The sequence below is a fragment of the Alteromonas sp. S167 genome (assembly GCF_036864375.1).
Classification (GTDB): Bacteria; Pseudomonadota; Gammaproteobacteria; order Enterobacterales; family Alteromonadaceae; genus Alteromonas.
In genome coordinates this window covers 57,672-115,342 of record NZ_JAZETR010000004.1, presented here as the reverse complement: position 1 = coordinate 115,342, position 57,671 = coordinate 57,672, and the positions used below count along the sequence as shown (strand labels likewise).

Here is a 57,671-nt window from a genome sequence, read left to right as displayed (position 1 = left end):
AGTGCCACAAGCAGACAACTACCAAGTACTAGGCGGAAATCCTCATCCTTTATCAGACGGTAAATTTGATGAAATGCCTGCTAAATGGACCGGAAACGGTGCACGTGCTGCACAACCAGAAATTAACGATTGGTATGAGACCGTGAAGGTCAACTACGGGGTAAAGCCTGATGGTACATACGATTTCCCTGTACTTCCCGATAACTATTCAGACAAAGATTACGCGGCTCACGCCGCATTTTGGGAAGGTAAAGCATTACCAGATTCATGGTTTAAATTCAGAGACATCGCGCACTATTGGTTAGACAAAGGTGTTGATGGCTTCCGCTATGATATGGCTGAGATGGTACCTGTAGAATTTTGGTCGTTCTTAAACAGCAGTATTAAACAAAAGAACGCAAATGCGTTTCTGCTTGCAGAGGTTTACCAGCCAGACAAATATCGCGCCTACTTACATAAAGGGAAGATGGATTATCTTTACGACAAAGTAGGCTTTTACGATACTCTGAAAAGCATTATGCAAGGAACGGGTGAAGTAAGTGACTTGGTTGCCATTCATAACGAGGTGAGTGATATTGCACCAAGCATGCTTCATTTTCTAGAGAATCATGATGAACAGCGAATTGCCAGCCCTGACTTTGCCGGAAGTGCCGAGAAAGGCAAGCCAGCATTGGCGGTAAGCGCACTAATTAGCAGCTCTCCAACACTGTTGTATTTCGGGCAAGATGTTGGTGAAGACGGAAGTGAAGAAACAGGGTTTGGCGACCCAACACGCACATCAATTTTTGATTATGTAGGTGTTCCTGCCCATCAACGTTTCATGAATGAAGGTGCATTCGATGGTGGCCAGTCTACTGAAGAAGAGAAATCACTTCGTCAATTCTACGAACAGGTTATGGCCATTGCCGCCACTAATTCAGCGGTAACCGGCGAGTTAATAAGCCTTCATAAAGACAGCTTAAGCAACAACTCTAATTACTCTGAACGTCAGTTTGCTTTTGCAAGAGTAAAAGATAAACACGGATTCATTGTAGTAGCAAACTTTGATACTGCGCCGGTAAATAACGCTGTGTTGACGCTTTCTAGTGATTTCTCAAACACGTTTTCAGCAAATCAAGAATTGCTACCGCTGCTTGACCATACGGGTGTGACTTTGCAGGACAAGGAAAATGGCTACAACATTACTGTTGACCTTCAACCACTAGAAACAAAGGTTTTCGCTTTCTAGCCGTCGAAGGTTACTTACCTTTTTCACCAATGCACGGGCGTGAATACGTATGCAGTGCATTGGTGTTAACTCCTCTCCATTGTAGTATTCGACGTTAGCGTTTCGTTTAACGTATTTTTAACAAAAAGGTATTTGTTAGTGTTCACGTTCCCAAAAAGTAAAAACTCTGTCGCCTTGCTACTTAGTAGTGTGATGGCTACAACGCTTTCGTTTACTGCAAATGGTAATGGGCTTAATGTTTCACCACCCAATTGGTGGGCTGGTATGGCTTCGCCTACGTTGGAGTTAATGATACACGGCGAGGGCGTAGCAGATGACACCATTCGCTTGGTCACTAAGAGCGGCCTAGAATCGGGCGTAAACCCGGGCGTGAAAATTGAAAAGGTTCAATCGCTTGATAGTAACAACTACCTTTTTGTTACGCTAAATACTGAAGATGCACGTTCTGGTGAAATAGTGCTTTTGTTGGAAGATAAAGACGGCACTAAAAGGACCTTACACTACACACTGCAATCTCGCAGTGAAAAGTCTTCTCAGCGTCAAGGCTTCACTGAAAAGGATGCGATTTATTTAATAGCTCCTGATAGATTTGCAAATGGCAATATTGAGAACGATAACGTTGATGGCTATGCAGACTCTGTTGATAGGGAAAACAAAGGCGGGCGTCACGGCGGAGACATTGAAGGGATCATCGATCATCTCGATTACATAAGCGATATGGGCTTTACCCAAATATGGACAATGCCGTTACTAGAAAACGCTATGGATGCGTATAGTTATCACGGTTATTCGACCACAGATTATTACAAAATCGACCCGCGTTTTGGCTCTAATGAAGATTACGTCAGTTTGAGCAATCACGCAACAGAGAAAGGTGTGGGTATTATCATGGATATGGTGCTAAACCATATTGGAAGCAATCACCTTTGGATGAAAGATAAACCCTCTGCAGACTGGATAAACAACAAAGGCACATTTAAGGGAACAACTCATAAACGAGAGTCACTTCACGACCCACATGCTGTTGCGAGCGATGTAAAAGGGTTTAGTGACGGTTGGTTTGTACCTACCATGCCTGATTTGAATCAACGTAATCCTCACTTAGCTAATTACCTTATTCAAAACGCTATCTGGTGGGTTGAGTATGCCAATTTAAGTGGCATTCGCGTAGACACCTATTCATATTCCGATAAAGACTTTTTAGCGCAATGGACACAGGCGCTAATGGCAGAGTATCCAAACTTTAACATTGTGGGTGAAGAGTGGTCTGTAAACCCCGCGATTACTGCTTACTGGCAAGCGGGTAGCCATAGACATGACGATTATGAAAGCGCGCTTCCGTCTGTAATGGATTTCCCACTACAAACTGCGGTTGTTGAAGCATTAACGTCGGATGAAAGTTGGAACAGTGGCTTTATTAGCATTTATGAAACACTTGCCACCGACTTCTTATATGGTGATTCTAACAACCTTGTTGTGTTTCCTGACAATCACGATATGAGCCGTATTTTTACACAGGTTGATCACGATGTTAGAAAGTGGAACATGGCAATGACCTTGTTCTTAACGACGCGTGGAATACCGCAAGTGTTCTACGGTACTGAAATTTTGATGAGTAACCCAGGTACAGATGATCACGGTATTATTCGAACCGACTTTCCTGGAGGGTGGGCCCAAGATAATCAAAAAAATGGCTTTAACGATGTCGGCTTAAGCGAAGACGAAAAATGGGCGAAGCAAAGAGTCCGCACGCTACTTAACTTTCGTCGTAACCACGTAAGCTTTTTTGAAGGCGAGTTAAAGCACTACGCGCCGAAAGACGGCGTTTACACCTATTTCCGCGTACCAGCATCTCCGTCAGATGGATTGTTGATGACAGTTTTGTCTAAAAAAGAGCAGTCTGTTGCATTAAGCGAATACGCTGAAATGCTATCGGGTTTTAAAACGCTCACAAAAGTGAGTACTGGCGAAGTTTTCTCCACAGACGATAAGGTTTCTATAGAAGCGATGTCAGCACAAGTATTTATTGTGCGCTAACGTAATTAACTTAATAAAAACTAATAACAGAGCATTATATGCAGACTTCTCAACCACGCCTTTCTTTTTGGCAAATATGGAACGTAAGCTTCGGCTTTTTGGGTGTTCAATTCGGATTTGCTTTACAAAACGCAAACGTAAGTAGAATTTTGACCGGCCTTGGCGCAGACCTTCATTCACTCTCGCTTTTCTGGTTAGTGGCTCCCATTATGGGCCTAATCGTACAGCCTATTGTTGGTTCAGCATCTGATAGAACGTGGAACCGTCTGGGAAGACGACGTCCGTTCATTTTTGGTGGTGCTATTGCTGCATTTATTGGCATGATTTTGCTACCTAATGCGCCAATTTTTGTTGCCTTTCTTGCGCCAATGATAATGGGCGCACTTATGGTGGCGTTAATGGATGCTTCGTTTAACGTGTGTTTCCAACCGTTCCGCTCACTGGTCTCTGACATGGTCCCGGCATCACAGCGTAACGTTGGCTATTCTGTGCAGTCGCTTCTTATTAATATTGGCGCGGTAATCGGTTCAATTCTTCCTTTTGTGCTAACCAACGTGATTGGTTTAGAAAATACGGCGCAAATGGGTGAAGTAGCACCTTCGGTAGTGTGGGCGTTTTACATTGGTGCAACCGTACTATTAGGTACTGTTATTTGGACGGTTATTCGTACTAAGGAATATGAACCTGAAGAGTACAATCGCTATAAGGGCCTTGATGCAGATACGGCTGAGCCACAAGAAGCTAAAGCACCATTATCTCAGCGAATTGGTGAGTTCTTTAAGTTGGTTCGAGATATGCCAAAAACCATGAAACAGCTTGCTGTGGTGCAGTTTTTCTCGTGGTTTGCACTTTTCATTATGTGGGTCTACACCACGCCTGCAATTACACAACATATTTGGAATATCGATAAGAAATGGTACGACCCAGAATACCTTGCGTCTGTTGGCACTGTTCCAGAATCGATTAGTATTGCAATGGGGGCCGCTGGTGATTGGGTAGGTATTCTATTCGCTGCTTATTCTGTATTCGCAGCTATTTTTTCAATTTTCTTAGCCAAACTAGCTGATACGCTGAGCAGAAAAACGGTTTACGCTGGGGCGCTTATACTGGGTGGCTTAAGCTATGTCAGTTTCTTAGCGTTCCAAGATTTAACCATGGTAAACGTGAACCTGCTTATTACAGAAGTAACAGTGCCAGTTGGCGCAGTGAAGCTACTAATACCTATGATTGGCGTTGGTATCGCATGGGCTGCAATTCTTGCAATGCCTTATGCCATGCTGGCGGGCTCGTTACCTGCTAATAAAACCGGTGTCTATATGGGAATTTTTAACTTTACTGTTGCAGCGCCACAAATTGTGTCTGGCTTAACAGCAGGTTGGATCCTAAGCAGTGTCTTTAATAACGATGCCAAGTACATTATTGTTGTTGCAGGTATCTCAATGCTTATTGGTGCAATCGCAGTATTCTTTGTTAAGGAAACTGATATGCATACCGCAAACGCTACACAAGGAGTTGAATAAATGAAAGCAAAGCGCTCGATAATTGCCGTAGCTCTTTCTGGTTTGTTAGTTGCAGGTTGTGCAAACACGGCCGTTGATAAAAAAACATCTACAGTAACGCAATCGCAAAATATTGTGGGCACTTCTACGCCTTTCGCCAGTGAAGCGGTTTATTTCGTTGTTACCGACCGTTTTGTCGATGGCGATAATACTAATAACCATGAAAATCAGGGGGGCGATTACCCTACATGGCAGCTCCCTCTAGAGGGGCCTGATGGTAAGAAAGCCTATGTGGGTTATATGGGGGGCGATCTAAAGGGAATTCTTAACAACGCACAATATATTAAAGACATGGGTTTCACCGCTGTGTGGATGACGCCTGTGGTAGATAACCCAGACTATGCGTTTAATGGCGATGAGCCTATTACCTATGGTGGTGCGTTTAAAGATGGTGGCAAAACGGGCTATCACGGCTATTGGGCTACAAACTTCTACCAACCAGACGAGCATTTAATAAGCGAAGACCTAAGTGTAAAACAATACACCACTGCAATGCGCGAGCAGTTTGGTTTGAAATCAGTTTTTGATATTGTTGCCAACCATGGGAGCCCTAGTTTTACTATGGAAAGTGATTTGCCTGGTTACGGCGAACTATACGATAAAAACGGCAATTTAGTGGCGGACCACCAAAACTTGGCGCCTGAAGAGTTGGATCCGAAGAACAATCCGTTACATGCGTTCTTTCACAACTATCCCGATCTTGTAAAACTTTCAAATCTAGATGATGAAAACCCCGTGCTTCGCGATTACCTCATTAACAGTTATTTGTACTGGATATCACAGGGCGCTGACGCTTTTAGAATCGATACAATCAGACACGTTCCTCATGCGTTTTGGCGTGAAGCGGCAGATAGAATTCGTGAAAACAACCCGAATTTCTTTATGTTCGGTGAGAGTTTTAATTACGATGCCAAAGCTATTGCACAACATACACTACCCAAAAATGGTGGCGTAAGTGTATTGGACTTCCCAATGCAAAAAGCCATGGTGTCGGTATTTGAAAAGCCATTGGAAACTGATTTTGCCGACTTGAAAGACGTGCTTTATCTAACGCATGGCCCGTATCACAACCCATATGACCTAACGACATTTTACGATAACCACGATATGGCGCGCATAAACGCTACGGATAACGGTTTTATAAATGCGCACAACTGGTTGTTTACCGTACGTGGGATCCCTGTTGTTTATATGGGGTCTGAGATTGGTTATATGCGTGGTACGGCTGAGCATGCTGGTAACCGAAACTACGTTGGTCAAGAAAATATAGAAAAAGCGAAGGGACACGCTATACATGCTGCACTTTCAACCATTGCTAACGTTAGAAAGCAAACACCTGCTTTACAGCGTGGCCTTCAAGTAAATGTGGAATTAAACGGTCATCGCGCAGCGTTTTATCGTGTAGTTCAAACTGCAGATACACAGCAAATTGCGTTGGTATTATTGAACAAGAGCGATAAAACTGAAACGTTCGATATTGCTGATTACATGCAGGCAGGTATATGGGAAGAGCAGCTTAGTGGTCAAACGCAACGCGTTGACCAAGGTGATGGGCTAGAAGCTAGCGTGCAGCCAAATGGTGTTCAAGTTTGGGTTGTAAATGACACAGTAAAAGATGCACGTTTTCTTGAAACGATAGAAGATCAAATGTCGCGTCAGTAGTTTGCTTAATCTTAAAAAAAAAGCACGGCTTGAGACATTAGGCTGTGCTTTTTTGTTTCTATAGCGCGTTGTTCAAAAGCGCGAGTTTATTCTTTTTTGTTTATTCAGAGCCACAAGACTGCCTAACAATAATATCTGCAGGCATAAGGTAATCTTCTACCTCTTCATTATTAATTGCTTTAAGCAGTGTTGAAACTAACAGTTCACCTGCTAGTTTGGTGTTTTGTTGAACTGTGGTCAGCGATGGTGTGGTGTAGGCCGATACTGCAATATTGTCATAGCCAACCACTGCTACATCGTCAGGAACACTAATTTGGGCTTGACGCAGGGCTCGTAGGACACCCATTGCGATTAGATCTGATGCACAAACAATCGCCTGCGGTAACTGGTTTTTTTCCAGTAGTGCTCGTACTGCTTGCGAGCCAGCGTCTTCAGTAGAAATGGCATTGTGTTGAACGCTAGTTTCATGAAGGCTATGTTTTTTCAATGCGTCGTAGTAGCCATCAAAGCGCGCTTTAAATTCTGGCGCATGCACACCATTATCGCCAATAAATGCAAACGACGATTTTCCAAGTGCAACTAAGTGTTCGGTAATACTGTGACCGCCTTGGTAGTTATCACAACCAATACTTACGCCTGGGTGTGCGGCATCAGGGGCACCCCAACGCACGAAGTGTGTGCCTTGTGATTCTAATTGCGCCACTTTGGTTTGATAATCGGTATAGTCACCATATCCCAGTAATATTATGCCATCAGCTTTGTTAGAGTCTTCGTATTCTGCGTGCCAATCGTCTTCCAAATTTTGAAACGATACAAGCAGGTCATAGTTCGCATGCGCACAAGCACGAGTAATACTGCCTAGCATTGCCAAGAAGAACGGATTAATCATTGAATCGTCAGAGGTAGGATCTTCGAAAAGAAGTAGGGCAATGGTGCTACTCTTTTGTTTTCTCAAGTTACTGGCGTTTTTATCTACTTTGTAATTAAGTTCACGTGCGATGCGTTGGACGCGATCGCGGGTTTCTTGATTTACCAGAGGGCTGTTGTTTAATGCTCTTGAGACTGTAGATTGAGAAACGCCGGCTAAGTGGGCAATATCAAAAGAGGTTGCTTTTTCTTTCATAGACACCATGTTTTGCTGCAACGACACTGTTGTCATCGTGATTAGGTTACCACAATTTTCAGTAGTTACATGTTTTTTGGTAGCTTGTAAGTGCTTTAATAGAGCAATTTAATATGCCTAGTGTGATCCGTGCTTTTTATTCCGTCACTTGTAAGCCCTTTACGCAATAAAACATGGTTGTTCTAATTGCGACAGTGTTATACTCAGCGAAAATTTTAAGTATTCAGTGCACAAGGGGAACATGCGAATGGCCGAGACTGAACATCGTCCGACCAATTTTATCCGTCAAATTATCGATAAAGACTTAGCAAGTGGTCTTCACGACGTTATTAAGACACGATTCCCGCCAGAGCCAAATGGCTTTCTCCATATCGGTCACGCGAAATCAATTTGTCTAAACTTTGGTATTGCTCAAGATTACACAGGTACGTGTAATTTACGTTTTGATGACACTAACCCGGCAAAAGAAGATATTACTTACGTTAACTCGATTAAAGAAGACGTTGAGTGGTTAGGTTTTAGCTGGGATGGCGAAGCGCGTTACTCGTCAAATTATTTTGACCAGCTTCATGCTTATGCCAACGAGTTAATTGACAAAGGTCTAGCGTATGTCGACTTTTCATCTCAAGATGAAATGCGTGAGATGCGCGGTACGTTGAAAGCGCCTGGTCAAAACAGCCCTTATCGCGACACTGATGTAGAAACAAATAAACGCGAATTCGCAAAAATGACTGCGGGTGACTACACAGAGGGTGAGTGTAGCTTACGTGCTAAGATTGATATGACATCGCCGTTCATGTGCATGCGCGACCCGGTTATTTATCGTGTAAAACATGCTCACCATCACCAAACAGGTGATAAGTGGTGTGTTTACCCAATGTATGACTTCACGCATTGTATTTCTGATGCCATTGAGGGCATTACGCACTCTTTATGTACACTTGAATTCCAAGATAACCGTCGACTTTACGACTGGGTAATTGAAAATATTTCAATAGACTGTACGCCACGTCAGTACGAATTCTCTCGTTTGAACCTTGAGTACACTGTTCTTAGCAAGCGTCGTCTTATTCAATTAGTTGAAGAAAACCACGTTAATGGATGGGATGACCCGCGTATGCCAACCATCGCTGGCTTACGTAGACGCGGCTATACGCCTGGTTCAATAGTTGAATTCTGTAAGCGAATTGGTGTCACGAAAATGGACAACATGGTTGAAATGTCTATGTTGGAAGCATGTATTCGTGATGACCTTAATGCCAACGCGCCGCGCGCGATGGCCGTGTTAGATCCTATCAAGCTGGTTATTGAAAACTACGAGGAAGGAACATCTGAAACACTGGTTGCACCTAATCATCCTAACGATGAAACAATGGGTACACGCAATATTGGTTTCAGTCGAGAAGTGTATATAGAAGCAGAAGACTTCCGCGAATCGGCTAATAAGAAGTTCAAACGTTTGGTACTTGATAAAGAAGTACGCCTTCGTAATGCGTATGTAGTAAAAGCAAACCGTGTTGAAAAAGATGCAGACGGAAACGTGACAACGGTTTACTGCACGTACGACCCAGATACGCTCGGCAAAGACCCAGCTGACGGACGTAAAGTGAAAGGCGTAATTCATTGGGTAGATGCAGCTTCAGGTCAACCCGCTGAGTTCCGACTTTACGATAGACTGTTCAACGTACCTAACCCAGCGGCTGAAGAAAATTTCACTGACGCAATTAACCCTGAGTCACTTGAAGTGAAAACAGGGTGGGTGGAAGCAAGTTTAGCGAATAATATACCAGATGTAGGTGCTTGGCAGTTCGAAAGAACCGGTTACTTCTGTATTGATAAAGACAGCACTGACGAAAAGCCTGTATTCAATCGCACAGTAGGTCTTCGCGATACATGGGCGAAGATTGGCGAGTAGCACCTAGTTGCAACTAATATAAAAAAGCCGCGTGTGTTACGCGGCTTTTTTGTGAGCATTTACATTTTGGCGTTTAACGCTTGGGCTGACAGTCTAGTGACTGGCCATTAACATCTGAACTATCATCACCCATAAGATATAAATACATAGGCATGATGTCAGCGGGTGTTTTTAACGTATTAGGGTTTTCAGCAGGAAACGCCTGGGCTCTCATATTTGTTCGAGTGCCACCAGGATTTATACAGTTAAAGCGCAGCGATTTGTTTTGATATTCATCAGCAAGGGTTTGCATAACACCTTCTGTTGCAAATTTTGAAACCGCATAAGTACCCCAAAAAGCACGACCTTTGCGGCCAACGCTAGACGTAGTAAATATTACCGAGGCTTTCTCAGCTTTTTCAAGGGCTGGAATAAGTGCTTGGGTCATGAAAACCATGCCGTTAACATTTGTATGCATAACGTCTTGCCACTCCTGTGCATCGATATCTTTAAATGCGCTTAAATGACCTAAAACCGATGCGTTGTGTAATACACCATCAAGGCGACCAAACTGTTCAATGATAGTTTGTGCCATTTGTTGGTAGTGGCTAGGTGTAGCACCCTTCAAATCAAGCGGCACAATAGCAGGCTCTGCGCCTCCGGCATTCACAATGTCGTCGTAAACAGATTCCAGTTTCGAAACAGTGCGACCCAGTAAGATGCAGGTTGCACCGTATTTAGCGTAGGTCTTTGCTGCTTCTGCGCCAATACCGTCACCAGCGCCAGTAATAAGGATGACTTTGTTATTGAGTAACTGCTGTGGGGCAACATAGTCGTTCATTTTTTTCCTTAGAATCCGTAAGATAAATGCAATAAATTTTAGCAATATTAATGATGCCCGATCATACTCACACTGGCGCACAAGTAAAACAATGATTCAAAAAACGTGGTGAACGTAAAAAAAGTTAACAAAACTGGTTAACAAAACTTTGCAAAGTTGCAACAAAGTCAATAAGATTGAGCTAGATACAACTGGTCTAACATGTTTGAAGTCGATTTTTGTGTGTTATCAGGATACAAAGGCACACATTTTTATAAACATTCGATTTTAACAAAAAATAACAACAATGCTTGTAGGGAGTAGAGATGAGAAAACTCGTATTAAGTTCCAGTGTGGCCCTTGCGCTGGGTCTAGCAGGCTGTGGTGGCTCCGATGAAACCCTTGACGACATTCAAGCCGATACAGAAATCCAAACGCCATTTTCTAGAGTCGTATTCGATCCAGCAGCTGGGAACTTAAACATTCCTAATGACCTTTTGATGCTCCCAGGTGACGATGGGTTCTTCGATTATACGCTAAATATTCCTGTAGCTGACCCAACAGACTTTAGCGACCCACAGAATGCACTTAATATTTTGGATGGCTGGTCTACACAACATCCGTTTGTGATCAATGTTGACACGCCTGCTGGTGCATCACTTGACGCCTCTACGCTTTCTGCAGGTATTTTGCTGTATGAAGCAACACTTGGCCTTGACCAGTCTGACCCTGACTGTGCACAAATTACGACACCTTCAGCTGGCTGTAAGTTAGGCGACCAGCTTACGTTTGGCGTTGATTATGTTTTAACATTAGCAGATAACAACACAGTACAGTTTGTTCCGTTGAAACCGCTTAAGCCGGCTCAAGGCTACATGCTTGTTATGACGACTGACTTGAAGGATTCTTCGGGCAAGTCTGTTCAGGGCTCTTCTTCATGGGAGCTAACACGTCAAGACATCAACACGAATCCACTTTCAAGTGATAGCCAGCTTCAGCTACAAGGCTTAGTTAACTCACTAGTTAATCCACTTCTAGGTGCAGGTTTTGAGCGTGAAGAGCTTATTTATGTTTCTGCTTTCACTACCCAATCAATCGCGAATTCACTTGATACCATTAAGAAAGTAATGGTTAGTGAATTCGCGGCACGTGCGGCAGCTGGCGACCCAACTGCTGGACAAGCATTACCTGCCATTGTTGTAGGTGATGTAGATTCAGCACCAACGGCGATGGAAGCATTAAATCTAGTTACCGCAGAAACTGTAGCGGGTGCAGTGGCACTTGGTAAGCAAGGTCTACCACCTGAAGCGGCACCGCTTATTCCTGCAATTGATGCAACAGACTTTAGCGCACTTCAAACCTGCGCAGGCCTTGTTGGCACAGTAAGTGGTCAACTAGCGGCACAGTGGGGCCCAGTAAACGACTTTGCTATTGCTGTTTCTACCGGCATCCTTGCACAAGCAGGTCCATTCTGTGCGGCAACGCGTTACGAAGGTAACATCTCACTACCATATTTCTCTGGTATTCCAAGTGCTGAAAACCCACTTGCGCCAGTGAATACGTTCTGGCAAGCAGCGTGTGACAGCGGCATCGTGCTAGCGGGTGCGCCACAAGAAGTACTTGGTGCAGCGGCGCCTGGGCCGAACGCACAAACGTGTAGTGCACTTGGTTTGGCAGATTTGCGCGTAAATGGTGAAAAGCTAGACAATGCACGTAACATCACTAAATTTAACCCATATCCACAGCCAACAGGTGGAAACATGGGTACCGAGCAACTTGACGTTCAGGTAACTGTACCTAACCCAGCTATTGCAGGTGCACTTGGTTTCCCAATTGCAATGCCTGAAGCGGGTTGGCCGGTGGTTATTCTGGCGCACGGTATTACTAGTCAGAAGGAAGACATGCTTGCTATTACTGGTACGCTGTCACTTGCTGGTATTGCATCGGTTGCTATCGATCAACCTTTACACGGCAGCCGCGGTTTTGACCTAGATGGCGACGGTAATGACGACCTTAACGCAACCACAGTTAGTGCAACGCACTATATGAACTTGGCTAGCTTACCTACAGCGCGTGATAACCTTCGTCAAAGTGTTTCAGATCTTTTAGGTTTACGTCTAGGTTTGAACGCAGTTGTTGATACAACAGCGACGCAAGGCGTTAAGTTTGATACCAGTCGTGTTTCTATTATGGGTGTTTCGCTAGGTGCGATTACTGGTGGTAACACTGCATCTGTAGCAAACACATCAATGGGCGGCGACCTAGCTGCACTTGACGGTATGTATGCAATTAAACAGGCATCACTAGAATCTCCTGGAGGCGGTCTACCGCAGTTCCTTCTTGAGTCTCCTGCATTTGGCCCTCTAATTCGCGGTCTGCTAATGTCACAGGCTTCTGAAGAATTCGTAGGTTTACTCGTAGAGCTTTATGGTACTGCCGATGTTTCTGAAGCAGAGCTTGTTGCAGCAGTTAATGCGTTTGAAGCCAATGCGACTGAAGAACAGCTTGCAGCGGTAAATGCCGTGTTTGCTGAATTTGCGTTTGCAGCTCAAACGGTGATGGACGCTGGCGACCCAACTAACTACGCTACTGTATTAGGTGAGACAACGCCTGTTCATATGATGACTGTTGTGGGCGATGGAAGCGAAGAAAACCTCCCAGACCAAGTAATCCCAGTGTCTACTGCGTTACCAATGTCTGGTCAGCTACCACTAGCGCAAATTATCGGTCTAGACCAAGTTGTTGAAACACAAGGTCCAAGCGCTGACCCTGTGAGCGGTCTTGTGTTGTTCAATAGTGGTGCACATGCATCAAGCTTAAGTCCTACTGCAAATGCTGCAGTTACAGCTGAAATGCAGCGTGAAGTGGCTGGCTACATCGCTTCTGATGCAGCAGCGCTACCTATTACAGATACAAGCGTAATTTCTAACTAATAGTTAATTACACTCAATGTTTTAAAAAGCCGGCATTTGCCGGCTTTTTTTATGCCTAAACTGCAATCCTAATTGAATGTTATTTTATGTTAATGTAGTGTTAATTGGTCGGATCTGTTGAGGTGTTTTACCATATATTAGTACTACTTCATTTTGTTTCTTTTTTGCTTGCATGGGCGAGGGGATACAAGGTTAAAAATGGAATATCTCGAGAGTTAACATCAATTCAGGGAATAAAGAAGATGAAATTTATCCAGCTCAATCCTGCTAAATCATTAGTGGCGCTTTCAGTTACTGCATTACTTACAGCCTGTGGTGGTAATGATAACGATTTTGATAATGTTCAGCAGGTTGAACCTATACCACCTGTTGGAGAGCCTACTCCCACACCCATCCCATCATTTGCTGCGAATGGCGAGTTAGAGGCTGAGATACGTTGGACAACCTATGGTGTCCCTCATGTTAAAGCTGATAGTCTAGAAAGCATGGCTTACGGTGTTGGATATGCGTTTGCGCGCGACAACATGTGCGTACTTGCTGATCAAATCGTTAAATATAACTCGCAGCGTGCCAGATTTTTTGGTCCAGATCGCGTACCAGGTAGCGGTGATTCAGAACATCTCATAAATGACTTTGGCTATTTAACGTTGGGTGTAAGAGAGCTCGCAGAAGAAAACTTACCGCGTATGTCTGCTAATTCTCGCGCAATGTTCCAAGGTTATACGGCTGGATACAATAGATACCTAAATGAGACACCCGTTGAAGATCAAGACCCACAATGTGCAGGGCAGCCATGGGTAACAGACATTGATAGTGTTGACCTGCTAACTTACTCATTGGGTGTTGCATTATTGCCTGGTGCGTCTAATTTCCTAGGTCCAATGTTTTTGGCAGCGCCAGACGGTGTGAGCTATTTACCTACACCGGCTGCAGCAACACCAGCAGCTGTAGCATCTGCGCTTAGTATGACACCGTCTATAGACGTTGATGTCCCTGATAGAAATCCGCAGGACATGGGCTCAAATGGTTGGGGATTAGGCAGTGATAAAACCACTAATGGTCGAGGGCTTGTTCTAGGTAACCCGCATTTTCCTCACACGGGGAACCTTCGCTTTTGGAATTTTCATACACAAGTTCCAGGGCATTTAAATGTGACCGGTAGTTCACTTATGGGGCTACCTGGTGCAGTAAATATTGGTTTTAATGAAAATGTTGCGTGGACACACACGTTTTCAACGGCAGAGCATTTTGTTGTTTATCAGCTAACCCTTGATGGTGATGATGAAGCTGGGTTAACCCATATTGTAGATGGCAATCGTCGCACCATTTATGAAAAAGAAATGCAGATAGACGTTGCCGTTGCGCCTGGGCAAACCATTAAGCTAAATAAAACGGCCTATTTCACTAATTACGGCCCAATGATTGAAGTACCAGGGAACTTCGATTGGAACGACACGAATGCTTTTGCAATTAAAGACGCTAACCTGCCGAATTTTGACATTGTTGATCACTGGTTAGCGATGAACATGGCAACGTCAATGGATGAGTTTAAACAAGCATTCAAAGACTATGATGGCGTTATTTTCAATAACACGATGGCGGCGTCAAGTGACGGCCAAGTTTTCTACATAGATGACTCTACTGTACCTAACTTAACGGATGTAGCCATAGAGCAGCTCACTTCCAATCCGTTACTTATTCAAACTAAAGCGGCGGCAGGTTTTACGGTATTACCCGGTAATATCTCACAGTTTGATTTTGACGGCCCTGTACCGTATGAAGAGGCACCAAAATATGAAGGTACCGACTCGGTTCAAAATTCTAACGATAGCTATTGGTTAACAAATCTTTCGTCGCCGATAAGAGTAGCAAACCCCATGTATGGCAATGTAGATAATCAACAATCGCTACGGTCTAGAATGGGTCAGAAGTTTATTGAAAATGAAGCGGGCAGCGACGGTACTTTTACTGCAGAAGAAGTAGAAGCGTTGTTATTGAACAACAGAAGCTATTTAGCTGAAGATGTGTTGCCTAGTTTGCTTGAAGCCTGCACAACTCAAGGGGATACGCCAGTTAACGTAGATGGAACGGATGTGGATATTTCACAAGCGTGTAATGCGTTGGCTGTATGGGATGGAGCAATGAACACTGCAAGTACAGGCGCTCATGTGTTCAGAGAGTTTGCATTCCAATTTAGACGTGCTCCGCAGTGGGAAGTGCCGTTCTCACTTGAAGCACCTGTGACAACACCAACTGGGCTATTGCAGAATGATACTACCCTTGAACAGTTCGCAAGGGCTGTACAAGTCATTGAAGCTGCTGGTGTTGCTTTTGATGCAGAGTTTGGTGACGTGCAGTTTGTAGAGCGCAGTCTGCCAAATGGCGCACCATCAGGTGAAAAGTTACCGTGGGGCGGTGCACACAACGTTGAAGGTGGCTTCAATGTGTTTGATACCATTACAGGTAGAGACGAGACCTTACTTCCTCGTCATCAGTACGCTAGGGTAAATAACAGTACCATTATGAGTGCTGAAGCACAGGGCTATCACATTAATTATGGTACCAGCTGGGCAATGGTTATTAGTTTTACCGACGAGGGACCAGAAGGAAGAGGTATTTTGACATACTCACAATCGCGCCTAGCTGATAGCGAGCATTACCTAGATCAAACTCGCCTTTATTCGCAGCAGCCTACATTGCGCGATATTTACTTTACTGAAGAAGATATTGCTGCAAACGTAATTGAAACGGTAACACTATCGTCAGAATAAATTGAGGCTGTTATTATAACTGCAAATCTATAAGTATCGCGCTTTCGATGTTTGTTGTATCTATATTGAAAGCGCGTTTTACGTTCAGGGGGAGGCTTTCCCCTTTTGTTTTACTAGGAGTGTAGTTTGGAGTTTTTGTACGAATACGGTTTGTTTGTGGCTAAAGCAGTCACCTTGGTAGTGGCATTTGTTGTGGGTGTCGCCACAATTGTTGGTGCAGCAAGTAAACAAAAACAAGGAAAAGGGCATCTTGAGATCACGTCAATCTCTGACCAATTGAAAGACGTTACGCAATATGCAAAGCAAGTTTTGCTAGACAAAACGGCAATGAAAAAGCTTGCAAAAGAGCAAAAGAAAGAAGCAAAAGCGAAAAACAAACAGCAAGACAGTGAAGACAAGTCGCGTTTATTTGTCATTGATTTTAATGGTTCAATGGATGCAGGTGAAGTAGATCACTTACGTGAAGAAATTACCGCCATATTGTGTGTGGCAGAGCCTAAAGACGAAGTATTGGTGCGCCTTGAGAGCGGTGGTGGTGTGGTGCATGGTTATGGCCTTGCGGCATCACAACTTCAGCGCATAAAGAACAAAGGAATTCAGCTTACTATTGCTGTAGATAAAGTAGCCGCTAGCGGCGGATATATGATGGCTTGTGTAAGTGACAAATTAATTGCCTCTCAATTTGCTTATATTGGAAGTATCGGCGTGTTGGCTCAGCTTCCAAACTTCAACAAACTATTGAAGAAAAACGACATTGAATTTGAACAACACACCGCGGGTGAATTCAAACGCACGCTGACTGTGTTTGGAGAGAATAACGACGAGGGTAGAGCGAAATTTAAAGAAGAAATTGAAGAGATTCATGTTCTGTTTAAAGATTTTGTTCATAGCCAAAGACCTAATATGGACATCGATAAGGTTGCAACTGGGGAATATTGGCCTGGTGTTAAAGCAAAAGAGCTTGGTTTAGTAGATGAAATAGCGACGTCTGACGACTACATTCTTTCGCACTATCCCAAACGAGAAATTTTCAGCGTTAAGTACGCCATTAAAAAGAATGTTGCTGAAAAACTAGGCATGTCTGCCGCAAGCGTAGTTGAGCGTGTCTTTATGAAAGGAATGAACAAAGCTCGCCACTGGTTTTAGGAAATAGATAAGGGCATTGCCCTGTGTTGATATACATAACAATAACGACAAGATAATAAAAATATGGCACGCCACACAAAAAACGACATCCTAGATGCGGCTGAATATTTGTTTGCAGAACAAGGGTTTGCCCAAACATCTATGCGTGAAATAACAAACCGTGCGCAGGTAAATCTGGCTTCTGTTAATTACCATTTTGGAAGCAAGAAAAACCGGATCCAATCGGTTTTTAAACGCTATTTCGATCAACTCATGCCAGATGTTGAAAAAAGTCTTGCTTCGTTGGGTGTTGAGGAAGGCACCCGTGGCGTGGAGTTGTTGCTGTTCTCTCTTATTCCTCCCATGCTTAATTTAAATACTGTGTCTGAAAATGGCACAGCAACGTTTGTAAAGCTACTGGGAAGAGGATACAACGAAACACAGGGGCATTTACGTCGTTTTATAATGAACGATTATGGTAAATGTATAAGAGCGTTGGTTAGTGGCATTCAGTGCTGTTTGCCAACCTTGCCTGAAGAGACGCTTTTTTGGCGAATGCACTTCGCTATCGGCAGCTTTGTATTCTCTATGACATCTAGTCAGGCGCTTACGGAAATAGCTGAGTCAGATTTTCATAAACACGTGGAAATAGGAGAGGTTATGCGCCAGTTAGTGCCGTTTGTCGCACAAGGACTTGCTGGGAGTGTAGCGCTTGAGGACGTTGTATAGCTAGCGCATGTTATTAAGAGCGTGTTAAGCGTTCCCCAAAATATAATCAAGGGAACGCTTGGTACACTAGCGCGGAAGTATGGCGCCAGGTGCTTCAGCTTTAAGTTTTTCTGCCCAAAAATCTTTTACAGAAAACCCACTGTTTTTCGCTTTCTTTTTCGCCGCTTTATTGGGTTTAGCTGCTTGCTTTGCAGCAGGCTTAGCAGCTTTCTTTGCTGGTGCTTTGGCCGCTGGCGCTTCAACTTTTTCAGCAACGCCACCTGACAGCGCTTCAGTCATTTCTTGAATTTGCGCTAAACGCACATTCTTACCACCATCAACGCTGTACCAGCCGCTTTTAGCTTCTATACTTGGCGCCTTACCGTTGGCATTGGTATACGCTTTCGTGAAGTCTGCAATCACTTTGTCTTTGTCTAGGTTTGCCATGCTTTTTATGCTCTTTATTTTGTTTAGATGACGAACGCTTGGCGTTTCAATATATGCTGCAATAAAAACAATGCGTGGTGAGTGCCAAATCACCATAGTGCAAATTCATATTAACTGCACTTTACCGTTTTTAATGGGACACTCTATTCGCTGTTACGTATACACACGTTTGTTGCATTACAGGGTATAATGGTAAACGTTCGCGTGTTTTTATAACGCTTTTTGAACAATTTGTCTAACTTTCAACCGGAGGTTTTGTGTCTATAACGTCTTTTGAATTAAAAACATACCTTGATAGCTTGCTACGAACTAATGAAATAGCAGACTATTGCCCCAACGGACTTCAAGTGGAAGGTAGCAGCCGTGTACAGAAAATCGTAACAGGCGTAACGGCATCTCAGGCGTTAATTGATGCAGCCATTGCCAAGGGGGCCGACACGCTATTGGTTCACCATGGGTACTTCTGGAAAGGAGAGAGCCAACCTATTGTAGGTATGAAAAAGCGTCGTATTGCGTCATTGCTAGCTAATGACATAAACCTTTTTGCATACCATCTTCCTTTAGATGTGCACGCCGAATTAGGTAACAATCGTCAACTTGGTGAGTTAATAGGTGCATCAGACATAACAGCTGCTACAAACGCAAAACCAAGCGGTGTAGTAATGCATGGAAAGCTTGAATCTGAACACACCACAGCATCACTACAACAAAAATTATCCGAGGTGTTAAAGCGAAGCGTTTTAGCAGAAGGAGATAGCTCTGCTCCGATATCAACAGTGGCTTGGTGTACGGGCGGTGGTCAAAACTTTATAGAACAAGCGGCAGAACTAGGTGTTGATGCGTTTGTAACAGGGGAAGTGTCTGAGCAAACCATCCATACGGCAAGAGAAATGGGCATTGTCTTTTTTGCAGCCGGGCATCATGCAACTGAAAGGTATGGCGTTAAAGCATTGGGAGAGCATTTGCACAGCCATTTTGATATCGACGTTGAGTTTATCGATATAGACAATCCGGCGTAACGAAAATACCAAATGAAAAACGATCATATTTTCGATGGAATAGCACATAAATTTAGCAAAAACATATATGGCACTACAAAAGGGCAACTTCGCCACACGCTTTTGTGTGACGTACTTACGTCACATCTAACTGCCAAAAGCAGCATAATTGAAATAGGTGGTGGCACTGGCGTAATGGCGGCATTCTTAACTGAGTTAGGTCATGATGTAGTGCTTACCGATGCGTCTGAGGATGTGCTGAATGAAGCAAGGGAAAATCTTAAAAACTTTCCAAATGTTGAAGTTCGTCATCAGTATCTTCAAGAAATTTCAGACCTTTCTGAATACGATGTTTTAATTTGTCATGCTGTACTTGAATGGCTAGATGAACCGTACGAAGCGCTGCGCTATTTCTATAACAATATGGCAGCAGGATCCACACTTAGCGTGAGTTTCTTTAACCAAGATGCCAACCTATTTGCCAATGCTATTTATGGTAATTTCGACTACATCGAGAAAGGCATGAAGGCGAAGAAGCAAGTACGACTGAATCCCAAGCAACCTCTGGGCGCGCTGGCAGTTATTGAATTCTGTGAATCCATTGGGTTTCAGGTGGTTGATAAAGCGGGTATTCGCTGTTTCCATGACTACATGAGAGATATTAGTCATCAAGAAAGCAAATATAACGAACTGCTTGCGTTAGAGCGCAAACATCACAAACAACCGCCATATCTATGGCTGGGTAAGTATTTTCAACTAATATTACGTAAGTAGTCGTATTCGTATGATTGCGATACGCTTATGAACTTTCAGAGTGATATTAATGTGTAGTCGCATGCAACCGGTTTTGCATACCTACATAAGTGTATTCACTAGCTGTCGGGTAAAACAATATTGTTGTTTTGACCGGTTTTTGTGCTTCGGTAGTGTTGTATGTTACTTACAGTGGTAGACGCTATTTCACGAAGTGCTTCTTCAGTAAAAAAGCCCTGGTGGCCGGTTATCACAACATTTGGAAAGGTGGTCAGTCGCTGGAAATCATCGTCTTGAATTACATCTCCTGAATGGTCGCTAAAAAACAATTCCGATTCCTGTTCGTAGACGTCTAACCCAAGAAAACCAATCTTTTTAGATTTTAAGCCCTTTATAATTGCTTTGCTGTCTACTAACGCTCCTCGAGATGTATTAATTATCATTACGTCATCTGGCATACGATTTATTGCATTACTATCGATTATATGAAAAGTGCGCTCATTTAACGGGCAGTGAAGCGATATAATGTGGCTTTCAGTAAGCAAGGTGTCGAGTGAAACGTAGTGTGCCCCTGCGTTTACTATCGTCTTGTCTTCTATAATATCGTAACAAAGAATGTTACAGCCGAAGCCGGTTAGAATGCTTATTACTGCCTTTCCAATACTTCCAGTACCAATGATACCTATAGTTTTACCATGCAGTGTAAAACCCATTAATCCATTTAGGGAAAAATTGCCCTCGCGCACGCGGTTATACGCTTTGTGGGTTTTGCGATTTAACGTCAATATAAGTGCTAAAGTGTGTTCAGCTACCGACTGTGGGCTATAGGCAGGTACACGGCTAACAGAGATTCCCTTCGACAACGCCGCTTTGACATCTACATTGTTAAAGCCGGCGCATCGAAGCGCAATATGTTTTACACCATGCTTATGTAAAATGGCGATGCACTCCGCGTCTACTTGGTCATTTACGAAAACAACTACCGCTTCTGTGTTCTTACAAAGATGTGCTGTTGATGGGGTTAAAGAATAAGAGTGGAATTGAATATCCCACTCGTTATCAAGCCCCGCGACAGCTACCTGCTGCAGAAAGGGGGCTTTGTCGTATGGCTGTGTACTGAAAAACGCAATGTTTTTGGATTCAATGCTACTTTCAACGTTATCTTTAGCGTCAGTGCGCTGCATACGTTTCTCCTTAGCTGCTTCGTTCTCAAGGGCTGACCTTCAAGAGCAAATCTGCAAGATCAGACCTCTTCGCAAAACTTAACCGTCACAACTTCACACGATTAATATCTTTCGTATATTCGCCAATTTTAGTAGGAAACTACCCAAGTAGCTTTACTATATCTTTTTCAATGTCTGAAGGCTTTGCTGTTGGCGCATAACGTTTAAGAACTTTGCCCTCTGCGTTAACAAGAAATTTAGTGAAGTTCCACTTTATGCGTTTTGAACCAAGCAAACCGGGGGCTTTGTTCTTCAGTTCAACAAATAGCGGGTTAGCATTAGGGCCATTCACTTCCGTTTTCTTAAAAAGTGGAAAGGTAACACCAAAATTCATTGTGCAGAATTGCGCTATGTCGTCATCTGAGCCAGGCTCTTGGTGACCAAATTGATCGCATGGAAACCCCAAAATTTCCAAGCCAGATTCTTTGTGCTTTTTATACAGTGCTTCAAGCCCTTCGTATTGTGGCGTAAAGCCGCATTTACTCGCTGTGTTTACAATAAGTAAAACTTTACCTTTGTAAGCTTCAAGGGTTGTCGCTTGTCCGTTATTTAGCGTGACGTTGTGTTGATAAATACCCACTGATTTTACCTTATTTATTTTATTGTTATTGCCAAAGGCAGTTCAGCGAACACATATAGATGTGTTACATTTTCACTATGTAGATCAAATTGCTAACTGCTCGAAATAGGGCGTAAAACACAAGAGTATATTTTGTATGACAGATTTAAAAGTAAGTTTTCTTGGTTTAGGCGTGATGGGGTTTCCTATGGCGGGTCATTTAGCAAACGCTGGGTATAACGTCACTGTTTACAATCGCACCGCCGAGAAAGCACAAAAATGGGCTAATGCATATAACGGAGATGTAGCACAAACACCAGAGCAAGCTGCTGAAGACGCGGATATTGTGTTTATGTGTGTGGGCGACGACAATGACGTAAGGCAAATAGGTAACAAAGCACTAAGCGTAATGCGAGCGGGTAGCACGTTGGTAGACCACACTACAGCGTCTGCAGACGTTGCTCGAGAGCTTTATGATGCTTGTCAGGCGAAACAAGTCGGTTTTCTAGATGCACCCGTTTCAGGTGGACAAGCAGGTGCAGAAAATGGCCAGCTAACCATCATGGTAGGTGGTGATGACGCGGTTTACGATACGGTCAAGCCAATAATGGAGACTTACGCGCGCCATAGCCAGTTGCTTGGAAAAGTAGGCAGTGGGCAGCTTGCTAAAATGATGAACCAGATTTGTATAGCAGGTATTGTGCAGGGGCTGTCTGAGGCACTGCATTTTGGTCAGCGCGCAGGGTTAGACTGCAATGCCGTTATAGATGTTATCAGTAAAGGCGCCGCCCAATCATGGCAGATGGAAAACCGTGCTACCACTATGTTAGATAATAGCTTTGATTTTGGTTTTGCTGTGGATTGGATGCGAAAAGACTTAGGAATTGCATTAGATGAAGCGCGCAAAAATGGCTCTACATTGGCGCTTACTGCGCTAGTTGATCAATATTATGCAGATGTTCAAAAGCTTGGCGGTGGTCGCTGGGATACTTCGAGTCTACTGACAAGATTGAAATGACATTTACACACTAGAGTAATACACGAGAGTTAATTGGAAGTGTGTTCTTTCAGCGAGAGGATAAGCTGCGCTAAGCGTGATTGGTTTGCTTCGTTTAAAGTCATACTACTGAGCTTTTCTAGTAGCTGCCTAACGTCGAACTTTCGATACACTCCCGTGTCTGAATCAATCATGCATTGCAGCAGATTCAGTCCAAATGCACCTGTGTTTGGAGAAAGGTGGAACGCGTCGTAGAAATGTTTAAGCGCTTTGTTGTACGACTTATCAACGAAATATCTTGTACCCGCATCGTTAATAATAAGTGCTTGCTCGTGATTTAGGTCTAGGCGCTTACCGCCAGTATAAATTAGCTCGTCATTCATAACTTGCTCTGAGATCGCATGCAAATTTGCATTTTTCTCTTTTGCCATTAGTAGTAGTTCAGCGGCTTTTTTCTCATCACCCAATCGATGGTGCACCTTCGCAGCAATTACAAGCATCGACGGTTCTGTTTGGAAGAAGTTTGCCATGTAATCTGACTCTAGAAAGTGCGCTGCTTTATCTGGGTCGTCATCTAGCACTGCTGAAAAAGCCAGCAAATAGTCTCTTTTTTGAAGCGTTTGTGGGTCACCTTGACTGCGACCTGCAATACCCACCAACTTTCTTGCTTGCGACAAACTTTCAGATCTATTAGTTTCCGGCGACTCTTCAGCGAGCAACAAGTAGAACTCGGCTAACTCAAAGGTAAAATCGTTAAAGCGGTCTTTTGCACTTCTGTGCATAGCACGCTTTTTCTGAAGTAAATCGATGGCTTCAAGTACTTTGTCTTGTTTTTGAAACGCTAAACTTTTCAGTTTTGCTGCTGGTAAAGACAGTTCACTGAATTTAATTTGAGATAGATGTTCTTCTACATCTTCGAAGTTGTTCTGCTCGAAGGAAATAGAGGCAAGCCATTCAAACGCTTTGTCTCGGGCTAAACTAGAATTTAATAGTTCATTGAGGTGATCTTTACAGTTAGGCCATTGTCCAGACGCATATTGGCACTTAATTTTTCCCCACTGTGCCCAAAGCACTTTGTCTGAACGCATTAAAATATCGTCATAAATACTCTGTGCCCGATGAATTTCACCCTGATCAAACAATAAGCGTGCGTAAAGCTTTCGCACATCGGCAATAAGTCTTGAGGGGATACCTTCCTTAATTTTGCTGCGTAAAATTTCTATTGCGCGGTCTAATTCTTTACTATCTAAAGCCTGAAGAACATTTCTTATGTAGTCACGGTAACCAAGATAATGCGTTATTTGACGGGTAAGCGAAGCAATTGTGTAAGGTTTAATAAGTAGAATGTCGGGCTGCAAATCCATGATCCTACCGATAGTTTGTGGCGCTCGATCTGACGTTAAAAATACTATGCCTGTGCTGGGTCTGATATAGCCAGTTTCTCTTAAGCTTTGGATCCACTCAACGCCATTTTTTCCTGAACCTAAATGGTAATCTACCAACAACATCTCAAAATGCTGTTTTTTCAGCGCCGACTTCAGTTCACTGCCTGAGGTAAAGCTACTTACATTTAAGTTATCGATAGACAAAAGGTGGCCGCGCAGTGCAGTGCGCGCGGTGGCGTTGTCTTCAACAATGGCTATTCTAAATTCCACGATTTCTCATTAGTGATGACTAGCTATAAATAAGCTTATCAGTGCATTGAAAAAATACCACTTTTCAAAGTAATAAGCGTATTACAAATAATAACTGTCACGAAGAAACCGAAACGAGAGGAGGGAATCTCGTCACATAATATTTACGTTAGTGCAAATTTGTTTTAATTAAATATTTACCTTTACGTTTACGTAAGGGGTAACTATTCGTTAAGGTGTGAGCATAAAGATTGAACCAAATTAGTTAAACCAATTGAAGGTAATCGCTATGAATTTTGATTTAACCGACGATCAACTCGCTTTTGAAGAAACCGCTAGACAGTTTGCGCAACAAGAATTGGCGCCGAATGCAGCAATGTGGGATAGAGAGCATCATTTTCCTGTTGAAGCTATTAAAAAAGCGGGAGAACTAGGTTTTTGTGGCTTGTACGCGCCGGAAAGTGAGGGCGGTCTGGGGCTGTCGCGTTTAGATTCATCAATTATTTTCGAACAGCTTTCTATGGGCTGCACAACAACAACGGCCATGCTTACCATTCACAATATGGCAACGTGGATGATAGCAACATGGGGAAGCGACGCTGTTAAAGCGCAGTGGTGTGAACAGTTAGTTACTGGCGATAAGCTAGCTTCTTATTGCTTAACAGAGCCGGGCGCTGGATCTGACGCTGCATCGCTCAAAACAAAAGCGGTTAAGGTAGATGGCGGCTATTCACTGAGTGGCTCAAAGGTATTTATTTCGGGCGCAGGCAGCACTGATGTTTTAGTGGTAATGGCAAGAACAGGTGGCGATGGCCCAAGTGGGGTTTCCGCATTTGCCGTTCCAGCAGATACTGCGGGCATTGAGTATGGTAAAGCAGAAGAAAAGATGGGCTGGAATGCGCAACCAACTCGAATGATCACCTTTGATAATGTGCACCTAGATGAAAGTTGGCTTTTGGGCGATGAAGGTCAAGGCTTTAAAATGGCTATGCAGGGTTTAGATGGTGGTCGTATAAATATTGCTACCTGTTCAGTAGGTACAGCACAACAGGCGCTAGAAACGGCCCGCGCGTACATGACTGAACGCGAACAATTCGGCAAGCCTATTGCTGGCTTTCAAGCACTACAGTTTAAATTAGCTGATATGGCGACAGAATTAGTAGCTGCCCGTCAAATGGTAAGAATGGCAGCGTGTAAGCTAGACAATAACGATGCTGACAAGACCACGTATTGTGCAATGGCAAAGCGATTTGCAACAGATGTTGGCTTTAACGTTTGTAACGAAGCGCTGCAACTGCACGGTGGCTATGGTTACATAAAAGAGTATCCGTTAGAACGCCATTTCCGCGATGTGCGTGTTCATCAAATACTGGAAGGTACCAATGAGATCATGCGTGTCATTATTGGCCGCAGGCTTCTAGCAGACGAGCGCAGTGTGTTATAAACACTGCGTTCAAACATTTGTGTGTTAAACGTATTGTTTTTAAGCTAAGTACATCAAAACACGAATACAAAATTATTAAGTGAATAACAGGAAGTAAACATGAGTCAGTCTGACGCAGTAGTGTTGGTCAATGAGTTAAAAACCCAATGTGGTTCGTTTACTATTGGCCAACTAACGTTAAACAAGCCTAAAGCGTTGAACGCTCTTGATTTAGACATGGCGTCTATGATGTTAAACGCACTTACACAGTGGCAAGACAGAAACGATATTGTCGCTGTTGTTGTTGATGCGGTGGGCGACAAGGCCTTTTGTGCTGGTGGCGATATTGTTTCTATGTACAACGCCATGGTAGAGGCTAACGGTACTATTCCTTCGTTTCTTGAAGACTTTTTCAAAACAGAATACACCCTAGATTTCACCATTCACAACTACAGCAAGCCAATTATCGTTTGGGGAAGCGGGATTGTAATGGGAGGGGGCATGGGGTTGCTATGTGGTGCGAGTCATCGTGTTGTAACTGAAACCTCTCGCTTGGCAATGCCAGAGATCACTATTGGCTTGTATCCAGATGTTGGCGGAAGCTATTTCCTTCCGCGGTTACCTGGCAAATCGGGGCTGTTTTTAGGGCTCACTGGTGGCCAAATGAACGGTGCTGATGCGTGCTTTGTAGGCTTAGGCGATCACTTAGTAAGCAGCAATGCAAAAAGTGACATGCTGCAAAAGCTAGCTCAGCATCAATGGAGCACCACCACAAATCTTGATGAACAAGTTACCTCTATTTTAGCTGAGTTAAGTAAACCTGATACACCACCTGTTTCAAATGTTCAGGCCAACTTGTCATTAATCAATGAGTTGTGTGAAGGCAATTCAGCCACCGATATTGTTAACAATATTCTTGCAGCCGACATGGGTGACAATAAATGGTTAAACCGAGCGCAGGCAACGCTTGCCAAAGGATCACCAATTACCATGCACCTTGTATTTGAGCAATGTAAACGCGGTGCATCAATGTCGCTTGAAGACTGTTTCAGAATGGAAGCAACGATGTCTTGCCGATGCGGTGAAAGTGGAGAGTTTCAGGAAGGCGTACGCGCTTTATTAATTGATAAAGATATGACTCCTAAATGGAAGTTTGCCACTGTAGAAGATGTGCCTGCTAACACCATTGAGCATTTCTTCACGTCACCATGGCCTGAACAATCCCATCCGCTTGCAAGCTTGGGCAAGTAAGTTTGTAAAATAGTTTGGAAAAGTAAAAGCTAGTACTTAACCAGCTAGTAGGCTTGCTTCCATGCTTGTTGTTTAGCTCATAATAAAACTCTGTTCCATTTAGGTTTAGAGTGAGTATATAAGCCCGCATTCAATAGCGGGCTTATTCGTTCCACATGACCTTTAAAGTTCGCTTTGTTACAATTACCACAATTTAAAGCTTCGAAAGTTATTCTGCTATGTGGCAATGCCCACTTTGTAACGCTCCTATTTCTCATACAACCACGCCCATCAAATGCCATAACGGTCATAGTTTTGACAAGGCTAAAGCGGGTTATGTAAATCTTTTACCCGTTCAATTCAAAAAGTCGAAGTCACCCGGTGACGACAAAGCGATGGTAAGAGCAAGGCGGGAGTTCCATAACCTAAACGCCTACAAGCCACTTAAAGACAAAATGCTTCGTCTTATAAGTGATGCCGTTAAAAATAGGATAAGTGATAGCCCATTGCATGTTTACGATGCAGGTTGCGGGGAAGGTAGCTATTTAAGTGCGTTGTGCGAGGGCCTTGAGAATGAAAAGGTAAACGTTAAAGGTGCAGGCAGCGATATTTCCAAAATAGCAGTGGAATTGGCAGCAAAAGCATTTAAGTCACACGAATTTGTTGTAGCCAGTAGTTTTGAGTTACCCGTTGCCAATAACGCGTTGGATGTAATGCTGCAGGTATTTGCACCCGGTAGTAACGACGAGTACAACAGAGTGCTTAAAACAAATGGGTTGTTACTTACCGTAAATCCAGCACAAGAACATCTTTTTGAAGTGAAAGCAAAGGTGTATGACGCTCCGCGAAAACACACTCTTGATGAGTCACCTCGTGATGGTTTCGAGCTTGTTCAAAGCGAAACATTAACCTTTCCTATTCCCTTTAAAAGCGAAGAGCATGCACTGGCACTGATCAAAATGACGCCTTTTTATTGGAAGCTACCGCCTGGACGAATAGATGATATGGTCAAAGCGCTAAAGAGCGTGACAGCAGATTTTCACCTGCAGTTATGGAAAAAGTGTGGTGAATAATCATCCTTTGACGATATATCTAGATAGCTAGGTGTAGCACTTTGCCACCTTCAGCTGAAATTATGTTGAAGTGTGGTGCCTTTATCGGTTTTTTGTGCTTTATAAATTAACTTATTGATTTAAAAGGGTGTTGAGTGGTTATGCGTAACCATTTTCATGGCCTTTTTCTTGTTGATAATCAACAATTACTCTCTCTTATCAGACTCGTTTAGAGAAATTCGCTAATCGCACTGTTGCTCGGTGATATCAAACGTCGTGACATTGTATGGCTCTCGACCATCAGTAATTATCAGCGTGTTTTCTTTCACGTTAAACTCAAAATCTTTCATCCAATTTGTGTGCGCTATGTAATTTAATTTGTATCGGTTGAAAGCAAGAGGGCATTTAACTGAAAAATAATGATAGGCCTTACCTAGAGCACCTGGGTCGAACGTGTAAACATATATGGTTATATTATTGAACTGCTTTTCTCGGTGAATATAGTCGTAATTTGGTTGAACATATATCGGAAAAAGAATGCCGAAAACAAGTACAAGCCCGTAACAACTAGCCAGACCATATGAGAAAAACTTGAATATGGAATTCAAAACCACGTTGGGAATAAGTGCACGCAATTCACGTTGTTTGCCGTTTAACAAATACAAAGCCACTATGACAAGTACAAGCTTGATGCCACGAATATAGGGGGTGAGTTGATCCATAAACGCAGGTGAATGCAGATTCAGGCTCCACAATATTGAAACGTTTAAACTCTCTAGCAGCGGCACCATAAGGCATAGTGTTATAGTGATAAATATAACAAGTGGACGTTGTTTCATTACATTCAATTGCATCCTGCATTGATTAAACGAAAGAAGATGGAGGCTAGGCTATCGTATGTGAGGCGCTAATGTATATGAGGCATTGGCAAAAGCTTGCTTAAGGTGTTTACATTAGCTTCTACTTAGCTCTGTATTAGTTCTGACTTTACACTCGCTTTAAGGATAGTGAGCGGTGTCTTATCTAACCGTTCACCACGCTAATTTAAATTGTTTGCTTAATTCTGTTTTGAAAAACGAGAGAGATGTTTAATAGCTTGACTTAATAACTCTACGTTAAGCGCATCTTTGCTGCGTTTGCCAGATGCAATTTCGCTTATCTCGTAACTGCCGTTACTTAATACATCTGTGCGTTTGTTGTCGTGAAATACGACAATGCGCTCACCTGAAGTGCTCACTAGCCAAGGGCGGGTGGGGTCAAGCAAATTCTGGCCCGTTGAATAAAACGTACTTGGAGCTGTACAACCCAATGCGTTCAATATGGTAGGTGCAAGATCTTCACTGCTGGCTAGATTGCCTTTCAATGGCAAGGTGCTAAATAGCGCGCCTTTTCCGTTTGGTTCGCCAAATCCCGTGGCAACAATAACATCGTGGTTGCGTTCTAATGCACTATCCAAGTAGTTGTTTACTTTGTCATGCGGCAAAAACGCGATGTGTAACCCTTGATGATTGTTAGAAAGAGGCTGTTGATATCCTGAAAGCTGCGCAAGTGGCAGGGCATCTTCACTATGAATAGATACCGGCATACCTGAACCGAGCGGAAGTGCAAGCATTACGGGGCGTTTATTGACCAGCGCTTCTTCATAAATTTCAGGTACCCCAAAAAGGGTTGTTGTCATTAGACCGCGTAAGCTACTTGCAGTTGAGAAGTAGTTGCTAACACGATTTAGGTTCTTCTTATCAAAAAGCGCTTCATTCTCAAGGGCGTCTTTCATAAGGCCAGAAGTGTCTGAACTTGTTTGAATAATCACCGTAACGTTTTTGCTTGTTTCAATTGAGCAATAAACAGGCTCAGCCGGATAAGTAATACTATGAATATCAGGGTTGAACTGAAGCTGTTTACGTTCCTCATAAGCGGCTAGGTCAAGCAAACCGTAGCGCGACATGGTGGTTTTTGCTGTAGCCGGATATGACAGAGGAAACATGTTGTCTTGCTTGATAATAGGTTGATATAACCTTGCATCAGCCCACACGTGAATAGCGTGGCTAGTTACAAAACAACTTACGAAAAACGTTGCTACGGGTACGCCAATTTTGTGTTTTGTGAAGCGGTCAACCCGTTTCCAGATTGCATTGGCCAGTACTAATTGGAAGCCAAGCCAAACAATGAACAGCAAAAGTAAGAACGCCCATTGCTGCCAGCCTTCAATAGCCATTTGCGACTGTGCTTCGTCTCGCAATAAATCAGCGGCGTGAAAACTAAAGTGGAACCCGGTTCGGTTGAAAAGCAGCGCATCGAATGCCAGCAGTGCCAACCCGACGGCGGCAATCACTGAAGCGCTGGCCTTGATTACGCTTGGATTATTTACCAAATAACACAGGGGGAGAATAAAAATAACAAAGCCGAAAAACGTCATAAAGCTGATATGACCAAACCAGTTTGCTAGCAAATACAGTGTACCAACACCTGTTCCCGGCAATGGGGACGAGAAAACAAAAATTGACGCGATAACAACCGCGATAATAATGTTTGCCAGTGCAAACCAGTGGCCCCAGTTAACGAGTTTAGTAACGCGCTGACGTCGTGGAGATTCGGCTAGTATCATAATGACAACCTAGCTACTTTTTACGCTTTTCTTTAGCACATCGGCAAACTGAGTTGCCATTGCTTCGCGGTTTTCCGGACTTACTTGGGTATTAAGAATATGGGTGATAACGTTACCTAATACCATAAGAGAAAGGTCACGATTTGCGCCGCCTTCTTCAAGGGTTAGGATAACTTTATTCATTAGCGCTTCGAATTCGTCGTTGGTGTAACGGCTTTGTTGGGGCATTGCCACGCCTCTTTTTTATGATTTCTTTGATAAAAAGAATGGTTTTACTCGTAAAATGATTATAATCGTTGTTTGATTGAGTACAATCATTCATTCTAAAATCCCGCGATTCTTTGAATATTTCTGACATTTTTTAAGCAACAGGACACCCGATCATCTATGAGTGCACTGATTCATCACTTTGTTGTACACCGTTTAATCGTAAACAAAGACGAAAAAATAGAAGCCATTCCTCGTGAAAACTGCCTTGCGGTTACACCAGAGATAGAACTTCTTGCCCATCAAATTAATCACAGTTTCAATGCAAAGCCAGGCAAGGGTGTAGGGCATTTTGTTAATGAAGTTGCACGCACAACTGAAGTTGAAAATGAAGATGGTGAAACGTCAAAACAAGAAAGTGTTCAAGATGTATCTGAATTTGCCGTTGGCCTTAAACAGTATATGGATGTGCAAAAAGCCGCTGGTGATAATGTAGAAGATGCGTTTCATGCATTTTCTGTTTCGGCAGCAAATCGACTGGTAAAAACGCTTGCAGACACGGGTACGGTAGAGACCGGTTTTCTTATTTTTACTCAGTATGAATACCTCGCTACGCAGTATCTTATGATTACGTTATTAAACACGCGCTCGCATGTAGAAGTAACTAACTCACTAGACTTGTCTGCAAGAGAGCACCTTGATTTAGCTAAAATGCAGTTGGCAGTGCGTTTCGACTTAACACAGTGGGAAGTGCAGCCAGAACAGCAGCGCTACGTTAGCTTTATTAAGGGTAGAATGGGGCGCAAAGTGTCTGACTTCTTTATGCAGTTTGTTGGCTGCGAAGAATTAGTAGACGTAAAGCAACAAAATAAACAACTTATATCTACTGTTGATGCGTATCTTGCAAGTGAGTCACTCGACCCGCAAGAGCAGCACCAGCACCGGGAACAAGTAAAAAGCTATTTCAAAGAACAAATTGATGCGGGTGAAAGTTTGTCGGTTGACGAATTAGCTAATCGTTTACCAAGCAACGAGGAAACCAGTTCAAACTTTACGGCGTTTACCCAAACGCTTGAGGTTCCATTAGAAAAAGAGATTCAGCCAGACCCAGCTGCGCTAAAACAGTTGGCTAAATTCACGGGACAAGGTGGTGGTGTGTCTATAAGTTTTGAGCGAAAACTTATGGGCGAACGTGTGTTTTACGACCCAGCAACAGACACGTTGACGATAAGAGGAATTCCACCCAACTTGAAAGATCAGTTAAATCGTCAATCTTCGATGGACTAATGACTGCGCGACCTCAATAAAAAACGTATACTAGCAAACAGAATAGAAACTCGATTCAAGGGTGTTATGCAATTATTTGTAAATGATTTGACAGTGATGGACTTCTCTTACCTGTGCCCGAGACGCGGCATGGTAGGTGAAAGCTGGATTGTCGATGTAATTTTGGACGGTGAGCTTAACGAAGAGAGCATGGTTCAAGACTTCGGTCACGTGAAGAAAAACCTGAAACGGTTAATTGACGAATACGTAGACCACAAGCTTCTGGTACCTGCAGATTATGCAGGCGCAGAAGTTTTACATGATGAACAAAGTGAACAAGTTGAAGTGCGTTTCAACTGTACAGATGGCAGAAGCATTATGCTGCACTGTCCAGCAGAGGCTTACGCATTTGTCTATTCAGATGGAATAGACATGAACTCTGTAGGCGTTTACTTAAAAGAAGTACTAGCAACTCACCTGCCTGAAAATGTTGATAACCTTACGTTGTCACTTCGCGAAGAAGTGATTAATACGCCGTTTTACCATTACACGCACGCGCTCAAAAAGCACGATGGCAATTGCCAACGCATAGCGCACGGGCATCGCTCAAAAATTGATATTATTATCGATGGTAAGCCCAATCTTGAAGAACAGGCCTATTGGGCAAAGCGCTGGGAAGATATCTATATTGCGACAAAAGAAGACGAAATTGCTTATAGCGATAGGCTGATTAAAGGTGCAGTGACTAACCCAGAAGAATATTTCTGCTTTGCGTATGAGTCGTCTCAGGGGTATTTTGAGCTATTAATGCCAAAATCTGACTGTGAAGTAATTGAAACAGACTCTACTGTGGAATGTTTAGCTCAGTATCTTCTTGATGAGCAAAAGAAACGTACGCCAGATGGCATTTGCCAGGTTATTGCCTATGAAGGTGTAGGCAAAGGGGCGATGGTTTCTCGCTAGGCTCGACAGTGCAAATACTAGCTTAAATGGTAACAGTAAGCGGTATACAGTTGACGGTTATCAAGGTAAGTACGGCTTTTCAGGTAATAGTTTAGGTGTGGTCAAAAATGGATGTTGATATGCAGGTTAAAAATACATTAGATACTGGCAAAACGAACAAACGTGCTTACATAACATTAGGTATTATTGTTTCATGCTTGTTCTGTATGCCTACTGCCGTTGCCAAAGACAATGCCTTTGCTACCACCCAGCAACAAGCAGAAAGCCCGCTTACGCTTAATGGTGTGCTTACACAAGGTGCACTGGTTAGAGGGCAGGTACCCGTTGATGCAAACGTTACACTTAACGAAAAGCCTGTTCCTGTGAATGCAGCAGGCAAATTTGTTATAGGTTTCGAACGCGAAGCGCCACTTAACCATAAGTTGTCAGTTACGTTATCTTCTGGTGAAGTGTTTGTACGCGAAATTACCCTTAAAAAGCGTGACTATGACATACAACGCATAGACGGTCTTGAGCAAAAAATGGTTACTCCACCTGCTGAAGTAACTGCCCGAATTAAACAAGACAACATCAACGTTGCTAAAGCGCGTGGCGGCAATAGCAATTTAGATGCGCTGTTTACACGCTTTGAGTGGCCCGCAAAAGGCCCTATTACTGGTGTGTATGGAAGCCAGCGTATTTTAAATGGCGTGCCTAAATGGCCACATTATGGCGTTGATGTTGGCGCCCCAACGGGTACACCTGTTTATGCCCCAGTGGATGGCGTGGTGACACTTGCCGACGATTTATACTATTCGGGCAATACGCTGATACTCGATCATGGAATGCGCGTATTTTCTACCTTCCTGCACCTAGATACGATTACCGTAAACGTGGGAGACGCAGTAAACCAAGGTGATCAAATTGGCACTATTGGGTCAACAGGGCGTTCCACTGGGCCGCATTTAGACTGGCGAATAAACTTAGGCAAGGTAAGGCTAGATCCGCAGACCGTGGTGTCAGGTACACCAGACGAAGGTTGATTTAAGCAGTGCAAATAGGGTTCGGCATACAGAGATAGCCGAATAAACATGGCGTCTGTGCGTATTATATAAAACGGATACTTGGATAGGTAAACATTTGTTAAGATAGGAAAAACCGCTAAGGCAAAGATCGCATGGATTAAAAAGGCAGACATGAGACTGAAATGCCTGCCTTCATGGTATATAACCTAGTTTACATCAAGCCATTCTTTCATTTTTGCCTCGTCAGTGATGGTGAAAAATGCCATCTCTTTGCGTGCTTTAATTACCGGCAGCGCAAGCGAAAGTAATTTCCCATCTCTAATAACAGACAGCGTCACTTCGTCACTTATTGCACTATCAAGTAGTCGCTGTAGTTTTGCCTGATTTACTACGTTGCCATCCATGGCAATAATGACATCATTCAGCAGTAAACCTGACTGCATTGCTGCCAGACCTTCAAAAACCTGAGCTACTGTTACGCCCAAAGAAGCGGGTTTCACCGTCGCGCCCAGTTGGTTTACAACTTGAGGCTTTGTCGAAAGCCCACCTTTATCTTCCATTGACGTTCGCGCACGGGTTTCATACTTAGCGCCAATTAGCGGCATCAGCGCTTCAAGTGCCACATCTTCTGTGCCGTAAACAACGGCGTTAAGGTATTCAGACACATCAATATTAAAGTGCGCTTTGCATAGCGTTTGAATAACGTCATCAGGCGTCCCGCTTTCCGCGATACCATAATGTTGCCACAGCAGCTGCATAACGTTATCTAGGCTTACTTCGCCCGCGCTTTTTTGGCGAAGTAAAATATCTAAACCAAGCGCAACAATGCCGCCTTTTGTGTAGTAACTCACAATGTTGTTTGTCGCACTCGCATCCTGTTTATAAAACTTTGTCCACGCATTAAAACTACTTTCAGCCGCACTTTGTTTCATTCGACCTGCGTTTTGAAGCAGCCTAGACACGTTTTGCGCAACTATGTCTAAATACTTTTGCGGCGCAATTACGCCGCTTCTCGCCAGCGTAACATCGTCATAAAAGCTGGTGAAACCTTCGTATATCCATAGCTGATTGGTATAGGTTTCCTTCGACAAGTCAGGGTAAACCATCACTTCGGGTTTAATTCGCTTGACGTGCCATGTATGAAAAAATTCATGGCTGCAAAGGCTCAAGAACGTTATGTAGCTGTCGGTCTTTATATCGCTTTCACCAATAAGTGGTAAATCATACCTAGGGTATAACAATGCGGTTGAGTGCTTGTGCTCTAAGCCGCCAAATCCGTTATCCGCAAGCAATGTCATAAATAAATAACTATCAATAGGGTGCGGTGCGCCAAATAGGTCCAGATGATGCTTACAAATGGGGGTTAAATCGTCAGTAATTCTTGCGTAGTCAATATTATTATTACCAGAGAACAATAGTGTGAAAGACACGCCATTTACTTCAAAGGCGTGGGTATCAGCAATGCCAATAAATAGAGGGTGGTCGATAAAGTCGTCGTAGTTATCGCAACGGTAATGCCATGTTCGATTCTCTGACGCTTCCTTTTTCTGGATAGGCTTGTTTTGTGAGTCCTCTCGCGCAATAGGCATTGACGTGTAGCTTTGCCATTCAGATAAATGCGCATCATCCTGAGGAACAGAAACGGCTAGTGAGTGAGGTAACTGTTCAAATGACGACACTTGTAAAAACGCGCTAGTTCCATTGATAAACGCATATTCATGATTTATGAATGCACTGCGTATTGATAGGTCATTCGCATAAACGGTATAGGTAACAACGCAGGCTTCACCGCTTGTATGTAATAGCCATGTTTGCTTGTCTTTCTGTTCGATAGTCAGCGGTTGATGATTGTCGTCTGTACAGGCAGAGATTGAAACGATGCTTTTAGCAAAATCACGAACCATATAACTGCCAGGGATCCAGCTTGGTAAAGATAGGCGTAACGTATCACTTTGATGAGCTGGAATAGAAAGTGAAACTGAAAATTCATGGGCGCGCCAATTAGATAAACAAAGCGCATAATGAAGTGATAAAGACATAAGCACCCAAGGAAAAAACGGTTAAATAGATGCAGTTAATACTACAACACCGTGGACGTTAGTGCTTGCTTATTGGTGCTTTTTTTACGTTATATCGGGACTGTTATTTTGAAGGTTTTGTCAGGAAATAAAAAACAGGTTACATTGGCACTATAAGTATTCAGAATAAAAATAATACGCAGCAAACCATGCTGCTGATAACAAATAGCTGCTGATAAAAAATAATAATGACTGAAAATATAGAAAGTAATGTGTTAAACGCACAGGGAATCGCCGCATTACGAACGCTTATCCCTGGCAATATTGTCGATTTACAAATTTCAATGCCAGCAGCGCCAAAACGCGTCAAAACAGAATATGTGGGCATGTTGATAGATGAGTGTCTTATGTTTCATATACCAACTAGTGCAAAGTGGATAACAGTTAGAGACGCGCTAACGGTTGGTAACGATGTGGTTGTGCGCTCGGTACTTGAAGGTGATACAGGGCAGGTCATTGCCTTTCGAGTCAAAGTGCTAAAGCTTATTTCCAACCCTACAGGCATTCTTATCACTAGCTTCCCTAAAAAAATAGAAAGCATTGGTCTTCGTTCAGTTAAAAGAAGTCAGTTAGGCGTGTCTATTGATATTACTTGTGAAGCGCTTCCCGACGAAGAGGGAGTAGCAGGCATCATTGTGGACTTGTCTGCTAAGGGATGTAAAGTTGCGCTACAAAGCAAAGCAGAGCTACCCGTGTTGGAAGACGATACTGCGGTAGATATAGCGTACTCTCTAGATGGAAAAGAAGTAAAATTAGCAGCCGTTGTGAAAAATTACCGTGTAGAAAAAGACGTTGCTTATTATGGTTTAGCGTTTAATTGTGATGAAAAGCTTATAAAAACATTGCTTTCAAGGCACACACTTTTAACGTAGATACATTTGCAAAACAATAATAAAAGATAACAATAAAAAATATCGGCAGGAGAAAAGTAAGATGAGAACAATCGACAAACTGCTTATTCAATATGGCGAGAGTCATCAAAATAAAACGAACGTTGTTATTCATGCTATCGCAGTGCCGAGCATTTATCTTGTTACGCTAGGGTTGATATGGTGTTTGCCGGTGCCTTCATTTCTGTCTCAGTTCGATGTAACGTGGGCTCACGTACTTGCTATTCCCGTGTTGTACTATTATTTCCTCTTGTCTGGCCCAGTGGGTGCGGCTATGACCCTGCTAACCATTGCATGTTTTGGCGTTATTAATCTGCTTGTAAATGCTGGCATAACGGTATGGGTATTTTGCTTATCACTTTTTGTTGTTATGTGGGTATTGCAGTTCATTGGTCATAAAATCGAAGGTAAGAAACCATCTTTTTTTGACGATTTGAGGTTTTTATTAATTGGTCCTGTGTGGTGGTGGGCCCACTGGCTTAAACGAATGAAAATTAGTTACTAATTAACTGATTAACCACACACAAAACACGCAGTTTAAGATATAAATTTACTGCGACCAGACGCATAAGAGGCACGACCAAGGTGCTTGGGTTCGCACATCGCTGGCGTATAATCAATTAATAAGTTTTTTAAATTGGTATTCATGTGAGTCGCTTTCAGCGCGTAATAGAAAGTAATGAGCGTTTATTCTGGACTCTGCACAGCGCAGGTTGGGCCGGTTTCGCAATTATTTATTATATCGGTTCTTTTCTACATGACGTGCGTCCTATTTGGGTGTTTATCATTCTTCTCAATGCGTACGCAGGTTGGCTCTTAACCATTCCTCTCAGGTATATTTACCGGTGGGCACGAAAGCAATCACCGCTCAATATGCTTATTATTGTTATCGTGTCTTGCTACCTTATTGCGCTTTTATGGGCAGTGGTTAAAAACATTAATTATTGGGAAATATATAAGCACGGCTACCGTCCAGACGAGTGGTACATGTATTTCACAAATACCATTAACTCACTCATTATGGTGGGTTGTTGGAGCGGTGTTTATTTTGGTATTAAAAACTTCCAAATGCTTCAGAAAGAGAAGCAAAATGCGCTCAAAGCAAGCACCATGGCGCACCAAGCGCATATCAAGATGCTGCGTTACCAGCTTAACCCTCACTTTCTGTTTAATACGCTAAACGCTATTTCAACGCTGATTTTGCTTAAAGAAAACGATACTGCTGAAGCAATGGTGTCGAGGTTAAGTGACTTTTTACGCTACTCTTTAGATAACGACCCAATTAAAAGAGTGCCACTTGGTCAAGAAATTAAAGCGCTCAGGCTTTACTTAGAAATTGAAAAGGTAAGGTTTGACGACAGGCTTGAAGTGTCTTGGGATATCGACGAGCAATGTGAAAGTGCGCTAGTGCCAAGCATGATTTTGCAACCTATCATTGAAAACGCAATAAAACACGCCATTTCAAAAATGGAGAACGGCGGTAAGATAAATATTACTGCGCGTACGTTCGGTAACGATTTATTGATGGATGTGGCTGATAATGGTCCAGGTGCTGATATAAAAGATGGGCAGCTTAGCCGCGAAAACGGCGTTGGCCTGGCAAACATCAAGGAACGTTTGCAGTCGCTCTATCATCGTAACTTTGCATTTTCGATAGAGCATAATGAGCCTTCAGGTGTGCGAGTAAGAATTCGTATTCCTTATGACGTTAAGGACGCATAAATGAGTAAGCAAGTGATTAAAACCATCGTTGTCGACGATGAGCCTTTAGCAAGAAGAGGATTAAGAGCACGACTTGAGCGTCATGAGGATGTACAGGTTGTTACTGAGTGTCAGAATGGGCTTGAGGCAGTGAGTGCCATATCCCAACACCGCCCAGATCTTGTTTTCCTTGATATTCAAATGCCGGGTTTAAATGGCTTTCAAGTAATTCACAAGCTACGCGAGTTGAAGCAGCCTATTCCAATGATAGTGTTTGTTACCGCGTACGATAGCTATGCGATAAAGGCATTCGACGTTCATGCACTAGACTACTTATTAAAGCCAGCAGACGACGAAAGACTCAAAGCGGCGTTAGATAAGGTACGTGAATACTTCGCCACTCAGCATCAAGATGAGCAATCGCAAAAATTAGTAAGTTTAGTTGCTGAACTCACGGGCGATGACTGTGAAGAAATACTGCGAAAGTTAGCCAATGGTGAGCCTGTTGAGACAAACCCATACCCTGATGTGCTTGCAATAAAAGACGGCTCTGAGGTTACTCGCGTAAATGTACAAGATATTCAGTGGATTGACGCTGCAGGCGATTACATGTGTGTTCATGCACTAGATGGCATGCACATAATGCGCAAAACCATGAAAGAGCTAGAGCAAGAGCTTAACCCTCAGTTTTTTGTAAGGGTACACCGTTCTGCTATAGCGAATATTCGTTTTGTAAAAAAATTAGTGAGCCATATTAGCGGTGAGTATCATCTTATATTACAAAATGATACCGAGCTAAAGGTAAGCCGTAGCCACCGAGATAAAGTAAAAGCGGCGATGAAAATGTAGAAAGGGCGCCTGAGGCGCCTTTTTTATGCGCAGTGGTAAGCAATAAAGCTAGTCGTAAATACTATGAGTGTGAACCCGCTAATCATAACGAGCATTCATTAATGAGCGAATTATGTCTACTTGCGCTGAATTTAGCGGCTTGTTCTGCCAACAGGTATCTAAAGGCACTACAACGGGAAGCTTATTCACTTCACCAACCATAATATTCGTATTCTCGCTGCCAACTAACGATACCGCATAAGCACCTAGATGCGTTGCAAGCAACCTGTCTTCGCTTACGGGCGAACCTCCACGCTGAACATGTCCTAAGGTAACAGGCCTGACATCGTCAATGCCTTTTGCATTAAGGGCTGTCGATAACGCGCTCAGCCCGCCTGGCCATACGTTTTCTGCTACAACCACAATAAAGCTGACAGTGCCTTTCAGCGCTCGCTGGGCCTTAATCTGACAAATAATATTGTCTAGCTCTTGTTCACAACCTTCGAATAGCTCGGGAAGCAATACGTAGTCTGCGGCAGAAGAGAGCGCTGCATTTAGAGCAAGAAAGCCTGCATGACGTCCCATTACTTCAACTAAGAAAACGCGCTCAAATGCGTCTGCGGTATCGCGCACCTTGTCGATAGAGCTCATAGCGGTATCTATTGCGGTGTAATAGCCAATGGTGGCATCGGTACCGTTGATATCGTTGTCAATTGTGCCCGGAATACCAATGGTTTGTCCGGACCAAAAAGTACTCAAATGCTTTAGCCCTCGAAAAGAGCCGTCCCCACCTATTACTATGAGTGTGTCTATAGCGAGTTTAGATAAGTTTTCTGCGCTTTTTTGTGCGCCATCGTCTGTTTCAAACGTTTTGCACCGTGCACTGTGTAAAATAGTGCCTCCCTGTTGAATCAGGTTGTGTGTTGTATCAAACGAAAGTGATATATATTCCTGATTTACTAGCCCGTTGTATCCGTGAAGATAGCCATACAGTTCATGGCCCGCTTTTTGGCATGCGATGATGACAGCCCTTATACAAGCGTTCATACCCGGTGCATCACCACCAGATGTTAAAATAGCAATACGCTTCGACACAATGAATCCTTTTATGAAAGCCTAAAACACGCCCATCTGTTTAAAGTAGATGATTGGTAAAACTTGGTAAAGTGCTATTGTTAAAACTTTTTTTGCACTTTTCACTACTATGATGTCTATAAGAAAGTACCGCTACGTTTTTATTGTTTGATGGTGCAAGCCACCGTTATTTTATATCCAATTACAATGGTCGTTTACTTTGGGAATACGTTCTATGCGAGTGATTTTTGCTTTTGCTGCTTTGTTGTTTCTGTCTTCGTGCAGCTCTAAATTTGCCTATGACAATATTGACTGGTGGGTATATTGGTATTTAGACGACTACATAGAACTTAATAGCGAGCAAGAGGCACAATTTGATGACTATTTAGATAGCTGGCTTCAATGGCACAAAACCTCGGAATTGGTGCGATATATAGCGCAACTTGAACAGATGAAACAGCAAGTGACAAATGGCGAACTGAACTACACACAAGTAACAACGCATTTCGAACAAGCTAAAGCACATTGGGCAAGAGTAAGGAATGAAGTTAGTCCCGAATTAATAAAAATGGCTAAAAATCTAAGCGATGAGCAAGTTGTCACGCTGTTCGCCGCGTTAGAAAAAGAGAATAAGGAAGAAGAGGAAGAGCTTGCTTCTATTAAAGAAGATTCCGCAGAAGTGCGCAATGAAAAACGAATTGAAAGAATGGAAGAGAACGTTAGTGCGCGTATTGGAAAGTTGTCTAATGAACAAAAACAAATTATTGCGACTTACGCTGACCAATTCGTACCTACCATGGAAGAGTGGATTGCCTACAGGAGAAATATTCAAAATGCTGCCAGACGGCTTTTTGTGGCAAGGCATGTAGATCCCGATTTTGAAAATAAGCTACTCGAGTTGATGAATAAGCCAGAGACCTATCGAAGTAAAGCATTTAATGAAGCAAGTGAGCATAACACCAAAACCATGGCGACCATGATTGCAGAAGTCGCTTCAACGTTATCGACTAAACAAAAGGAAACGTTGATTGAAAATATTGATGAGTTTATTGAGACTATAGAGAACTTCCAACAATAAATTGAGCATGAAAGGTCTTAAGCGCTATGTCATGCTTCAAAGCGTGGCTTCCAAAGCGTGGCTTCCAAAGCGCAGTTTTAACAGCGAGACCGTCAATATGGGCTTAAATAGCGGTACCTAGATAAAAGCCTTACTTCGTAGGGCTTACGCTGGGATTAGAAATTAACTAGAAACCAATAAATTTTGATAGCTCGTCTCGCAGGCTATCGTACTTCTCTTTGTAAGGTGGTTTAAGCGTCATATCATCGATAAGTTTGAATAGGCGCTTACACTCGGTTACCACTTCTGCATCGGCGGCATTTGCCTTTTTAGCCAGCTGTAATAAACATTGAAGTAAGTTAAGCGCCACGCCAGTATTTACAGGTGCAAAACCTTGCGCAAGTGCGAAAGACGCTTTTGCGCGCTCGTAATCTTCATTTTGATAATGTTCAATACCTTCTCGGTTAAACTGCTGATAACTGGCAAGGTTTTTCTTTGTTAGCGCTTCGTGTTTTGCCAGCATTGATTCACTGTTTTGATCTAGCTTTTCGCCTCTAGACTTTAAGAGTTTGGCAAGTTCTACTGCATCATCAAACTCACCAAGGGTATACATTACATTAAGGCTGTCAGGTATATACGCGGTTGGTAGTTCAGCATATTTTTCGTCTAGATCACGCTGTGACGCATCAAGGTGGCGTTTTGCATCAATTAGCTTACCGTCAATCGCGCTTACCCTGGCATTGATGATTTTACCGAAAATGTCGACATCAAACTCTCTGTCCATTCTTTGAAGGTGGTCATCAAATTTTCCTCGTTGCAATGTAAGCAGTGCTTCTTGTTGGAATTTGTTCCTCTGTTTCTTATCATCTGTATGCTCAGCAACGTCTAAAAGGCTTCTTATCATGCCGCACCAATACAAACTGTTTTTGTAAACAGATCGTTTGGAAAGATTCCATATAGCCTGGCTAGACTCTGCGGCTAAATGATAATCAGCGGTTTCACGCGCAATATTGCAAGCGTCTATATGTCGCTGCAACGAAAAAGGAGAAAGCCTTATCGCTTCTTTGATATCTTCTATGGCAGTTTGTTCCTGATGTTGCGCAAGGTGAGCGTGAGCAAGAATGTCATGTGCATCTGCACTGAATCGGTTTTGCTTTAAAATGTGCTTTGCCACGCTTATTGCATTATCGAACTGTTTTAACTTTAAATAGGTTTTACCTAAGGCAACATAAGCCCACAGCACAGGTTTACCGTCTGTGTATCCTTTTAAGATATCTAGCGCCGCTTTAGGGTTATTCGTCTGCCAATATAGCTCTACCAATAATTGTTCACAGTGACCTTTATAATGAGAAGGGGCGCTTAAATGATTTTTCAGGTGTTCAATTGCCTCGGCTGTTTCTTGCTTATCTATAAGTTGGTAGGCATAAAGCAAGAACTGGCGTTTTTTCCATGCTCTCGAAATACGGGTCTTAAGCTGTATTTGTGAGAAGGGTTTTATTAAAAAGTCGTCAGGCCGTTTATCAATGGAGCCAAGCACAATTGGTCTAGCGCTATCGGCGCTTATTAGAATAAACACGGTGGCAGGAGAGATTAATTTACTGACACGCAATTCTTCAACAAGCTCATAGCCATTTTTATTATCAGCACCTAAATGCAGGTCAGAAATAACGACGTCAAACTTGTGCCGCTTACACAAAGAGATTGCCTGTTCGGCAGAAGATTTTGTGACGACATCGGTTGCTCCCATTGACTGCATGAGACCTTTGAGTAACAAAAGGAAAGGGCGTTGGTCTTCCACAATCAACACTTGTTTGTTACTTAATTGCATTTCCATTCCGTGAGCAAGCTGAACATCTGTGACTATGATTATAGATTAGTTCAAGAAGAGCAACGAGAAAGTTAAGAAAAACATTATCTTGCCGATAAGAAATTATAGTAAGTCGGTGTGAAGTTAGGCATGAGTACTGAAGCTACTCACAATATGAACAATAAACCTATAGACCCCAGTATTAATTGGGAGTCGAACGGTGTTCTTGCGAGAGCAGCCCATCAAGGGGCAGTATTTTCATTGTATCTTGCGATGCACGCTACCTCGGTAGCTGAACCAATTCGAATAAACACAAGCGCTTCAAAAGAGGAAGATGTTACAACGCGTGCGCTGCAATCCTTAAACCATTATCGCCGGCCGGGTATAGCCGCTCAGGAGGCCGATTGGACTGCCATGTCAACGCTCGGGAACCTAATGGCAACCGACATGGAAAATGCATTATTGTTTCAAGCCATGTACCCACAACCATTGGCTCAGACCAATGATGCGCTTCGCCTTGATGACGATGTGGTAAACAATACTACGCTTGCGGCACAAAAGCGTTTACAGGCGAAATATCGTAGTACCATGGATGAAGACAACACGATGATTTATGACGTTATTAATTCTGTTGAAGAACACACAGATCTGTTTAAAGAAATTGAACAGCAGTTTGCGTAAGATCAATAAATCATCTCGTTCGAACCCGATTTCCCCTAAAAGTTAAGTTCCCATTAGACCTTTTTTACATCATCTGATATATTCGCGCCGCATTTTGCACTGGTCTTACGCTCCAATCAGCAAAGGTTAAAAAATTATGTCTAAATATATTGTTTGCGCAATGTACAAATTTGTTGCGCTTGAAAATTACAAAGAAATGCGTCAGCCGCTATTAGAGGCAATGGAATCTAATGGCATTAAAGGCACGCTATTACTTGCCCACGAAGGTATTAACGGAACCGTTTCTGGTAGTCGCGAAGGTATTGATGCGCTGCTAACCTACCTTAACGACGATGTTCGCATCAATCCTATTTCTTACAAAGAATCACTTCATGACGAACAGCCGTTCTATCGCACCAAGGTAAAGCTTAAGAAAGAGATTGTAACTATGGGTGTAGAGGGAATAGACCCTCGAAAGACCGTTGGTACTTACGTTAAACCAAAAGACTGGAATGCATTAATTAGCGACCCAGACGTTACGGTTATCGACACTCGAAATGGTTACGAGATTGAAATTGGTACATTTAAAAACGCCATTGATCCTAAGACCGACACGTTCCGCGAATTTCCAGAATACGCGGCGAAAGAGCTAAATCCTGAGAAAAACAAAAAAGTGGCCATGTTTTGTACCGGTGGTATTCGCTGTGAAAAATCTACTGCTTACTTGAAAGAGCAGGGATTTGAAGAGGTTTATCATTTAGAAGGCGGTATCCTTCAATATCTAGAAGATGTACCAAAAGAAGAGTCGATGTGGGAAGGTGATTGCTTCGTTTTCGATAATCGCGTTGCGGTAAATCACGATTTGGAAAAAAGCCACTACGAACAGTGTTATGCCTGTCGCTTACCTATTACTGAAGAAGACAAGCAAAGCGACAAGTACGAGCCTGGTGTAAGCTGCCCGCATTGTTTTGGAACACATACAGAAGCGCAGTTAGAGCGATTCAGAGAGCGTGAAAAGCAAGTAAATCTTGCTAAAGCACGACAGCAAGAACACGTTGGAACTGAAGCGCGCTTAACCATGGAACAAAAACGCCAAGAAAAAGCGGAAGCTCAACGTTTACGCGCACTTAAGGCAAAAGAAAATCAGGCATAGACAGGCTGATTGAAGGGCGTTACACTCTTGTTCATTGCAGTTGAATTTAAGGAATGAGAGTGAGCACTCAACTTTCAGAATCAAAAATCGAAGAGATTAAAAAAGACTTTAGCTTCTTTGACAAAGATGGAAATGGTCAAATCGATCTGCCTGAGTTTATTGAGCTATTAACCGTTATCTCTCCGAAGACGAAAGCAAGCCATGTGCAGGAAGGCTTTAAACTTATCGACAGTAATGACGATGGTTTTATCGACTTCGAAGAGTTTCTTGCTTGGTGGCAAGAGTGCTGGTGGGAATATTAAACACTGGCAAAAGTTGATAGACACACAAAGAAAAAGCGAGCATTAGCTCGCTTTTTTGTATCTGTTGCTTATACCAATTCAAATTAGCATTCGCTTAAAGCGCTATTCTTCATCATCAAGCGCACTGTTATCTTTTCTTGGTTTACGTTTAACTGGCACCATTCCTATATCCTCACCCGTCATAGTATTTACACGTTTTTTAACGGGGGCTTTCACGGGCTTAGCAACACGCTTTTTACCAGACGCTTTGCCAGATTGTGTCGCTTTTTTCTTTTTAGGTGCAAAACCTTTGAATTCAGCCGGAATGTCTGGGTGTGCAGTGCACTCTAAAGCGTATTGCAGGTGGTTCTTTAAACCCTCAAAACTTTTCCAGTCTCGCGGGCCTATTAACGAAAATGCTTCGCCTTTCTGTCCCGCGCGTCCAGTACGCCCAATGCGGTGTATATATTCATCCGCGTTCTTGGGTAAGTCGAAGTTAACTACTAAACCCACTTTTGATAAATCTAAACCGCGTGATGCAAGGTCGGTGGTAACTAGAATACTTTGCTGCCCACGGGCGAAACTGCTCATAATTGCCGCACGTTGGTTTTGAGGTAGGTCTCCACGAAGCGCAATGGCCTCTAGGTGTTCTTCGTTCAACATATCTGCAATACGGTTTGTGTCTTCACGGGTTGCCGTGAAAACAATCGCTTGATTAAAGTCACGTTTTTTCAGTTCGGCACGCAGAATGTTGTCTTTACTGTCTACGTTGTCAGCAAAATAACAACGCTGTTCAATATCACCATGCTCGGCAGTGGCATCGCCTACAGAAACGCGTACAGCGCTTTTTGTAAGCTGAGTAGTCATGTGCTTAAGCTCTATATTATCCAAAGTCGCTGAAAACAGCATTGTTTGACGCTTACGATGATCGGCGTAATCGTTAATCATCTTAAGCTGAGCAGCGAAGCCTAAATCAAGCATACGGTCGGCTTCATCAAAAATAAGAAGCTCTAGGCCATTTAGGTAGACACTTTTGTCCAGAAGATGGTCGGCCACTCGGCCAGCAGTGCCTACGATAATATGTGGGTTTCTTCTCAGGGCTTTCACCTGATCGTTATAGTTTTCACCACCAACAACCAACGAACACGTTAAGTTAAGGCCAGAACAGAGCGATTTTGTTTCTAAAAATACCTGCTTTGCAAGTTCACGGGTTGGAGCCAAGATAAGTGCGCGAGGATCTTGACGGCTTAGCGCTTTTTGCGACATTAAGCGGTGTATGGCCGGCACTAGAAAAGCAAATGTCTTACCTGAGCCTGTTTTAGAAGACGCAATAATGTCTTTACCCTGAATAGCGGGCAGCATAGTGCGCTCTTGAATTTCTGTTAGCGTTGAAATGTTCTTGGTTTCAAGCTTCGAAATAATCTTATGATGAACAGGTAAATCGGTAACTAGCAAAGGGGTGCCTCACGGGAATCTAAAGTCGGCGCATTATCCCTTAATGATAGTCATAATGAAAGGAGAGGGCATGATATCGCCCTCTTTTTATTGTTTAAAATGCCTTTTTAGAACTGCATTTCTGGCACGTCACCAGATACAATAAGTTTGCCCGCCGTTTTTTCTTTAATTTCTTCAATGCTAACGCCTGGCGCACGTTCTTGAAGTACGAAAGCACCATTCTCTACACTTAATACTGCCAAGTCGGTAATAATTCGCGTGATACAGTTAACGCCTGTCAGTGGTAATGTGCATTCGGGTAAAAGCTTGGAATTACCGTGTTTGTCGGTGTGTGTCATGGTCACGATTATATTTTTCGCGCCTGCTACTAAATCCATTGCGCCGCCCATGCCTTTTACAAGTTTACCGGGGATCATCCAAGATGCGATATTTCCACAAGCATCTACTTCAAATGCGCCCAATACCGTGAAGTCAACATGACCACCGCGGATCATTGCAAAACTTTCGGCACTACTAAAAATTGATGCTCCTGTAATGGCAGTTACCGTTTCCTTGCCAGCATTAATCATATCAGCATCAACTTCTTCTTCGGTAGGGTATCGCCCCATACCTAAAAGGCCATTTTCAGACTGCAGCATTACGCTTATGTCGTCAGGCACATAGTTCGCTGCCAAGGTAGGGATACCAATACCTAGGTTTACATAATCACCGTCTTTGAATTCTTGTGCAACGCGCATAGCAATTTGATCACGAGTTAACATTATACGGTCTCCTTACTAACTACACGTCTTTCAATACGCTTTTCAAAGCTACCTTTTATAACGCGATTAACATAAATTCCCGGCGTATGAATTTCACTTGGATTCAATGAGCCTGCTTCAACAATCTCTTCTGCTTCAACGACGGTTATCTTACCTGCAGTTGCCGCCATTGGATTGAAGTTCTGCGCGGTGTGTCGATAGATGCAGTTACCGTAAGTATCTGCCTTCCATGCTTTAACTATCGCAAAGTCGCCGGTAATAGCATGCTCTAAAATGTAGGGGCGTCCGTCGAACTCTTTTACTTCTTTGCCTTCACCAACAGGTGTTCCGTACCCTGTTGCAGTATAGAAAGCTGGTATTCCAGCTCCACCAGCACGCATTTTCTCAGCAAGTGTACCTTGTGGAGTAAGTTCAACTTCTAGTTCGCCATCAAGCAGTTGCTTCTCAAACAAGGCGTTTTCGCCTACATAAGAAGACACCATTTTCTTGATTTGCTTATCTTCAAGCAATAAACCTAAACCGAAGCCGTCAACACCACAGTTATTAGACACAACAGTAAGTTCTTTTACTGCCATTGCTTTCACTTGGCTAATAAGTCCTTCTGGAATACCACATAGCCCAAAACCACCAGCAATTATCGTCATGCCGTCTGTTAAGCCAGCCATCGCTTCGTCGTAGCTTTGCACTACTTTGTTAAAACCCGCCATTAAAACGCTCCATACATGAATGTTAATAACAAGTATCAACATTGTTGCGTGTTATGTAAAATCGAATTAATCTAATTATTAATAAATATTTTTTATCAATCTTATGGAAGTATCCTACAAACAATTAAAGGCGTTCATAGAAGTCGCTACGTCATCCACTTTTGCAGAGGCGGCGAACAATCTTCACGTTACACAGCCTGCATTGTCTTCTGCAATAAAAAAACTTGAACAGCAAGTGGGCGGCCGACTATTTAATAGAGATACACGAAATGTTGGTTTAACCCCAGAAGGGGAAGTGTTGTTTCCAAATGCGCTGCGGTTAGTGCGAGATTGGGATAATACGTTTAATGACATTCAGAACTTATTTGCCCTTAAAAAAGGGCATTTAACCATTTGTGCCATGCCATCGTTTGCCGAGTCTCACCTTCCCGCGCTATTAAGCACGTTCCATAATCAAGCGCCCAATATCAATCTAAGGGTTATTGATATTGTGATGGAGCAGGTGATAAACGAAGTGGCGACCGGGCGCTGTGAGCTTGGCATTTCGTTTGAGCCCGAGCGCACTGATGGACTCATATTTGAAAGTTTATTTGATGATCAGTTTGTTTTAGTGGTTAATGGCGAACACGAATTGGCTGAAAATGAAATATGTCATTGGCAAGACTGTCTTGCTTATCCATTGGTGATGATGAACAGAGGTTCTGCCGTGCGGCAATGGACAGAGACTAAATTGGCTTCATATGGCGCGCTGAATATTGTGGCTGAAACTGGACAGTTAGCGACGCTGGGAAAACTTATAAAGCACGGAATGGGAATTTCAATAATGCCCTCGATATGTGGAGATCACATGAAAACATTGGGGTTAATTCCAATTGAAGTAAATAGCGACCCTTTAATTAAGCAGATTGGCCTAATAAGAAATGCCCGTAAGGGCCTTTCAGTACCGGCACAGACATTGTGGGACTTGATAGTAAAAAGATATACAGAATGAACTAACGGGATATTTGCTTTTCAGACCCGCTTTCAATAGTAGCGGGGGTTGATGAACAATAAAACGCTAAAGATGAAGGTCTGATAAAGATTATTACACCGATGTAGGGTTTCATAAATAACAGACCTTGCTGTTAGCCTTGTTCAGACCTATGCTACCACTTTTTCTTAGGCGCAAATAATTCGTCCAACTCGTCTCTTTCTTCTTCTTGCTTCTTAGCTCGGTCTTGAGCGTTAACGTTTTTCAAATTACTCTGAATTTCATTTAGCCACTCGTTTAGTTGAGCAAGTTTGGTAGATGAGTAATCGTCTTGAGTGTTTTGGTTTTCCAACGCAATTTTAGCTTTTTCAAAATACTGTCTGGCAGAGCCCAGCATGTTTGTTTGAAGCGCAGCACGACCGCGTTTGATAAGCGTTTCCACGTTAACTTTAACCTGTAAGCGTTCTAACTGTTTATCTTCATCTAGAAATACTTTTGAATCAATTTGACCTTTGCTGTGCTCAGAGCGAAGTATGATACGAAGCTTTTTCACTGCCTGAATGTATTGAATAATCATTTTGTCGTTGTCAGGTAATGTGAATTCAGAAGGCGCGCTAGAGTTATCTGAAAGTGCAGCTGCAGCAGCTTGTTCAGTATTATTGATACGATTTTTAAGTTCTGATGTACCTGCGTATTCGTTCATTACCTTAAGCGCGTTAAGCGCTCTATTATGAAGGACCCCAATTAAACGGGAAGATACAGGCATGTTAACGGTAGCGGCTATAACGCTTTCAGTTTCATCAACCAAACTACGCTGCTTTGCAAGTTCGGTTCGACGTTCAGCTTCCTGCTTCTGTCTATGTTGCTGAACAGCATTAATGAAAATGGCTGCAATCAGCAAAGCGACGATTAATATTATTATAATGGCGTAAGACATTCGTGTGTTTCCGTCAGTTCTTTGTAGCTTTTGTGTTGCAGTAAGCGCGAAGGTACTGCTTTATTTATAGAGTTCTTATAGTTATCGGTCAATATTACGGTATTTTTACTTGAAATACACTCCCACCAAGTGCGCCACCGTTAGACAATTCTATACTACCGTATCTTTCATGCTGTGAATGAGCGCTGGCAATCAGCTTGGCAAAGAACAGCCCAAGTCCGGTGCGTCCCTGACTTAGTTCAAAATCCGCTAATTCATCATGGCTTTTATTGAGCATGCTGTCTGGGTAACCAGGACCGTCGTCTTCAATGCTAAGTGCTAAATAGTCATCAACCGATTCAGCACTAATTTTTATTATAGAGGTGCCGTAACGCATTGCGTTAATAATGACATCGTTCACCAATATAAAGACGAGTTCACTGTCTAAATACCAGCTTAAATCGTCGTTAATTTCAACTTCTATGTGAATACCTTTTTGTTCCATGTACAACGCATTTGAACCAATAATGTCTTCAATTAAGTCTTTAATAAAACACTCGTCAACAGTAATGGGCAACCGTTCTAATTCAGCGCGGTAAAGCGATAGTATTTGTACTAAGTTGGTGTTTAAGCGCGTGGCTTCATAATGCACACTGGCTACCTGATTCCGTGCTTGTTCGTTCTCAGGGTCGAGTGTTTGGCTTAAATTCTCAATCGACTGGATAAGCAGAAATAAAGAATTCTTCATATCGTGCACGGCAGCCGCAAGTACTGTGGAGAAATCGATGGTAGAAGTTGCGTGAGTATTATCGTCCATTTGCTCTTACTAATCGAATAAATGTTGCCATATCATAATGAACAATAATTGTAGAAAAGGCGATGTAAACGAGCAAAAAATAACAATAAATTACTGTTTTTTCCACAAAGTTTGTTTTTTCGTAATATACGAACGCAAAAAAGTGTAGTTTTGGTTATAAGAAACGATTACAGTATAACCACAGTGCAAGAATTGGTATTTACAATGAAACTACAGCAACTTCGTTATATCGTAGAAGTTCTAAATAATAATTTGAATGTCTCTGCAACCGCAGAAAGTCTTTATACATCTCAGCCAGGAATTAGCAAACAGGTAAGAATGCTTGAAGATGAGCTTGGCGTTCAAATTTTTGGTCGTAGTGGAAAACATCTAACGCATGTGACAGACGCGGGGAACGACGTTATAAATATTGCTCGCGAAATACTGGCGAAAGTAGAGAGCATTAAAGCCGTTGCTCGCGAGCATACCTTGCCAGACCAAGGCAAGCTGAATATTGCAACTACACATACGCAGGCGCGTTACGCGTTACCTGATGTTATACAGGGTTTTATGAATAAATACCCCAAAGTGTCTTTGCACATGCATCAAGGTACACCTTCTCAAATCAGTGACTTAGCCGCTAAAGGCGAGGCAGATTTTGCCATTGCCACAGAAGCGCTACATCTGTACAACGACCTTGTAATGTTGCCGTGCTATCACTGGAATAGAAGCGTGATTGTTAATAAAGACCATCCGCTTTCCAAAAAGGGAACAATAGACATAAGCGATATCGCAAAATATCCATTGGTTACCTATGTATTCGGCTTCACGGGTCGCTCTGAATTAGACCAAGCATTTGAGAGAGCGGGTTTAACACCTAAAATTGTGTTCACAGCAACCGACGCAGATGTGATCAAAACCTATGTTCGCTTAGGCGTGGGCATTGGCGTTATCGCTTCAATGGCGGTAAGTGAAGAACTGGACGACGATTTAGTTAAAATAGACGCCAGCCACTTGTTCGATTACAGCACTACAAAAATAGGATTCAGAAAAGGCTCGTTTTTACGTAGCTATATGTATGACTTTATCGAGCGATTCGCGCCTCATTTAACCAAAGATAAAGTTGAAAAAGCCATGATGTTGAAAAACAACGATGAAGTTGAAAAGATGTTTAAGGGCGTTACATTACCAGTTAAATAGCGTTTTATTTGAGTGTGTAAAATGAAAAAAAGGGGCGTTTGCCCCTTTTTTGTTGCCTCATTTACCTAATAGCATCAACATTCTATGATGTTAACTGCAAGACCGCCTCGTGCGGTTTCTTTGTATTTTGTTTTCATATCGTTACCTGTGTCGCGCATGGTTTTAATAACCTTGTCTAACGATACTTTTTGTTCACCCGTGCCACGTAGCGCTAAACGAGATGCGTTAATAGCTTTAATTGCGCCCATGGCGTTTCGCTCAATACAAGGCACCTGCACTAAACCACCTACTGGATCGCAGGTTAAACCTAGGTTGTGTTCCATACCAATTTCAGCTGCATTTTCAACAGAGGCTGCGGTTCCGCCCATAATTTCTGCCAAAGCGCCAGCGGCCATAGAGCAGGCAACTCCCACTTCACCTTGACAGCCCACTTCTGCACCAGAAATAGACGCGTTCTCTTTATAGAGAATGCCAATTGCTCCAGCCGTTAACAAAAAGCGGCTAGCGACTTCTTCATCTACTGGACGAATGAATTTGTCAACGTATTGTAATACCGCAGGGATGATTCCTGCAGCACCGTTGGTAGGTGCGGTAACAACGCGACCGCCAGCTGCATTTTCTTCATTTACTGCCAATGCAAAAAGGTTAACCCAGTCCATGGTTTGCATGGGGTCTGTGGTGTGTTCGGTTTGCAGACGGCGATATAATCCAGGTGCTCTTCTAACAACTTTTAATCCGCCGGGCAATATTCCTTCGCTTTCAATACCACGCTGAATACAGGCCTTCATAACCAGCCAAATATTGTGAAGCTCTTGCTTTACTTCATGTTTTGGGCGAAATGTAGATTCATTGCGCAGCATAAGTGAGCTAACACTTAAACCGTTAGTTTTACATAAGTTAAGAAGGTCACCAGCGGTTTTAAAAGGGTAAGGCACTGCAGCTTGAAGTGTAGCAGCGTGCGCCTTAGTAGCATCGAAATCTTGGTCTTTAATAATAAAGCCACCACCAATGCTATAGTAGGTTTGCTCTGCTAATAGCTCGCCATTACCATAGGCAAAAAAGGTGAGGGCATTAGCATGCTTAGGCAAGGTTTTACGACGATGAAACACAATGGCATTTTTATTTGGGAAGCTGACTTCCTTCATACCGTTAAGTGCAAGCGTCTCAGAAGTTCTAATATCTTCTAAAACACTGTCGATACTATCCACATCAACCGTATCTGGCATTTCACCTAATAAACCTAGAATAACGGCTTTTCCTGTACCATGACCGATACCAGTTTGACCAAGCGAGCCAAATAGCTCTACTTTCACACTATCAATTTTTTCGAACAACGCGTCTTGTTGTGCCAATTCACCGACAAACTCCGCACCGGCTTTCATAGGGCCCACAGTATGTGAGCTTGAGGGGCCAATGCCCACGCTGAACATATCAAATACGCTGATCATAAACTCTTCATTGTTAAACAAAGTTAATGGGATGATCATGCATCCACAAGGTAATAACTACAATAAAGAAAAGCTAATAGCGTGATTAGTTTTGCTAATAGCCTGTAAACAAATATTTATAGTCAACCTGATGCTTTATAGTTTTCTCGCTATAAACAGTCCAGTACCAGAAATCACGAAAGGCAGAAGGAAAAGTAAAGGAAGACTAGTGCAAGGGATCGCTTATGGATGAATGTGATGAGATAAGTTGCGCAGCATGGCTGCAGTAGCCCCCCATATCATACGCTCTTTATAGGGGATGAAATATATTGGAAATGACTGATTTCCGCGATGGGTAGTGTGAATTAAATGATTTTTTCTATTCAAAAGATGATTAAGCGGCACTTCAAACGCGCTTTCCACCTCATTTTTATCAATCACTGGCGTAAAATTAGGGTTAACAAAACCTACAACAGGCGCAATCTCGTAACCGCTTATTGTACGATAGCGGGGTAACATACCAACGATATCTACGTTTTGAGGCGGTAACCCTATTTCTTCATCAGCCTCGCGTAGCGCTGCATCAAAATAGCCTTTATCAGTCTTATCAACGGCGCCGCCAGGAAAGCTTATTTGCCCAGGATGGTGTTTGAGATGGTGTGCACGCTCGGTAAGAAGTACGTTAAGCTTATCTCCGTAATCAACCAGCGGAATTAAGACCGCAGCAGGCCGGCCAGTTTTACGCAGGGGAAAATCTGGCTCTATTTTAGGCTGGCGTATATGTTGAAATTGAGAGATAAATTCAAATCTTGTCACGAAATCTACTTATTTAATGCAGTTAACACAGGCACTATCTTAGAGACCTTATCTAAGGTTTCTTGGTATTCGTCATCAGCGTTTGAGTCTAACACAATACCTCCACCGGCCCAGCAGTGTAGTGTGTTGTTTTCTGCTAGTACGGTTCTTATACAAATGCTTGAGTCCATATCTTCTCTGAAGCCCATGTAGAAGATACTGCCACAATAGATATTACGTCGGTGCGGCTCTAACTCGTCAATCACTTCCATTGCGCGAATTTTAGGTGCACCTGTTATAGAGCCACCAGGAAAGGCCGATGCCAACAACGTAAGCGGAGATGTATCTTCCTCTAGTTCGCCTACAACTGTGCTAACAAGATGATGAACCGCTTTATAGCTTTCAAGTGCAAACAATGCAGGAACTTCAACGCTGTGTGCTTTACAGTGCTTTGAAATATCGTTTCTTAGTAAGTCAACAATCATAAGATTTTCAGCGCGATCTTTTTCAGCATTTAACAGACTTGAAGCGCTTTGAGCGTCTTTAACGCTATCTTTATAACGAGGTCGTGTGCCCTTAATAGGTTTGGTTTCTACCTTGCCGTTTTTTACGCGCATAAAGCGCTCCGGTGAAATGGATGCAACACAGCCTAGCGGGGTGCGGAGAAACGCCGAAAATGGCGCTGAGTTCTGGTTACGTAATTCGCAGTATGCTTCCCATACGTCACCTTCAAAACGCGCAGAAAAGCGTTGTGCCATGTTCACTTGATAGCAATCACCTGCCTTTAAATAATGGTGAATTTTGTCGATACATTCAGTGTATTGTGGCTTAGACAGGTTTGAAGAAAAAGGCGATGTTAACTTAAATAGACCGGAATCTTGGTTACCATTTGAGTTGCGGTCAGAACTCTTTTCAATAAAGTGAGGATAGTTACTTCCATCACAAGAACAATAGTAGAAAGTGCCCGTTTGGGTATCTTCAATAATTGAATAGAGATAAAGCCCCACAGCAAAATCGGGAGTTTCATAATCGTCCTTCGCCACGCTTGGCAACGCTTCATAAAATCGCCCAGCGTCATAACCTGCCATGCCTGCAACGCCGATTATAAACGGCAAATCATCTATGTTTTGTTCACTAATAACGTTTGTATTAACTACTTTGCTGTGAAGGTATTTTCTTGTTGCTTCAAAAGGCGTTTCTGGTACACATTGAGTGCCGTTTTCGTCGCTTAAATACACATTACCTTTTGTTGCGGTAACGGTAAGTGAGGGCGCAAAAGCCATAATATTATACCGGCCATCACTTTGTTGAGATCCAGATGTATCTAGCAACAGTGACCAAGGATGATGAGCGATACGCTTAAAAATTGTGTTAAATACTTGAGAGCGCTCGAAGGATTCTGAATGTACAAGTTTACTCAGTGTGGCATCGGATAATTGGGTCACACAAACTTGTAAAGAAGCAGCTGTTGTCATAGGTCTGTTTTACTATACTTTTACTGTATATTACGTAAATTCTTGTCGTAAATAGCGTTGAATAAGTGTCTACATCTCCGCCGCGCCATAACGACTATAAGTTACGGTTGTGTATTACTTGTAAGTTTTTACATGGTGCGACGATAATAGATGCGCTAGTATACGCTTTTTTAGCGAGCTAAGACCACGAAAGCCAAATAAAAAAGAGGATGTCATGACCGTTATCCGTCAACAAGACTTCATTGACAGCATTGAAGATGCCCTGCAATTTATATCCTACTATCACCCACTAGACTACGTTAAAGCAGTTGAAGAGGCGTACAACAAAGAAGAAAGCCAAGCCGCAAAAGATGCAATGGCTCAAATCCTTATCAACTCTCGTATGTCAGCTGAGGGCAAACGTCCACTTTGCCAAGATACAGGTATTGTTACCTGCTTTGTTAAAGTAGGCATGGGCGTGACATGGGACAAAACAGATATGACTGTACAGGAGATGGTAGATGAAGGTACTCGTAGAGCCTATACCAATCCTGATAACCCGTTGCGTGCATCTATAGTTGCTGATCCAGCAGGCGCGCGCACCAATACAAAAGACAACACACCGTCTGTTGTACATATTGATATGGTAGCGGGCGAGAAAATTGAAGTTATGATCGCAGCAAAAGGCGGCGGTTCAGAAAACAAATCTAAGATGGTAATGCTAAACCCTAGCGATGACATTGCCGATTGGGTAGTAAAAACACTCCCTACAATGGGCGCAGGTTGGTGTCCACCGGGTATGTTGGGTATAGGTATTGGCGGTACTGCGGAAAAAGCAGCAGTATTGGCAAAAGAAAGCCTAATGGACCCTGTAGATATACAAGAACTTATTGAGCGTGGACCGCAAACTACCGATGAAAAACTGCGTTTAGAAATTTTTGAGCGTGTAAATAAACTAGGTATTGGCGCACAAGGCCTTGGTGGTTTAACAACCGTTGTTGACGTAAAAATAATGTCGTTACCTACACACGCAGCTTCTAAACCCGTTGCGATGATCCCCAACTGTGCTGCAACGCGCCACGCACACTTCTATCTTGATGGTTCTGGCCCAGCAGAGTTAACGCCACCAAAATTGGAAGATTGGCCAGAAGTTACATGGGAAGTGAGTGAAAACACGCGCCGTGTGAACCTTGATGAAGTAACCAAAGAAGATATTCAAGAGTGGAAAGTAGGCGAGACTGTACTGCTATCTGGTAAGATGCTTACTGGTCGTGATGCTGCACACAAACGCATTCAAACTATGATGGATAACGGTGAAGGTCTTCCAGGGGGTGTAGACTTAACAAACCGCTTTATCTACTACGTAGGCCCAGTTGATGCTGTTGGCGATGAAGTTGTAGGCCCAGCAGGTCCAACAACAGCTACACGTATGGATAAGTT

49 protein-coding genes (2 of these 49 cut by a window edge) are annotated in these 57,671 nt (G+C 42.9%); 29 read left to right on the top strand and 20 right to left on the bottom strand.

Annotation, left to right across the window (positions count from 1 at the left end; translation table 11 throughout):
* From V7R35_RS08190 to V7R35_RS08175, 4 genes are all read left to right on the top strand, one after another.
* On the top strand, positions 1 to 1,228 hold the 3' portion of the coding sequence (locus tag V7R35_RS08190) for an alpha-amylase family protein (protein ID WP_438823455.1). The gene continues 545 nt to the left of window position 1, outside the view; the window shows 1,228 of its 1,773 coding nt (coding positions 546-1,773); the start codon falls outside the window, past its left edge; it ends in the stop codon at positions 1,226 to 1,228.
* 192 nt (positions 1,229 to 1,420) lie between these two features.
* On the top strand, positions 1,421 to 3,265 hold the full coding sequence (locus V7R35_RS08185; protein WP_334014424.1) for a glycoside hydrolase family 13 protein: 1,845 nt from the start codon (positions 1,421 to 1,423) through the stop codon (positions 3,263 to 3,265).
* A gap of 38 nt (positions 3,266 to 3,303) precedes the next feature.
* A complete protein-coding gene (locus V7R35_RS08180; protein WP_334014253.1) occupies positions 3,304 to 4,785 on the top strand; it encodes an MFS transporter in 1,482 nt (493 codons plus the stop codon).
* On the top strand, positions 4,786 to 6,486 hold the full coding sequence (locus V7R35_RS08175; protein ID WP_334014252.1) for an alpha-amylase family glycosyl hydrolase: 1,701 nt from the start codon (positions 4,786 to 4,788) through the stop codon (positions 6,484 to 6,486).
* 100 nt (positions 6,487 to 6,586) lie between these two features.
* On the opposite strand, the gene V7R35_RS08170 is transcribed toward V7R35_RS08175, so the two are convergent.
* Entirely contained in the window at positions 6,587 to 7,609 is a 1,023-nt protein-coding gene (locus V7R35_RS08170; protein ID WP_334014423.1) for a LacI family DNA-binding transcriptional regulator, read from the bottom strand.
* Positions 7,610 to 7,856: 247 nt separating this feature from the next.
* On the opposite strand from V7R35_RS08170, the gene glnS reads away from it, so the two are divergent.
* Entirely contained in the window at positions 7,857 to 9,524 is a 1,668-nt protein-coding gene (gene glnS, locus V7R35_RS08165) for a glutamine--tRNA ligase (RefSeq protein ID WP_334014251.1), read from the top strand.
* A 73-nt stretch (positions 9,525 to 9,597) separates the two neighbouring features.
* On the opposite strand, the gene V7R35_RS08160 is transcribed toward glnS, so the two are convergent.
* Positions 9,598 to 10,344, bottom strand: a complete 747-nt coding sequence (locus tag V7R35_RS08160) for a YciK family oxidoreductase (RefSeq protein ID WP_334014250.1) — start codon at positions 10,342 to 10,344, stop codon at positions 9,598 to 9,600.
* Between the two features lie 305 nt (positions 10,345 to 10,649).
* Between V7R35_RS08160 and V7R35_RS08155 the strand changes: the two genes are divergently transcribed.
* The 4 genes from V7R35_RS08155 (at position 10,650) to V7R35_RS08140 (ending at position 17,881) form a co-directional block, all read left to right on the top strand.
* The gene (locus tag V7R35_RS08155) at positions 10,650 to 13,256 is read left to right on the top strand and encodes a VolA/Pla-1 family phospholipase (RefSeq protein ID WP_334014249.1); all 2,607 of its coding nucleotides are present in this window, start codon (positions 10,650 to 10,652) and stop codon (positions 13,254 to 13,256) included.
* 242 nt (positions 13,257 to 13,498) lie between these two features.
* Positions 13,499 to 16,027, top strand: coding sequence for an acylase (locus tag V7R35_RS08150; protein ID WP_334014248.1), 2,529 nt, complete (start codon positions 13,499 to 13,501; stop codon positions 16,025 to 16,027).
* Between the two features lie 126 nt (positions 16,028 to 16,153).
* Positions 16,154 to 17,173 carry a protease SohB gene (gene sohB / locus V7R35_RS08145; RefSeq protein WP_334014246.1) on the top strand — a complete coding sequence of 340 codons (1,020 nt, stop codon included), beginning with the start codon at positions 16,154 to 16,156 and terminating at the stop codon, positions 17,171 to 17,173.
* A 63-nt stretch (positions 17,174 to 17,236) separates the two neighbouring features.
* Positions 17,237 to 17,881, top strand: a complete 645-nt coding sequence (locus tag V7R35_RS08140; protein ID WP_334014244.1) for a TetR/AcrR family transcriptional regulator — start codon at positions 17,237 to 17,239, stop codon at positions 17,879 to 17,881.
* A gap of 66 nt (positions 17,882 to 17,947) precedes the next feature.
* Here V7R35_RS08140 and V7R35_RS08135 read toward each other — a convergent pair whose 3' ends face one another.
* A complete protein-coding gene (locus V7R35_RS08135) occupies positions 17,948 to 18,307 on the bottom strand; it encodes a hypothetical protein (RefSeq protein WP_334014422.1) in 360 nt (119 codons plus the stop codon).
* Positions 18,308 to 18,564: 257 nt separating this feature from the next.
* Between V7R35_RS08135 and V7R35_RS08130 the strand changes: the two genes are divergently transcribed.
* Together V7R35_RS08130 and V7R35_RS08125 are read left to right on the top strand one after the other, a co-directional pair.
* Positions 18,565 to 19,326: a Nif3-like dinuclear metal center hexameric protein gene (locus V7R35_RS08130; protein WP_334014243.1), complete on the top strand. Its 762-nt coding sequence runs from the start codon at positions 18,565 to 18,567 to the stop codon at positions 19,324 to 19,326.
* A gap of 12 nt (positions 19,327 to 19,338) precedes the next feature.
* Positions 19,339 to 20,079 (top strand): methyltransferase, encoded by a 741-nt coding sequence (locus V7R35_RS08125; protein ID WP_334014242.1) that lies wholly within the window; start codon positions 19,339 to 19,341, stop codon positions 20,077 to 20,079.
* Positions 20,080 to 20,177: 98 nt separating this feature from the next.
* Here V7R35_RS08125 and V7R35_RS08120 read toward each other — a convergent pair whose 3' ends face one another.
* Together V7R35_RS08120 and V7R35_RS08115 are read right to left on the bottom strand one after the other, a co-directional pair.
* Positions 20,178 to 21,242 (bottom strand): 2-hydroxyacid dehydrogenase, encoded by a 1,065-nt coding sequence (locus V7R35_RS08120; protein WP_334014241.1) that lies wholly within the window; start codon positions 21,240 to 21,242, stop codon positions 20,178 to 20,180.
* Positions 21,243 to 21,381: 139 nt separating this feature from the next.
* On the bottom strand, positions 21,382 to 21,861 hold the full coding sequence (locus V7R35_RS08115; protein ID WP_334014240.1) for a glutathione peroxidase: 480 nt from the start codon (positions 21,859 to 21,861) through the stop codon (positions 21,382 to 21,384).
* A 136-nt stretch (positions 21,862 to 21,997) separates the two neighbouring features.
* Here V7R35_RS08115 and V7R35_RS08110 point away from each other — a divergent pair, with 136 nt between their 5' ends.
* Positions 21,998 to 22,858, top strand: coding sequence for an NAD(P)-dependent oxidoreductase (locus V7R35_RS08110; protein ID WP_334014239.1), 861 nt, complete (start codon positions 21,998 to 22,000; stop codon positions 22,856 to 22,858).
* Between the two features lie 29 nt (positions 22,859 to 22,887).
* On the opposite strand, the gene V7R35_RS08105 is transcribed toward V7R35_RS08110, so the two are convergent.
* Positions 22,888 to 24,474 carry a response regulator gene (locus V7R35_RS08105; RefSeq protein ID WP_334014421.1) on the bottom strand — a complete coding sequence of 529 codons (1,587 nt, stop codon included), beginning with the start codon at positions 24,472 to 24,474 and terminating at the stop codon, positions 22,888 to 22,890.
* A 286-nt stretch (positions 24,475 to 24,760) separates the two neighbouring features.
* Here V7R35_RS08105 and V7R35_RS08100 point away from each other — a divergent pair, with 286 nt between their 5' ends.
* From V7R35_RS08100 to V7R35_RS08090, 3 genes are all read left to right on the top strand, one after another.
* On the top strand, positions 24,761 to 25,915 hold the full coding sequence (locus V7R35_RS08100) for an acyl-CoA dehydrogenase family protein (RefSeq protein ID WP_334014238.1): 1,155 nt from the start codon (positions 24,761 to 24,763) through the stop codon (positions 25,913 to 25,915).
* A gap of 99 nt (positions 25,916 to 26,014) precedes the next feature.
* The gene (locus V7R35_RS08095; protein WP_334014237.1) at positions 26,015 to 27,145 is read left to right on the top strand and encodes an enoyl-CoA hydratase/isomerase family protein; all 1,131 of its coding nucleotides are present in this window, start codon (positions 26,015 to 26,017) and stop codon (positions 27,143 to 27,145) included.
* Positions 27,146 to 27,363: 218 nt separating this feature from the next.
* Positions 27,364 to 28,197, top strand: a complete 834-nt coding sequence (locus V7R35_RS08090; RefSeq protein WP_334014236.1) for a putative RNA methyltransferase — start codon at positions 27,364 to 27,366, stop codon at positions 28,195 to 28,197.
* Between the two features lie 221 nt (positions 28,198 to 28,418).
* On the opposite strand, the gene V7R35_RS08085 is transcribed toward V7R35_RS08090, so the two are convergent.
* The 3 genes from V7R35_RS08085 to V7R35_RS08075 form a co-directional block, all read right to left on the bottom strand.
* A complete protein-coding gene (locus V7R35_RS08085) occupies positions 28,419 to 29,015 on the bottom strand; it encodes a hypothetical protein (protein ID WP_334014235.1) in 597 nt (198 codons plus the stop codon).
* 218 nt (positions 29,016 to 29,233) lie between these two features.
* Positions 29,234 to 30,781: a DUF3413 domain-containing protein gene (locus V7R35_RS08080; RefSeq protein WP_334014234.1), complete on the bottom strand. Its 1,548-nt coding sequence runs from the start codon at positions 30,779 to 30,781 to the stop codon at positions 29,234 to 29,236.
* Between the two features lie 9 nt (positions 30,782 to 30,790).
* On the bottom strand, positions 30,791 to 31,009 hold the full coding sequence (locus tag V7R35_RS08075) for a DUF1414 domain-containing protein (RefSeq protein WP_334014233.1): 219 nt from the start codon (positions 31,007 to 31,009) through the stop codon (positions 30,791 to 30,793).
* 159 nt (positions 31,010 to 31,168) lie between these two features.
* Between V7R35_RS08075 and yejK the strand changes: the two genes are divergently transcribed.
* The 3 genes from yejK to V7R35_RS08060 all read left to right on the top strand — a co-directional run bounded on the left by yejK (position 31,169) and on the right by V7R35_RS08060 (position 34,239).
* Positions 31,169 to 32,275 (top strand): nucleoid-associated protein YejK, encoded by a 1,107-nt coding sequence (gene yejK / locus V7R35_RS08070; protein ID WP_334014232.1) that lies wholly within the window; start codon positions 31,169 to 31,171, stop codon positions 32,273 to 32,275.
* A 66-nt stretch (positions 32,276 to 32,341) separates the two neighbouring features.
* A complete protein-coding gene (locus tag V7R35_RS08065; RefSeq protein ID WP_334014231.1) occupies positions 32,342 to 33,217 on the top strand; it encodes a 6-carboxytetrahydropterin synthase in 876 nt (291 codons plus the stop codon).
* 206 nt (positions 33,218 to 33,423) lie between these two features.
* Complete coding sequence (locus V7R35_RS08060) at positions 33,424 to 34,239, top strand: M23 family metallopeptidase (protein ID WP_334014420.1); 816 nt, start codon at positions 33,424 to 33,426, stop codon at positions 34,237 to 34,239.
* Positions 34,240 to 34,427: 188 nt separating this feature from the next.
* Here V7R35_RS08060 and V7R35_RS08055 read toward each other — a convergent pair whose 3' ends face one another.
* Positions 34,428 to 36,260, bottom strand: a complete 1,833-nt coding sequence (locus V7R35_RS08055; protein WP_334014230.1) for a M61 family metallopeptidase — start codon at positions 36,258 to 36,260, stop codon at positions 34,428 to 34,430.
* Positions 36,261 to 36,487: 227 nt separating this feature from the next.
* On the opposite strand from V7R35_RS08055, the gene V7R35_RS08050 reads away from it, so the two are divergent.
* The 4 genes from V7R35_RS08050 (at position 36,488) to V7R35_RS08035 (ending at position 39,739) form a co-directional block, all read left to right on the top strand.
* Complete coding sequence (locus V7R35_RS08050) at positions 36,488 to 37,171, top strand: flagellar brake domain-containing protein (protein ID WP_334014229.1); 684 nt, start codon at positions 36,488 to 36,490, stop codon at positions 37,169 to 37,171.
* Between the two features lie 61 nt (positions 37,172 to 37,232).
* On the top strand, positions 37,233 to 37,694 hold the full coding sequence (locus tag V7R35_RS08045; RefSeq protein WP_334014228.1) for an Mpo1 family 2-hydroxy fatty acid dioxygenase: 462 nt from the start codon (positions 37,233 to 37,235) through the stop codon (positions 37,692 to 37,694).
* Between the two features lie 143 nt (positions 37,695 to 37,837).
* Positions 37,838 to 38,911: a sensor histidine kinase gene (locus V7R35_RS08040; RefSeq protein WP_334014227.1), complete on the top strand. Its 1,074-nt coding sequence runs from the start codon at positions 37,838 to 37,840 to the stop codon at positions 38,909 to 38,911.
* On the top strand, positions 38,912 to 39,739 hold the full coding sequence (locus tag V7R35_RS08035; RefSeq protein ID WP_334014226.1) for a LytR/AlgR family response regulator transcription factor: 828 nt from the start codon (positions 38,912 to 38,914) through the stop codon (positions 39,737 to 39,739).
* 78 nt (positions 39,740 to 39,817) lie between these two features.
* Here V7R35_RS08035 and V7R35_RS08030 read toward each other — a convergent pair whose 3' ends face one another.
* Entirely contained in the window at positions 39,818 to 40,813 is a 996-nt protein-coding gene (locus tag V7R35_RS08030; protein WP_334014225.1) for an ATP-dependent 6-phosphofructokinase, read from the bottom strand.
* 214 nt (positions 40,814 to 41,027) lie between these two features.
* Here V7R35_RS08030 and V7R35_RS08025 point away from each other — a divergent pair, with 214 nt between their 5' ends.
* Positions 41,028 to 41,870 carry a DUF6279 family lipoprotein gene (locus V7R35_RS08025; RefSeq protein WP_334014224.1) on the top strand — a complete coding sequence of 281 codons (843 nt, stop codon included), beginning with the start codon at positions 41,028 to 41,030 and terminating at the stop codon, positions 41,868 to 41,870.
* A gap of 166 nt (positions 41,871 to 42,036) precedes the next feature.
* Here the strand turns inward: V7R35_RS08025 and V7R35_RS08020 are convergent, their stop codons facing one another.
* Positions 42,037 to 43,677, bottom strand: coding sequence for a response regulator (locus V7R35_RS08020; protein WP_334014223.1), 1,641 nt, complete (start codon positions 43,675 to 43,677; stop codon positions 42,037 to 42,039).
* A 129-nt stretch (positions 43,678 to 43,806) separates the two neighbouring features.
* Here V7R35_RS08020 and V7R35_RS08015 point away from each other — a divergent pair, with 129 nt between their 5' ends.
* From V7R35_RS08015 to V7R35_RS08005, 3 genes are all read left to right on the top strand, one after another.
* Positions 43,807 to 44,337, top strand: coding sequence for a hypothetical protein (locus V7R35_RS08015; protein ID WP_334014222.1), 531 nt, complete (start codon positions 43,807 to 43,809; stop codon positions 44,335 to 44,337).
* Positions 44,338 to 44,473: 136 nt separating this feature from the next.
* Positions 44,474 to 45,469 carry an oxygen-dependent tRNA uridine(34) hydroxylase TrhO gene (trhO, locus tag V7R35_RS08010; protein ID WP_334014221.1) on the top strand — a complete coding sequence of 332 codons (996 nt, stop codon included), beginning with the start codon at positions 44,474 to 44,476 and terminating at the stop codon, positions 45,467 to 45,469.
* Between the two features lie 59 nt (positions 45,470 to 45,528).
* Positions 45,529 to 45,771: an EF-hand domain-containing protein gene (locus V7R35_RS08005; RefSeq protein ID WP_334014220.1), complete on the top strand. Its 243-nt coding sequence runs from the start codon at positions 45,529 to 45,531 to the stop codon at positions 45,769 to 45,771.
* Between the two features lie 102 nt (positions 45,772 to 45,873).
* Here the strand turns inward: V7R35_RS08005 and V7R35_RS08000 are convergent, their stop codons facing one another.
* From V7R35_RS08000 to V7R35_RS07990, 3 genes are all read right to left on the bottom strand, one after another.
* The gene (locus V7R35_RS08000) at positions 45,874 to 47,205 is read right to left on the bottom strand and encodes a DEAD/DEAH box helicase (RefSeq protein ID WP_334014219.1); all 1,332 of its coding nucleotides are present in this window, start codon (positions 47,203 to 47,205) and stop codon (positions 45,874 to 45,876) included.
* A 107-nt stretch (positions 47,206 to 47,312) separates the two neighbouring features.
* Entirely contained in the window at positions 47,313 to 47,966 is a 654-nt protein-coding gene (locus tag V7R35_RS07995) for a CoA transferase subunit B (RefSeq protein ID WP_334014218.1), read from the bottom strand.
* On the bottom strand, positions 47,966 to 48,673 hold the full coding sequence (locus tag V7R35_RS07990; protein WP_334014217.1) for a CoA transferase subunit A: 708 nt from the start codon (positions 48,671 to 48,673) through the stop codon (positions 47,966 to 47,968). Before V7R35_RS07990 ends, V7R35_RS07995 begins: the two co-directional genes overlap by 1 nt.
* Positions 48,674 to 48,776: 103 nt before the next feature.
* Between V7R35_RS07990 and V7R35_RS07985 the strand changes: the two genes are divergently transcribed.
* A complete protein-coding gene (locus V7R35_RS07985) occupies positions 48,777 to 49,664 on the top strand; it encodes a LysR family transcriptional regulator (protein WP_334014216.1) in 888 nt (295 codons plus the stop codon).
* A gap of 154 nt (positions 49,665 to 49,818) precedes the next feature.
* On the opposite strand, the gene V7R35_RS07980 is transcribed toward V7R35_RS07985, so the two are convergent.
* Positions 49,819 to 50,580 carry a hypothetical protein gene (locus V7R35_RS07980; protein ID WP_334014215.1) on the bottom strand — a complete coding sequence of 254 codons (762 nt, stop codon included), beginning with the start codon at positions 50,578 to 50,580 and terminating at the stop codon, positions 49,819 to 49,821.
* Between the two features lie 94 nt (positions 50,581 to 50,674).
* On the bottom strand, positions 50,675 to 51,376 hold the full coding sequence (locus V7R35_RS07975; protein ID WP_334014214.1) for a sensor histidine kinase: 702 nt from the start codon (positions 51,374 to 51,376) through the stop codon (positions 50,675 to 50,677).
* A gap of 204 nt (positions 51,377 to 51,580) precedes the next feature.
* On the opposite strand from V7R35_RS07975, the gene cysB reads away from it, so the two are divergent.
* Entirely contained in the window at positions 51,581 to 52,555 is a 975-nt protein-coding gene (cysB, locus tag V7R35_RS07970) for an HTH-type transcriptional regulator CysB (RefSeq protein ID WP_334014213.1), read from the top strand.
* Positions 52,556 to 52,629: 74 nt separating this feature from the next.
* On the opposite strand, the gene V7R35_RS07965 is transcribed toward cysB, so the two are convergent.
* The 3 genes from V7R35_RS07965 to pabB form a co-directional block, all read right to left on the bottom strand.
* A complete protein-coding gene (locus V7R35_RS07965; protein ID WP_334014212.1) occupies positions 52,630 to 54,003 on the bottom strand; it encodes an L-serine ammonia-lyase in 1,374 nt (457 codons plus the stop codon).
* 222 nt (positions 54,004 to 54,225) lie between these two features.
* Complete coding sequence (locus V7R35_RS07960) at positions 54,226 to 54,798, bottom strand: CoA pyrophosphatase (RefSeq protein WP_334014211.1); 573 nt, start codon at positions 54,796 to 54,798, stop codon at positions 54,226 to 54,228.
* Positions 54,799 to 54,803: 5 nt separating this feature from the next.
* Positions 54,804 to 56,252: an aminodeoxychorismate synthase component I gene (pabB, locus tag V7R35_RS07955; RefSeq protein WP_334014210.1), complete on the bottom strand. Its 1,449-nt coding sequence runs from the start codon at positions 56,250 to 56,252 to the stop codon at positions 54,804 to 54,806.
* A gap of 214 nt (positions 56,253 to 56,466) precedes the next feature.
* On the opposite strand from pabB, the gene V7R35_RS07950 reads away from it, so the two are divergent.
* Positions 56,467 to 57,671 carry the 5' portion of a fumarate hydratase gene (locus tag V7R35_RS07950; protein WP_334014209.1) on the top strand. Its footprint extends 325 nt past the window's final position, so the window shows 1,205 of its 1,530 coding nt (coding positions 1-1,205); its start codon is at positions 56,467 to 56,469; its stop codon lies beyond the right edge, outside the window.

Bases quoted from the DNA above. Each gene is read 5' to 3' on its own strand.
- V7R35_RS07990 (WP_334014217.1), bottom strand. From the start codon at position 48,673: ATGGCGGGTTTTAACAAAGTAGTGCAAAGCTACGACGAAGCGATGGCT.
- V7R35_RS08170 (WP_334014423.1), bottom strand. From the start codon at position 7,609: ATGAAAGAAAAAGCAACCTCTTTTGATATTGCCCACTTAGCCGGCGTT.
- yejK (WP_334014232.1), top strand. From the start codon at position 31,169: ATGAGTGCACTGATTCATCACTTTGTTGTACACCGTTTAATCGTAAAC.
- V7R35_RS08085 (WP_334014235.1), bottom strand. From the start codon at position 29,015: ATGAAACAACGTCCACTTGTTATATTTATCACTATAACACTATGCCTT.
- glnS (WP_334014251.1), top strand. From the start codon at position 7,857: ATGGCCGAGACTGAACATCGTCCGACCAATTTTATCCGTCAAATTATC.
- V7R35_RS08120 (WP_334014241.1), bottom strand. From the start codon at position 21,242: ATGCAGCGCACTGACGCTAAAGATAACGTTGAAAGTAGCATTGAATCC.
- V7R35_RS08045 (WP_334014228.1), top strand. From the start codon at position 37,233: ATGAGAACAATCGACAAACTGCTTATTCAATATGGCGAGAGTCATCAA.
- V7R35_RS08150 (WP_334014248.1), top strand. From the start codon at position 13,499: ATGAAATTTATCCAGCTCAATCCTGCTAAATCATTAGTGGCGCTTTCA.
- V7R35_RS08050 (WP_334014229.1), top strand. From the start codon at position 36,488: ATGACTGAAAATATAGAAAGTAATGTGTTAAACGCACAGGGAATCGCC.
- V7R35_RS08015 (WP_334014222.1), top strand. From the start codon at position 43,807: ATGAGTACTGAAGCTACTCACAATATGAACAATAAACCTATAGACCCC.
- V7R35_RS08185 (WP_334014424.1), top strand. From the start codon at position 1,421: ATGGCTACAACGCTTTCGTTTACTGCAAATGGTAATGGGCTTAATGTT.
- V7R35_RS08065 (WP_334014231.1), top strand. From the start codon at position 32,342: ATGCAATTATTTGTAAATGATTTGACAGTGATGGACTTCTCTTACCTG.
- V7R35_RS08160 (WP_334014250.1), bottom strand. From the start codon at position 10,344: ATGAACGACTATGTTGCCCCACAGCAGTTACTCAATAACAAAGTCATC.
- V7R35_RS08110 (WP_334014239.1), top strand. From the start codon at position 21,998: ATGACAGATTTAAAAGTAAGTTTTCTTGGTTTAGGCGTGATGGGGTTT.
- V7R35_RS08025 (WP_334014224.1), top strand. From the start codon at position 41,028: ATGCGAGTGATTTTTGCTTTTGCTGCTTTGTTGTTTCTGTCTTCGTGC.
- V7R35_RS08035 (WP_334014226.1), top strand. From the start codon at position 38,912: ATGAGTAAGCAAGTGATTAAAACCATCGTTGTCGACGATGAGCCTTTA.
- V7R35_RS07965 (WP_334014212.1), bottom strand. From the start codon at position 54,003: ATGATCAGCGTATTTGATATGTTCAGCGTGGGCATTGGCCCCTCAAGC.
- V7R35_RS07975 (WP_334014214.1), bottom strand. From the start codon at position 51,376: ATGGACGATAATACTCACGCAACTTCTACCATCGATTTCTCCACAGTA.
- V7R35_RS08175 (WP_334014252.1), top strand. From the start codon at position 4,786: ATGAAAGCAAAGCGCTCGATAATTGCCGTAGCTCTTTCTGGTTTGTTA.
- trhO (WP_334014221.1), top strand. From the start codon at position 44,474: ATGTCTAAATATATTGTTTGCGCAATGTACAAATTTGTTGCGCTTGAA.
- V7R35_RS08180 (WP_334014253.1), top strand. From the start codon at position 3,304: ATGCAGACTTCTCAACCACGCCTTTCTTTTTGGCAAATATGGAACGTA.
- V7R35_RS07995 (WP_334014218.1), bottom strand. From the start codon at position 47,966: ATGTTAACTCGTGATCAAATTGCTATGCGCGTTGCACAAGAATTCAAA.
- V7R35_RS08100 (WP_334014238.1), top strand. From the start codon at position 24,761: ATGAATTTTGATTTAACCGACGATCAACTCGCTTTTGAAGAAACCGCT.
- V7R35_RS08060 (WP_334014420.1), top strand. From the start codon at position 33,424: ATGCCTACTGCCGTTGCCAAAGACAATGCCTTTGCTACCACCCAGCAA.
- V7R35_RS08090 (WP_334014236.1), top strand. From the start codon at position 27,364: ATGTGGCAATGCCCACTTTGTAACGCTCCTATTTCTCATACAACCACG.
- cysB (WP_334014213.1), top strand. From the start codon at position 51,581: ATGAAACTACAGCAACTTCGTTATATCGTAGAAGTTCTAAATAATAAT.
- V7R35_RS08020 (WP_334014223.1), bottom strand. From the start codon at position 43,677: ATGCAATTAAGTAACAAACAAGTGTTGATTGTGGAAGACCAACGCCCT.
- V7R35_RS08135 (WP_334014422.1), bottom strand. From the start codon at position 18,307: ATGGCAAACCTAGACAAAGACAAAGTGATTGCAGACTTCACGAAAGCG.
- V7R35_RS08075 (WP_334014233.1), bottom strand. From the start codon at position 31,009: ATGCCCCAACAAAGCCGTTACACCAACGACGAATTCGAAGCGCTAATG.
- pabB (WP_334014210.1), bottom strand. From the start codon at position 56,252: ATGACAACAGCTGCTTCTTTACAAGTTTGTGTGACCCAATTATCCGAT.
- V7R35_RS07980 (WP_334014215.1), bottom strand. From the start codon at position 50,580: ATGTCTTACGCCATTATAATAATATTAATCGTCGCTTTGCTGATTGCA.
- V7R35_RS08095 (WP_334014237.1), top strand. From the start codon at position 26,015: ATGAGTCAGTCTGACGCAGTAGTGTTGGTCAATGAGTTAAAAACCCAA.
- V7R35_RS07985 (WP_334014216.1), top strand. From the start codon at position 48,777: ATGGAAGTATCCTACAAACAATTAAAGGCGTTCATAGAAGTCGCTACG.
- V7R35_RS08055 (WP_334014230.1), bottom strand. From the start codon at position 36,260: ATGTCTTTATCACTTCATTATGCGCTTTGTTTATCTAATTGGCGCGCC.
- V7R35_RS08080 (WP_334014234.1), bottom strand. From the start codon at position 30,781: ATGATACTAGCCGAATCTCCACGACGTCAGCGCGTTACTAAACTCGTT.
- V7R35_RS08140 (WP_334014244.1), top strand. From the start codon at position 17,237: ATGGCACGCCACACAAAAAACGACATCCTAGATGCGGCTGAATATTTG.
- V7R35_RS08125 (WP_334014242.1), top strand. From the start codon at position 19,339: ATGAAAAACGATCATATTTTCGATGGAATAGCACATAAATTTAGCAAA.
- V7R35_RS08155 (WP_334014249.1), top strand. From the start codon at position 10,650: ATGAGAAAACTCGTATTAAGTTCCAGTGTGGCCCTTGCGCTGGGTCTA.